This is a genomic window from Winogradskyella sp. (assembly GCF_045105575.1).
Taxonomy (GTDB): domain Bacteria; phylum Bacteroidota; class Bacteroidia; order Flavobacteriales; family Flavobacteriaceae; genus Winogradskyella.
On record NZ_JBGCDQ010000026.1, the window covers coordinates 57672 to 102693 of the forward strand.

The following is a 45022-nucleotide window of genomic DNA, read 5'->3' on the forward strand; positions in this document are numbered from 1 at the left end:
TTAAAAAAAGTAAAGCTGTCTGATAGAAAATAGCTTTAAGGCAATCTAAAACCTTACTTTTTTAGTAGTACTTTCAAATAAGCTACAAGATGCCAGAGGCATCAAACGTTTATAAAAAAGAGATGATCAATAGGAGTTGCGACTCCAGAGGAGTCGTACATAAATCAAAACTTATAAACCATATTTGCTAATAAGTGCGACTCCTATGGAGTCGTAGCCAAAAGCCTCATTTTTTTATAAACGTTAAATCCATCTAGGATTATACTTTGCATTTCAAGTTGAATTCAACCAATTGGACTCACTTCTACTCACTTCAACTCACTTCGACTTCGCTCAGCGACCAACGCTCAGCGACCAAAACTCAGTCAACAAAAAAATCTTTCAGAATAATAATGATTGCTGTTTATTCTTCTACGTATTCTAAAATATCGCTTGGTTGACAATCCAACGCTTTGCAAATCGCTTCTAAAGTTGAAAACCGCATCGCTTTTGCTTTTCCTGTTTTTAAAATAGAAAGATTTGCTGTGGTTATACCAATCAACTCTGCAAGTTCATTGCTCTTCATGCCACGTTTGGTTAACATTATATCTAAGTTGACTACTATTGGCATGGTTATATGGTTAGATCGTTTTCTTCCTGAATCAAGTTTCCTTTCCTAATAATATCCATATATAAATAAGCCAAAAAGGCAATACATAAATGAAAAATCGCTATACCTTGATCTTCTTCAAACTTAAAACTTCCATTTTTAACTATTTGATACATAGATAATCCAAAAGCAAAACCTACAGGAATAAGGTTGATTATAAAAAATATTTTTAAGCGTTCGAGGGATTTGGCATTAAACACTTCCTCCTCAATAAATACTTTGAAAAATTCTTTCAAAGCATAGAAATAAATCACGTAAAACACAATGCCAATCCACATGGCAAAAACAACTGCGAGTTTAAATATAAACCCAACATGCATATCAAGCAAGGGTAGATTTATATTAGCGTAACTATGTGTGGGTTCTTCTGTGATGTTGACATAAGGGACATTCCAACCCAATTGGTGTTCTGCAAAAGCCAATATTGAAAACACAAAAATGAACACAAAAAATACTGCAAATGCATAGAAAAACCCTTTTGCTAAAATGTATATTATTTTCTTCATAATTAAACAGTTAATCCATTTTCTTCCTCTACTTGTTTTCCTTTTTTAAAGATTTCAGCCAAAATATAAAATGCCAATCCTGCAGGAATCAAAAACGTAAATTCTCCTTTGAGTTCATTAAAAAATTTATAGCTTGAGCCATTAATTGCAGTTAAAAGAAAGCGCATAATTAACACACTTACTGTATAGCTAATAAAGATATTTCCGATTTTTTTGAAGTATTCTATATTCTTATCGCTAAAGTAATTCCCATGTTCAACTTCCTTCAAGATCGATAAGAAATAACTGAAACCATATATAAGATAGCCTCTCCAAAAGAAAAGCCCTGTACTTATGGCATAGTAACTCCATTCAATAGCATTTTGGGACGTGAACCAAGAGTCATTTTTATCTGCACTTTTTGCCCAATTCTGAAATTTTTCAAATTGGTTAAAATCAAACTCACGTAAGTCATTGAGAAGGACAGAAACGGCTCCTAGTAAAATACCGTAAGTAATAATGGTTAATATTTTGGTGTTGTCTTTCATAATTAAACAGTTAATTCATTTTCTTCTTTGGCATGTTTTGCTACTTTAAATACTTCACTCAAAATCATAAAAAACAACCCTAAACAGATTAATATAAGATAAGGGCTTAATCCAAGCTTCAATTTAAGTTCACTTTTAAAAAATAATCGAGCTAAAAAGAGCCATATCGAAGCCGTTATTCCAATTCCTGTCAGCAAATACCCTATTTTATAAAAATTGTATATCACATCTATATGAAACGGTTTTACCTTCTGGAAATAGCGCAAGGTTTTTCTGAACAAATACACGCAATAAAACGTTACAAAACCGAGCGCAATACCTACTAAAACAAATAACTGAACACCAATTATTGACGTTTCAAACAAATCGTCTTCTGCTCCTAATACCATTTTTAAAGATTCTGGTTCAATAAACATGTAAACGGTGTAGAAACATAATAGTAATGCTGCTGGAATACAGGTTAAAATCCAGATAAAATCAATCAAACTTTTTAGAATAATTAACTTTCTCATTTTTTAATAAATTATTGTTTTACGATAACAAATATATAAAAATTATTGATAAACAATAATTTTTTATTAAAAAGACAACTCATAAGATTTAGACCTAACCGTCCCGAAAGTTTTCGGGATTAAAAATCTAGTAGGTCTCACTATATTTGAAACATGACATCGGACATTATCATTTCAGAAAGCGATAGACCACTTTGGCAAATACTTATTGCTGCCTTTTTTTTCACTTTAGCAAGTGCTTTAATAATTCATAGTAATTTCAATTGGGCAACATCCAATATTTCATTAAATTCTATCACTTCAAATTTTGAAGTAGCAGCTTATCTTACCTTTATTGGCATTGTATTTTGCTTTAAAAAATCGATTCATGTTGACCTTATTAAATCTAAATTTAGACCCACTTTCGGACTCGGTCCTTTACATATTGGTCAGTGGCAAACGATTAAAAATTATCAGTACGTTTCTGTTTTTCGTCAACTGTTAAAAGGTGGTAGTTACACTTATGAAGTGAATCTTTGGTATGATAATAACAAGCATTTTGAATTATACGAAGAAGACGATTATACAGAAGCCTTTATGATGGGTTTTGAACTTTCAGAAGAATTAAACATCGATTTATTAGATGCCACATTGCCTAACGATTTTAAATGGGTAGATAAAACGGAGTGGAAGGCTAAAATGTCTCAAAAAAGAATTGAATAGCACCATTACTAGAACTGATAGCGTTCAACTTCACTCAGCTAGCAAAAAAATAAATTTATAATTCTATTTTAGACCTGCTAGGTTTTAAAAACCTGCGAGGTCTTTCTATCTTTACACCATGCAACAAACATTCGTCACTATAGCCAGATATCAGTATTCTTCTGAAGCCCAAATTGTAAAAGGCCGTTTAGAGGCAGACGGTATTGAAGTTTTTCTAAGAGATAATATCACTATAGATACAGATCCCTTAGTCAGTAATGCTATTGGTGGTGTAAAACTCAAAGTACTTGCTAAAGACGAAAAAGAAGCGCGCCATATTTTAGAATCTATACAGGTACATTCTTTAGATGATAATGGTAATCCTATTGCATGCCCAAATTGTAAACAAACTCATATTGGACTTTACTCTACCATCAACAGTTTTAAAGCTTTAGTGTCTTTTCTTATCGGTTTTATTACAGGAACCTTACCTTTTAGCACACGTTATCAATATAAATGTGAAGATTGTAATACTGAATTTCCGATTAAACATTAAGCACCTTATTATAAGCGCTTTTTAACTTTAAAATGACCGTTTCTAGTTCTTCTTCATTTAAATGCCCAAAACCAAAACGGATGGCACAGGTATTTTTATCTTGATAAAGACTCGTTTTTGGCAAGAATAAATCTACTTTTTCAGCTTCTTCTGCCAATTTTACTAAAGACAGTGTTTCACAAAATTGCAACCAAATCGCTAAGCCTCCAGAAGGTTTTTCATAGATTAAAATGCCATCGAAATACTGCTCTAAATACGCACAAAGACCATCGCGACGCTTTTTATACGTCACAATATTTTTTTTAAGCCATCTATAAATTTCACCTTCAGAAATTAACTCAGATAACATTTGTTCTTGTATTAAATCGCCTTGTTCATCTAATAAGGTTAAATAATTATTGGCTTCAGAAATTAGATTTTCTGGTGCCACCACAAAACCAGTTTGAAAACTTGGAAACAACGACTGTCCCATTTTACCCAAATAAATAACCATACCATTAGCATCTGCACTTGCCATAGGTAACATGGCTGAACCTTCAAACTGAAAATCGTAATCGTAATCATCTTCTATAATCGCAAATCCATAGATTTTTGCTAATTCTAAAAGTTGTATCCGCCTTTTCGCACTAAGCGTTTTTGTTGTTGGATAATGTCGATTGGCTGAAACATAAACGCACCTTATACTGCGTTTTATAAAATGGGTTTTTATATAATCGATATCTAAACCATCGGCATCTACGGGAATCGTTTTTATGGTGGCTCCTGCTTCTTGAAAAATCATATTTGATGCATAATGACTTAACTGCCCAACTAAAACAATATCATTTTGTTTAATTAATAGTTGCGACATAATGTAGAGACTCATCTCTGTGCTTCGCGTGCTAATTAAATTATTTGGTTTGATGTGAAATCCTCGTGTGGCATTTAAATAATTACAAAGCTGTGTTTTAAAAACAGAAGGTGTTGCACCCAATGTTTTGTTCCATTTGTGTATTAATGGTTTTCGCTTCATAGCCGCAGAATACCATCGCGAAAACTGATGCATAGGATGTAAACGCAAATCGGGTTTTCCATCATTAATCACAAATTTTGCAGATGTTTCTTGTACTGTTGAAGCCAAATGAAATGATTTCTGAAAAGGAAAACCAGCAACTTTTGGATACGTATAAGCGTGGTTGATATGTTGTGTTGCTGCTTTAATTTTTGCAGTGGTTTGTTCAGGCACTAAAACAAAAGTACCTCTATTGGCAATAATATCTACCCAACCTTGAGAAGCTAATTCCTCATAAATAGCCACAGCCGTATTGCGATGCACATGCAATAACTGACTTAAAACGCGCGTACCAGGCAACTTACTGCCTTTCTCTAAATAACCACGTTGTATGGCATTGATGATTTGTTGTGCTACTTGAATATACACAGGTTGCACCATCGTTTTATCGAATGTAATGAGCTGTTTTATGAGTATATTAACCGGACTATTCATAGTTTTAAAACTGGACTAGTTTAATCGTCCGGAAAGTTACGACTTTTGTTATGTTTTAAATAAACACATCATGACAAATAAACTCGTCTTTTTCATATTCCTTTTCATTAGCTTTTTTAGCTTGAATGCTCAAGACAATGTTATAAAAACAGATTCTTTAAAAGAAGTTGTAGTCACCTCAGCAAGAATTGACCTTCCTTTTAGAGAAAATTCGAGAACCATTCATATCATCACTTCTCAAGATATTAAAAATAGTGCTGCTGTAACCGTTGCCGATTTATTGCAACAAGTGGCAGGCGTCGATATTAGACGTCGCGGCACAGGTGGCAGTCAAGCCGATTTATTTATTAGAGGTGGTGGTTTTGACCAAACCTTATTATTAATCGATGGCATAAAAATGGACGATGCACAAACGGGTCATCATACCATGAATGCGGCTTTACCTATTGAAGTCATTGAACGTATTGAAATTATAAAAGGACCTGCAGCGCGTGTTTTTGGGCAAAATGCTTTTACAGGTGCTATTAATATTGTCACCAAATCGAGTTTAAACCATTCGGTTTCTGCCAATCTTGAAACAGGTTCGTTTGGGCAACTTAATGGTAATATCACTGTTGGGTCCGAATTAGAAAACTCATCACATATTCTGCATGTGGGTAAATTGACTTCGGAAGGCTATCACGTGAATTCAGATTACGACAATACCAATATCTTTCTAAAAAGTGTGTTTAATAAAAAAGCCCAGCCTATTGAAATGATTGCCACCTTTTTTGAACGCAAATTTGGTGCTGAAAATTTTTATACCACCAATCCGAGTTTTAATGAATATGAAGAAACTCAAAACAGTTTAATTGCATTTACCACAACATTTAAATCTGAAAAGCTTAAAATTCAACCACGTGTGTATTGGAAACGCAACCAAGACATCTTTCTTTTAAGACGTTTTGAACCTAATTTTTTCAGAAATGTTCATATTTCAGATAAAATAGGAGCGGAAGCGAATGCGTCTTATACCTCTGAACTTGGTACCACTGGTTTTGGTGTGGATGTATCAAAAATCGATTTGAGAAGTAATAATCTTGGTAATCGAAATCGTTTTATGACCACTGTTTTTTTAGAACATCGGTTTCAATTCCTAGATAATCGTATTGATATTACACCAGGAGTTGCCATGACCTATTTTTCAGATTTTAAATTTAATGCCTTTCCAGGAATAGATATTGGAGTGGATGTTACCAATAATTTAAAAATTTATGGAAATGCTGGTTTTACCTATCGCATTCCAACTTATACCGATTTATTTTATAGCGACCCAAGAACAAATGGAAATCCAGATTTAGAACCCGAAGAAGCCTTTGCTCAAGAAATCGGAATCAAATATAATAGTCAACGCTTTAGAGCTAGCTTATCGCTCTTTAATAGAGATGCGACTAATCTTATTGATTATGTTAGACCCAATGCTGTTGAAGAAATTTTTACAGCAACCAACATTGCAGAAGTGAACACCAAAGGTTTCGAGGTTGATGCCGCTTATAATTTCAAACTTAATAATTTTAATCAGACTTTAGCTTTTGGTTATGCCTATTTAGATGATAATATTTTAGACCAAAACGAAGAATTATCGCGCTACTCACTGAGAACTTTAAAACATCATTACACCACAAGACTAAGTACTCAACTCTTTAAAAATGTGCGCCAAAATATCGTTTACAAATATGCAGAACGCACCACAGGACAAACCTATAATGTTTGGGATGCTTCTGTAGTGGTACAATTACAGCAAATGGAACTTTCTATAACCGCAAGTAATATTTTTGATGCCGATTATATAGAGTCTGGCTTTACACCAATGCCACCAAGCAATGTGTTATTTGGTTTACGCTACAAATTCCGTTGAAAAAGGAATCTTATTAATTGAAATTAAATTTTAATCGTCACTAATCCTGTAAGGTCTTTTTTTGACGTGACAGGTATGAAAACATAATCAATACCTACAAGGTTTCTGAAACCTTGCAGGATATATATCAACTAAAATAATTTCTTAAAACAATATTCTAATTTCTATTGAATAAGGAATCTCATCAATTGAAACTAAATTACCATTGCAACCATCCTGTAAGGTCTTTTTTTTGACCTTGTAGATATGAAAACATAATCAATACCTACAAGGTTTCTAAAACCTTACAGGATATATATCAACTAAAATAATTTCTTAAAACAATATTCTAATTTCCTTTGAAAAAGGAATCTCATCAATTGAAACTAAATTACCATTGCAACCATCCTGCAAGGTCTTTTTTCGACCTGACAGGTATAAAAACATAATCAATACCTACAAGGTTTCTGAAACCTTGCAGGATAGGTTTAAAACAAATTTCAACCCTCAAAAAGATATTTTTCAAATTTTCTGTAACAAAATTCTTTCATTCGCTACTTATATCTTGAAAGTAGGTTGAAACTCAAAATCTTTTTGGGTTTACAAAGCATATCAACGACCATACTTACACTAACCATCATACCTATATTATTATTTTTTAATCTGTAGCATCGATAGCTCCAAAAGATTTAAAAAATCACAAGATATTAACATCTTGATTGGTGATGTTTTTGTGTCTAATTTACTTTCAAAAATAAGATGGTTTAATCTTAATAATGGTCGTATATTTATTAACTAGATTTTAAATCTTACAATTATGGCAGAATGGTTTTCAAATTTAGAATTACTACCTCAACTATATTGGGTCATTGCTATTGCTGGATCGCTGATTTTTAGCATCGTTATGCTTATGGCTTTTATTGGTGGAGATGCTGATGAAATTGATGCCGATTTTGAAGCCGGATTTCAGTTTATATCCTTTAAAAACCTTGTTGGCTTTTTCACCATATTAGGTTGGAGCGGAATTGCTTGTATCGATGCTGGGTTATCTACTCCAGCAACGATTATCATATCCGTCATTTGTGGTTTATTAATGATGGTCATTATGGCTGCATTATTTTACTTTATTAGTAAACTGTCTGATAGTGGTACTTTAAATTATAAAAATGCATTAGATGCTATTGGCGAAGTCTATTTAACCATTGGTGCCGACCGTTCTAAAATAGGGAAAGTTACCATTAGAGTACAAGGCTCAATGCGCGAGTTAGATGCACTCACCGATTCGTTAACCGAACTAAAAACAGGAACGATTATAAAAGTCGTAGATGTTACATCAAACGGTATTCTTATCGTTGACCAAACGCGCCAACCTATTGAACCGTCTTCAACAGTTCAGAACGAACTAGAAGCAGGACAAAATAATTTACTCGAAAATAATTAAACTCAAAATAATCAACTATAACCTCTAAATTTAACAGTATGAAATTACTCTCAATTCAAGACACCGTAAATATGGACGGCTTTGGCATACCAATGGTAGGCATATTCGTAGTCTTATTTATCATATTAACCTTAATTATACTTGTTAAACGTTACAAACGTTGTCCATCAGACCGAATATTAGTCGTCTATGGAAAAGTAGGTGGAGGGCAATCTGCCAAATGTATTCATGGTGGTGCAGCTTTTATACTACCTGTAATTCAAGATTATGAATTCCTAGAATTAACACCAATCTCAATTGAGGTGAATTTAATAAATGCCTTATCAAAACAGAACATTCGTGTTAACGTGCCGTCACGTTTTACCATTGGTGTTTCTACCGAACCTGGCGTTATGCAAAATGCAGCAGAACGTTTATTAGGATTGGGACAAAATGAAATTCAAGATTTAGCACAAGAAATTATTTTTGGTCAGTTGCGTTTAGTCGTAGCATCTATGGATATTGAAGAAATTAATAACGACCGTGATAAATTTTTAACCAATATTTCTGAAAGTGTAGAAACCGAATTACGTAAAGTAGGTTTAAAATTAATCAACGTGAACATCACAGATATCGTTGATGAATCTGGCTATATTGAAGCGCTTGGTAAAGAAGCTGCTGCACACGCTATTAACGCAGCACGTAAATCGGTAGCAGAAAAAACTAGAGATGGTTCTATTGGTGAAGCTAATGCTGTACAGGATGAAAGAACACAAGTTGCTGCTGCAAATGCACAAGCAGTAGAAGGTGAAAATGCAGCTAAAATTTCGGTGGCCAATTCAGATTCCTTGCGTCGTCAGCGTGAAGCAGAAGCAGAACGCGTAGCAATTGCTTCAGAAAAAGTACAAAGTGCAAAAGCATTACAAGAATCTTATGCTGCCGAGCAAGAAGCAGAAACAGCAAGAGCGGAACGTGAGCGTAGTTCTCAAATGGCCGATGTTATTGTACCTGCTGAAATTGATAAAAAGAAAGTAGAAATTGATGCTGAAGCTGAAGCGGAACGTATTAGAAGAAAAGCAAAAGGTGAAGCAGATGCGATTTTATTTAAAGCACAAGCGGAAGCACAGGGACAGTTTGAAATCTTAACCAAACAAGCTGCTGGTATGGAGCAAATTGTAAAAGCTGCTGGTAATAATAGTAGAGATGCGGTATTATTACTCATCGCAGACAAACTACCTGAATTGGTACAAATACAATCTGAAGCTATTAAAAATATTAAGATTGATAAAGTGACTGTTTGGGATAATGGTGGCAATGGTGACGACGGAAAATCCTCAACAGCCAATTTCTTATCTGGCATGTACAAATCTGTACCACCTTTACAAGAAATGTTTAATATGGCTGGTATGGATTTACCAGAATATTTAAAAGGAAAAGACAAAAAAGCAATTGAAGCACAAGATGCTGAAATTGATAAATCTGAAAAGAAATAAGAACCAACAAACCCACTTTCCTTGAGAGTGGGTTTTTTTCTAGTTAATTTTTGTTTATGGATCTGTTCACATTCAAAATAAAAAATGCAGTTTGGCAATATGTCCTTGGAATTTTTGCTGTTGTGGCTGGATTCATATCGCTATTTAGTGACATTAAAGGTCTCGTCCCCTTGTTTATTGGCGGCTACTTATTAATTCAGAATGGCGTAGAAGTTAACTTTAGCAACAACACATACAGATCTATAAAATCTATTTTTGGACTTAAATTAGGCAAATGGGAAGCGTTGCCAGATATAGACTATATCTCTGTATTTAAAACGACAGAAGTTACGACGGTTTGGGCAAGAACTGCCAGTGCAAACATTTCAAAAGGTGTTTTTAAAGTGAATCTATTTTATAACACCAATCAAAAAATTGAAGCTTACATTACAGAAGATATGACTGATGCTTTTGAAAAAGCGACATTAATGTCCTCAAAATTACATATAGATATTCTGGATGCTACAACCAGAGATCCTAACTGGTTATAGATAAATTTAACTAGAAAGGTTTCACGACTATTTTTATTTCAAATATGACAATGTGTAAATTAATCATATCGTTTCATTTAATTTACTTATCAGTATTAGATTCAATTCGTATATTTGAAGTCATTTTTAAAACTTAAAAACATGAAAAACGCAATACTATTTATAGCATTATTGATTTGTAGTCTTGGTTACTCTCAAGCTTATGAAGGCAAAGGTGATAGTAAACTTCAAATTGGCGCCAACTTTCAAAACAATGGTACTGGTTTAAACATGACCTACGACTATGGTATTGGCGAAAATATCTCAGTTGGTATCTCTTCGACGTATGTTTTAGGTGTTGAAGAAAGCTTAAACGCTAATTTTGGAAATCGTATCGATTTTAGAGCACGTTTTAACGCTAATATTGGAAATGTACTTGCTATTGATGATAACTTCGATTTATATCCAGGATTAAGTCTTGGACTCAAAAATTTTGGTGGTCATTTAGGCGCGCGCTATTTATTTACAAGTGGCTTTGGTGTTTACACAGAACTTAACGCTCCTTTTGCCAAATATGATACTACGCTAACACCTGCACAAGAATTACACAATCAGTTTTCCGTGAGTTTTGGTGCTGTTTTTAACCTATAGGACACTTTTATTCAAAATAATAAAAAGCCTTTTCATTATCTTGAATAGGCTTTTTTAGTTCTTAAGATACTCATTGAGTTTTTCGTAGATTAAATGCGATTCCCATCCACGATATAACAAGTAATCCGCTACTTTTTTCTTCTTCTTAAAATGATTGGTCTCCTTAACCTGTGCGATTCGTTTTTGCACTAATTCGTCTAAGGCTGCGTAATAATCATCTAAATCAATTTCTTTTAGAGCAGTATCCATGCTATATTTTGAAATACCTCTAAATTTCAACTCTCTAACCAAACGGTTTTTTCCCCATTTTTTAATTCTAAACTTTCCCCTAACAAAAGCTTTGGCAAAACGTTCTTCATTTAAAAAATTGTGCTCAATTAAGTGCACCATGATTACATCAATAGCTTGTGGAATCATAGACATCTCCCTAAGTTTATGTTGTACTTCTTTATGGCAACGCTCTTGGTAAGCACAATAATGTTCCAATTTTTTCTTAGCCTCGTCTACAGTGTATGTTTTTTTAGAATTCATTAGCTCAAAAATACAATAGATTCTTGTGAGACGCTGATTTATTTAAATCTTGAAACAAAACTAAAAAAGTTAGTTCTTGTATTTTATCGAAAAATCTCGTTTTTTGTAGATAACTCGGGTCTAAACTTAACAATTTGTTAATAAAATCATATATTACAACGTACTGACTTGCAATGGTTTTAATATATCTTTGTTGGCAATTAATCTTTTTAATTATCCCTTATGGTTAAAAATTACTTTTTATCTTTTTTGTTCTTTGGATTTGTTGCTAGTTGTTTTGGACAAGTTACGATTGCAGTTCAAGATTTTGAAACCGTTCCTTCCGTTCCGACCTTAAATTATAACTTTAATACAGGTGCTTTTACTTCTGCAAGCGGGAACTCTGGAGGTGGTGACAGACCTCAAAATTCTCCACAATTTACAAGCTCTAATACATCTTGGAATGTTATAAATACTTTTATCGATGCTGATTTTGGACCTACTGATATCTCTGGTTTTGAATCCGTACAGGTTGAATTTAATCTTGCCGCATTTTCTATAGGTTCTGCTTTTAATGGTTTAGATGGTGCTGATTATGTAGATGTTTATATTAGTTTAGACAATGGTGCAACATGGTCTTATGAGTTAGAAATTACTGGTTCTAGTAATGCTAGGTGGGCTTTTAACTCTGGTACAAACAGAACAATTACTTATGATGGTGACGGTAATCCATCGAGTTTCACCTCAACATCAGCAAATCCAATTGACAATATAATTATAAATATACCAGATGCAGATGCAGCTATCGCTTCAAACTTTTTAGTTGGTTTTGTAATAGATAATAATAATGCGAGCGAATCTTGGAATATAGATGATCTAATAATCGAAGGTACTCCATCAGCAACGAATACAATTGTTCAGTTTGACTCGGCAACGTCTACACTTACAGAAAATGGCCTTCTTATTGATGTAGAAGTTGCTATAGTCAACCCATCGGCAACTGCTATAACAACAGTAGATATAACATTAGACGCAAGTTCAACTGCGATTAATGGCACTGATTATGATGATGGTGCAGGTGTGCCATTGGCAATTACTTTTCCTCAGACATTAACGTTTCCCACAAACTCCAATGCCAATCAGCCACTAACTATTTTCATCTCAAATGACGATCTTTTGATTGAAGGAGATGAAACTGTAGTTTTAAATTTAACTAACCCAACGGGTGGTGACTCTGCTATTTTAGGTGCTACTACACAACACATATTAACTATTGAGGATAATGATACACCTGCATTTGCTGATGTTGTAATTACAGAAATCATGTACAACACAAGTGGTACTGATGACGAGTGGATAGAAATATGTAACGTATCTGGAAATTCACAAACTTTAAATAATTACACAATTGAAGTTGACGGAAGTCTTGTATATAGCTTCCCTATGTCTGGTGTTATAATTGCTGATGGAAGCTGCATAACGGTGATTCTTGGAGATAATGGAGTTGCCCCTTTTAATCCCAACTGTCCTTTTACTTCGATTTATTCAAACAGTCCAGCTGCTAATACACTCCCGAACACAATTGGACCTAAAATCATAACGATAACAGCAGATGATGGTAGCACCATAATAGATTCTGTAACCTATGATGGAGCTGATGGTGCAAATGGCAATGATGCCACCTTACATGTTATAGATGCTACAGCAGACAACTCTAATACCGCAGTAAACTGGCAAGAAGTTGTTAATGGTGGTTCTGCAGGAATTAACCAATTAGTACCACTATGTTTAGTACCTGATATTAATGTTGAAGGAGATGTCGGTACATTTCCAGATATTGCTAGCGACGGTTCTAATATTCCTGTAGGATTTAACAATACGCTTTTTGCTGCAACAGCTATTGGTACTGCTGTACCACCTACAAAATCGTATAGAATACAAAATACTGGTGGTGAAATTTTAAATATTAATTCTATTACTTTAGGAGGATTAAATCCAGGAGACTTTGCCTTATCTGGTATTCCTGCAACTATAAATGTTGGTGCATTTGCAACCTTTGATATTACTTTTAATCCTTTAGCCATTGGAGAACTAAGCGCAATTGTTACTGTAATATCTGATGATCCAGACGGTTTTGAAAACCCTTATGTTTTTAATATTAAAGGGACAGGTGTTTGTACAGAAGCAACAATAAATGTTTCTAACTTTGCACCTTTGGAAGGACCTGTAGGAACAGAAGTAACAATATTTGGAAATGGATTTTCCGCTTCCTCCATAGTGACTATTGGAGGTTTAACAGCAACAGTTGTTTCTAATACGCCTACTGAGTTAGTCGTTGAAATACCAGCTATTACTAATTCCGGACCTTTTACGATTACTGAAGGTGCATGTTTCACAATTTCTTCTTCAGACTTTACATTAACATCTAATAACACTAGTTGTGGTCTCACAGAGTTAATTATGTCTGAAATATACGATGAAGATGGTGGAAGTTTAGGCTATATTGAAATTTATAATGGTACTGGTAATACCATAGATTTATCCAGTTATTACGTACGACGTTATGGAGATGCTCAAGACTTGTTAGATAACAATTATGTAGATTATTATTTTTCACCTTCTCAAGATTTTATAAATGATGGTGAAGTACTTTATGGAAAAATTAGTTCTGGTGCGGATACTGCTACTCCAGATTTCGACTTCGCAAATGTTGGTGGTTTTCCAGGTATTAACGGTGCAGATATCCTTCATTTGTACAACGGAACAACTTTAATTGATGTGTATACAGTACCAGATAATGACATTGGTTATACGGCTACAAGAGATATCAACACATTAGGACCAAACGCTATTGAAAATCCTGCTGATTGGGCACACTCTAACTCAGAAAGCACTGCCAGCTTAGGTACATTTGGTTATATTCAAGTCATAGCTCGACCTAGTGTCAGTAATCCAACCGATGTCTTAGGATGTACCAATATAGTTGAATTTGACGCTATATCTGCGGCTAGTGATATTAGTAACATATTAACATACCAATGGTTCTATAATGAAGGAAATGGTACTGATTTAGACTGGGAAGTCGTTTCTGCAGGAGCATTTCCTTCAGCTACAATATCTGGAATTAATAGCGAAACTCTAATATTGGATGGAGCATTTTATAATTATAATGGTTATCAATTTTATTGTTTAGTTACTGAAGATGGTGCGTGTGGTATTGCATCAAATGCAGCCCAATTAAAGGTGCCAGTGGCAATTTGGGATGGCACCAATTGGAATTGGAACGATGGTACACCTTTAAATACACTGCCAAATATAACGACAGTGGTAGAAATTGATGGCTTTTACGACACAGCCGTCGGTGGCAACCAAACAAGCTTTAGTGCTTGTAGTTTAACAGTCAACGCAGGTGTTGGCATTGAAATGCTTATCCAAAACAACACCTTTATTGAGATACAAAATGATATTATTGCAAACGGAGATATTACAGTTTTCCCTCAAGGTTCAGTTGTACAAATAAACGATTTAGCGACGGTTACCGCAAATGGAATTATCACGGTTCAAAAAGAAACGTCACTATTAAATACCTACTTAGATTATACGTATTGGAGTTCGCCTGTAGTTGGTGAAACCATAGAAAATATATTCTCTACAGTATCTCCAAACCGACGTTTTATATTCAATGCGGCCAATTTCGTAGATAATCAAATTGAAATTGCGAATACAAATACATTTACACCTGGACAAGATGATATTGATGATAATGGCGACGATTGGGAAATAGCTTCAGGAATTATGCTTCCTGGTGTGGGTTATGCTGCGACGCCAAGCACTTTTGGTCCTCCATTGCCAAATGCACAACAATTTGCATTTGTTGGCGCTTTTAATAATGGTATTATTACACCAGCCATTACTTTTGTTCCTGGAAGCCCATACAGTGACTGGAATTTTATTGGTAATCCCTATCCTAGTGCTATAGATACTGCAGTATTTTTTAGTGAAAACACAGGTGTCGCCAATAACATTTTTCTCTGGAGCCAAGCTACTCCTGCTGATGCCAACGCATCTGGTGATGAAGGTTTTAATTTTTCTACCGCAGATTATGCTATTATAAATGCTAGTGGAATCAATGTTGCAGGTGGAGACTTAGCATTAGTACCAAATAATTTTGTACCGTCCGGTCAAGGCTTTTTTATAGAAGCTTTAAGTGGTACCAACGTAACATTCAATAATGCGATGCGTGTCACTGGTGATAACGACCAGTTTTTTAGAAATACGAATAATCGCCATGTGTTATGGCTTAATTTAAACTCGGACAACGGTGTTTCAAAACAAATTGCAGTAGCACATTTAGAAGGAGCTTCAGATAATGATGATGGCTCTTATTACGATGTTAAAGAAAATCTCTCAACAGGAGTTGCTGCGACTATTTATTCTACAATTTTAGATGACAGTGCAAATAACCAATTTGTCATTCAAGGTAAACATCCTTTGAGCTTGGATGAAAATGAAATTATTGATCTTGGATTTAAAACCATGATAACGGTTCCGACTTTATACCGCATTTCTATTGCGCAATTTGAAGGTGAATTTTATACCGAAAATAACATCTACCTTAAAGATAATGAACTGAATGTATTTCATAATCTAAAAGATTCAGATTACACCTTCACTTCAGATGCTGGAGTATTCAATGAGCGTTTTCAAATTGTATTTAATACCACCTCACTTTCTATAGACGATAACTTAATTGCTACTAATCAACTGAGTATTCTAGAACTCGAAAATGGTACTGTAGAATTTAGAATTGGCAACACACATACCATTACTAATGTGTCTATTTTAGATATTACTGGACGACAGATATACGATTTAAAAGGGAACAGCGCAGTTGAAGTTTATAATTTACCCGCTTTAAGTAAGGGACCTTATATTGCAAAAGTTACTTTATCTAACGGACAAGTGATTAGTAAAAAAGCCATTAAGCAACATTAACAAAATTAAGACAAAGCTCGACTACGCGCTTACTCGAATAAAAGTCTCATGTTATTGTGAGGCTTTTTTTATAGTATATACTTCAAAGCAATTATTAAGTTTCTTCCTGCGGCTGCAATACCCGAAGAATAAGGCCTGTAACGCTGATCTGTAATATTTTCTAGACTTGCCGTTAAACTCAGTTTATCGTTATACTGATATTGCGTTCTTAAATTAAACGTTTGCCAAGACGGTGAAAATGGATTCCCATTTTCATCTGAAGCATACAAATAATCTTTAGAGATTTCGGATGGAGCTAACTGATTAAATGATAACTCATTGTTATAAACCAAGAAGGCATCAAAACGGAATTTATTGGTATTCCAAATCAAATGCGTTCGTCCAAAGTTTGGAGCCACATGCCTAATAGGGACTTCAATACCTTCATTATCTTCTGAGCCACCAACAATATTGTATTGTGATCTTAACTTTAATTGTTTGGTTAGGTTCACTTCTACTCCAACCTCAAAACCATAAATCCAAGCTTTAGATGCATTTTGTATGGCTTGTATAGTGCTTAATTCGCCATCGTACAGAATTTCGGTTTCACCATTTGATTCAAAATTTCTTCGAATTAAAGCATTATCTAAAAACGTATAATACGTCGCTAAGTCTAAAACCACCTTGTCATTAAAATTCAACTTTAAACCTAGCTCACCTCCATAAGCATACTCTGCTTTTAAATCTTTATTTGGCACTACCACTGCACCAGGTTCTGAATCGAACACCTTACCTATATCATCAATATTTGGAGCTCTAAACGCTGTAGAACCATTTAGTTTCCATTGTATTAAATCGCTTGGAGACCATGTAATACCAGCAGTACCTGTTAAAGCTCCTGTATTAACCTCTGCATTATTAAAGGGTAAGTTTAAAAATGCATTATTCTCTGTAAAGTCAGCCCTTGCAATCACTTGATTGTAACGTAACCCTGTTTGAAATACAAATTTAGGATTTGGCTTATACTTTAAACTGGTATAAGCTGCAATGGATTGCCAGGTCGCACCATCTGGATAACGCGTAACGTTTGGTATAGCTATATTAGTCTCAATATTTTGTTCTTCGCCTTTAGAACCTACACTGTTAAACAAATATTCTGCTCCATAAAATAGGGTTGTTTTGGTATTGAAGCGTTTTTCTAAATCTAAATTGAAAGATAGCGCATCCACATTTTCTGACCTTGTTTCGCGCAACACAGATTGAAAATTACGATCACTTCTACTTTCTTTAAAATTTTGATAAGCTAAAGTGGTTTGTAATTTATCATAAAGATTAGAACTACTGCTTAATTTGGTAAATTGTAGATTGCCCATAAACCATTGTTGTGGTCCGTAATTCCATTCTGCAGATCTTAAAGTTTCACCTTGTGGTCTTAATAATCGATCATATCTTGGATAATCTGAGGTTGTAGAAAAATACAAGCCAACATCAAAGTGCATATCATCCGAAGGTTCATAACGTACCTTTTGCATTAAATTAATTTGATCGTAACCCGTTGGGATCTGCACTTGCGGATTTGGGTTGGCTACAATGACATCTTCATTGTTTTGTCGTACCACGTATTCTGTTCTTAAATAATCAGTAGGTCCATAGCTTCCCATTCTAAGATCATCAAAATCCGTATAACTCACACTGGTTAAAAATGCCCATTTCTTAAAACCTAGGTTAATATCTAGGTGTCCGGTTTTCTCGCTATTTGCGGTTGCAAATCGTGTTAAGGCACTACCACTAACAAACGATTCGTCTTTATAAGACAACTGTGGTTTTTTAGTGTAAAAACTCATCACACCTCCTATGGCATCACTACCATAAACTACAGAGCCTGCACCAAGTGTAACTTCGGTATGCTGCACAGCAAAAGGATCTATAGAAATAACATTTTGAAGGTTACCACCTCTAAAAATGGCATTATTCATTCTAACACCATCAACGGTAATTAAAAGTCTATTGGTTGAAAATCCTCTTATCATAGGGCTTCCACCTCCCATTTGGCTTTTTTGAATAAAAATATTGCCTGTATTTTCTAATAGATCGGCACTCGTTTGCGGATTTACAAAGGCAATTTCTTTGGCATCAATACTGACAATGGTTTGTGGGATATCGCGTTTGTTCTGTTCAAATTTTGAAGCTGAAATAACAATTTGGTTTAAACCTTCCACCTTTAATGTGAGATAAACAATGGCGTTATTTTTAATGATTTCAGATTTTGTAAGTTGTCGTTTTTCGTATAAAAAATCCTTGAAAAATATCAATTCGTTCGTGTTGAAACTAGATAACGACACTTGGCCATTAATATCTGTAACCAAGGTTTTACTTTTTTTAAGATTATATAAAGCAACTCCTGGAATAGCCATATTAGTGCCTTCTTCTAAAACAGTGATGGTTTGCCCATTGACTAATTGAAGAAAAAGGAATACACAAATACTACATACAATATTGTAATGCCGTCGCAAACTCATTATCATTAAAAAAATTGAAACATATCTTAATGAAACACCTCATTAAGTACTTGTAAAGATTTAGGCTTTTTAAAACTGCCCAAATGTAATTCAAAATAATACAACAATAGATTTAAAAACTCTTGTCTTTGTTTTCCACTAATAGTAATGCTTTCTAAGGCATCAAAATTTATGCCTAACAAATATTTTAGGAGTTTTAAATTTTCGCCTGAAATGGAGTAAATACCATGATTTGAAGTTTCAAAAATTCCTGATTCCAAATTAAAATAAGCATAATCAGTATTGACACTTTCTGGCTGAAATCCTAAATAGCGCGTCAATTTTAAAAGAAATAACAAATGAAAATTAGAAAATTGATCTTCGTTATCTAGATACTGCAGTGCTGCTGAAATAAAATGGAATAGATCTTCATTTTTTTCCTCTTCTTTTAAAACATTTGAAAGTATTTCTGATAAAAATAAAACGATGGCTCCTTTATAAATATTGGTATGCAGACTTTTATAAATATAACTGAACTTTACTTCTTTTATAAAGTGAAGTGATTGGTTCGGTTTATAATTCTCTTCAATTTGAAGCTGAGATAATGCTTGATAATAGACGGTTTTAGATAATCCTTTTTTAGATTTTAAAACACCTCTTAACATATAAGTCACTACACCTCGTTGTTGTGTGTAGCATTTCACAATAAGATCGTGATCTCTGTATTTTAACTTTGAAAGCACAATACTATTGTTTTTTGAAAGCATGTGTTTATCTTACGATTAAAACTTTTAAAACTTTGGTTTCAAATGAATCTAAATCTGAAATCATTACCAAATACACACCAGTTCTAACAACATTGTTAGAAAGGTTTTTACCATTCCAAATGGCTGTACCACCATCGATAGCAAAATTATAATTTGCACTAGAGGATCTTAAATTAACATTAGATTGTGCCTCTGCAACAAGGTTACCTTCAATATCAGTAATCTTAATATTAACACGTTCCGTGAGACCACTTATTTTTACACCTTTATTGATATCGTTAAGATCATTAAAGCCAAGGATGTTATATTCTGGACGTACCGGATTTGGATAGGCGAATGCTCCTTCTAAACTATCTTCTGGACTAGAACCACCAGCCTTAAATGACAATAAGCCTTTTATTGTAGCGATGTACACAATACCATTATTAGGATCTACGGAAATATCATTTATGGCATCTGATGGTAATGGTGAATTATCACTTGTGAAATGATATATGGTATTTTGTCCGTCTGGCGAGAAATAAAAAACACCTGAATCTACAGTACCAACCCATTTGTTATTAGACCCATCAACTTCAATATCTGTGATGGTTTGTCCTTCTAAAAGCTCTTTAGGAATGCCATCCTCTAAAATTATAATGGAACTTAATGTTGGATTAGTATCCTCGTAAAATCCCGACGTGTTAAAAAGTACTCTAAGTCCTGAAAATGTACCTACCCAAAGTTGATTTCTGTTATCTACAGCTAAAGACGTTACTCTAGGAATTGGTAAATTCTGATCTTCATTTTTAATATTTCGAAGCGGATTATTTGCTACAGCTTCGTTAAAAGCATACAATCCGTTAGAGTAGCCTCCAATCCATTTAGTACCGCTGTTATCAATATCGATATCGAAATAACCCAGTTCATCATTAATGGCATCTTCAATAATACTCGAAAAATCATAGCTCCTCCAGTTCCCTGTACTTGGGTCGTATGATTTTAAAGGCTCAAATAAAACTCCCGTTAAGGTCCATAAAAGTCCGTTTCTATCAAAGGTTGTTGCAGATACTCTAATACTGTTAAAATTAGGTGATCCTGGTAATACTAAAGATTCTAAATCACTATTGTTTTCATTGTATAAAATTGTAGGCTCAAAATCATTTAATTCTAAGAGTCCGTTTTGAAATGAACTCACAAAAACTTGATTAAAATTGAAAGGATTTACTGAAATAGTATTGAGGTTTTTAGCAGAAAAAACATCATCATATGGAATATTTTCCCAAATCTCATTTCTAAAATAACTTAGACCTCTAGATCGGAATGGGGACGGTACAAAAGCTTCTGTGTAATCTCCAAAACTCGTCCAAACAGCATTGGTCTCTGCATTAAGTCTAAACGTTTCGTTAAACAGTGGGCCATTAGGTTTAATCTCGGTATAATTAGTAGTGTTAGATAATGACGCTTGTAATATACCTAGCGTATTGGTACCAATGTAAACAGATTCATCTAGAACAATTGCAGAGGTAAAAGTGGTATCGAAATTTGTTGTAGGTTGATAGCTATTAATGAGTTGTATATTTTCATCATACACAAAAATTCTATTTGTAGTGGCATACACAAGACCAGATTCTGCCGTATCAGCATCTAAAGGTAATGTTGGAAATGTTAACACAGTATTTAAAGACAATCCATCTATCTCATAAAGCACTCTGTTACTTCTAACGGCATAAACCTTATTGTTAATGGTATTCATGGTATGATAATCTCCAATGATTAAGGTTTGCCACTGTTGAAAATCGATAAGGTTAGGGTTGCTTAAATCCGCTTTTTTAATCCCATTATTATTTAAGCAAGCCACATAAATTTCATTATTCAAAATAGACACTTGTTTTACAGAAATCTGATCACCACCATTTCCTAAAAAATAAGTGTCATCAAACTCTAGGCGCTCTAAATCGTATATCGCAATACCAAAATTTGTAGAGATATAAATCAGCCCTTCATTTTCAAAAAAGTGATTAATACCTTTATTTACTGGAGTAATATTTTGTTTGTCTAAAATATCAACGATGGTTAACACCTCATCTTCTAATTCAGAATAAATCTCAATTAAACCTGTTTCGTAACCAATGAGTAAAGATTGGTATATTTCACTATAATAGATGGTAGTAATTTGTTGGCCGGAAAGACCTTCAACTGTTGTAATGGTCTTTAACTCATTAGTTAATGTATTATATTCAAACACCGCATTTTGAGCGGCCGCATATATCTTATCTTCACCACTGACAACATCAACAATATCATTATAGGAATAATGTGCTTGCCACAATGCCGAAAAATCTTGACCAAAGCACAGATTTGTGAATCCGAATACTAGGATATAGATTTTAAAAATAGTGTGGCGCATTAGAGACTTCATTTGGTCAAAGATATTTAATAGTAACGATAATTTAATAGGATTCATATATTATGTCATAAAAAAAGCCTCTATGAAAAACATAGAAGCTTTAATTATAATTACCGCAGTGACTATATGACTCCTTGTGCCAACATAGCATCTGCTACTTTTACAAAACCAGCAATATTTGCTCCTTTGATATAATCTATAGAACCATCTTCATTTTCACCATATTCTACGCAAGAGTCGTGAATATCTTCCATGATATCTTTTAACTTTTCATCAACTTCTTTTCGTGTCCAACTTAAACGCAAAGAATTCTGGCTCATTTCTAAACCTGAGGTTGCCACTCCACCTGCATTTGAGGCTTTACCTGGTGCAAATAAAATTTTAGCTTTTTGAAATTCGTGAACAGCATCTGGTGTTGAAGGCATGTTTGCACCTTCTGATATACACATACAACCATTATCTATAAGTTGCTTTGCTTCTTTACCATTTAATTCATTTTGAGTTGCACATGGTAAGGCGATATCACATTTTACAGACCAAGGTCTTTCTCCTTCAACATATTTAGCATTTGGATATTTTTCTAGGTATTCACTAATTCTAGCACGCTTTTCATTTTTTAAATGCATGACGTGTTTCAATTTCTCTTCAGAAATACCGTCTTCATCATGAATAAATCCACCAGAATCGGATAAGGTTAAGACTGTAGCACCCAACTCTATGGCTTTTTCAGCAGCAAATTGTGCTACGTTTCCAGACCCAGAGATTACCACTTTTTTACCTTTAAAAGAATCGTTTTTTCTTTTTAGCATATTATCAGCAAAGTAAACGGTACCATAACCTGTTGCTTCTGGTCTAATTAATGAACCTCCCCAAGAAGCACCTTTACCTGTTAACACACCAGTAAATGTATTCTTCAACTTTTTATACATACCGAACATGAATCCAATCTCTCTTGCACCGACACCAATATCTCCAGCAGGAACATCTGTATTATGACCAATATGTCTAAATAACTCCGTCATAAATGCATGACAGAAACGCATAATTTCATTATCTGACTTTCCTTTAGGATCAAAATCGGACCCTCCTTTACCACCACCCATTGGCAGTGTTGTTAAAGAGTTTTTAAAGACTTGTTCAAAAGCTAAAAACTTTAAAATACTAGCATTAACAGTAGGGTGAAAACGTAAACCACCTTTGTAAGGACCGATTGCAGAATTCATTTGAATTCTATAACCTCTATTGACCTGTATTTCTCCGGCATCATCTACCCAACTCACTCTAAATGAAATCAATCGTTCTGGTTCAACCATTCTCAAAAGAATATTTTTACCATGATAGATGTCGTGTTTTGCTATGTAAGGAATAACCGTTTCAGCTACTTCTCTAACGGCTTGTAAAAATTCTGGCTCATGACCGTTTCTTGTTTCTACAAGTTTTAAAAATTCTTCAATTTTATCTTTCATTTATTTATGATTTAGTATTTTTAAGCGTTAATTGATTCATAAAGTACTATTTTGGTTCACCTATGATTACACAAAAAAGATTTTATTTCAAATAAAATTAAAAATTTATAATATATTGGGACTAAATATAATTTATTCACAAAAATAAGCGTTTAATTTTTATTTATTTCGATTTAATTTTTAAAAATCAAGTTTAAGCCTTTCCTCTAATTTATAATAAAAATGCGCATTTTATCTGTTTTATTTGGTGGTTCGTCGAGTTTTTATATATTTGTGCGCTTAGGTGTTTCAACTTCAAACTGAATAATGATATCAGATATTAAAAAACTAATTATAGCAATCGCTTTGTTATTCTCAATTCAATTGAGTTATTCACAATTAGCCTTTTCTCACGAGGTAGGCATCATTGCTGGTCCTGTCGTTTTTAGATCTGACTATGGTGAGCGTGGTGATTTTGAATCTAACATTAACAATTTAGGTGTTGGTATAGGGCTCGTTTACTATATGAATTTTGATTACCTAACGACCTACTATTATAACTCTAGAAACAATTATTTTACGGATCATTTTAAAGTAAGAGCAGAAATTTCTTGGAACAAATCTAATCTTCAGCACTATGGAAAATGGGTAGATCCGGAAAGAACAAGTCTTAATGCTGATAAATTAAGAGCACATTCTGGTGAATCTCAAAACTGGAACTTGGGCGTACAATTAGAGTATTTTCCGTTAAGTATAAAAGGCTTTTCGCAACAAGAATTTCGCCTTACACCATTTTTAAGTGGTGGTATACAATATGTCTCCTTTAATTCTAGTGCAAGCACCACTTTCGGTGATGGAAATGTTAGAAATCCTAATAACTTTTATTCCTTTTGGGAGCCTGGATCTATAAATCCTAAAAGTGGAAATGCTTGGTCTGTGGTAAGTAGTGTAGGAGCAAGGTACAAGCTTTCTGTACTTTCTGATTTAATGATTGATCTAAGATTTCAAGGTTTTTTTAACGACAACATTGATGGTTTAGACCACCAATTAGAATCTAACAAAAACAATGATTGGCTCTTATGGTTAAACTTTGGCTACATTTATTATTTCGACTAACTTGTTATTGTTACAACACAGCGCAAGTCGCGGAGCGTATTACACTATCCTATCGCTTGTTTTAAATCGGCAATTAAATCCGATTCATCTTCTATGCCGACACTCAACCTAATTAACGAATCTACAATACCAAGTTTTTCACGTTCCTCTTTTGGAATACTGGCATGCGTCATACTTACTGGATGACCAGCTAAAGACTCTACTCCACCAAGAGATTCTGCTAGTGTGAAAACTTTCAAATTTTCAAGAATTTTTATAGCCTCTTCATAACTATTACTTTTTGTAGTAAAAGATACCATACCACCAAAACCTGACATCTGAGCTGCTGCAATAGCATGATTGGGATGATTTTTTAAACCTGGCCAATACACATTTTCAATTTTTGGATGACGCGCTAAATATTCGGCTACCGCTTTTCCATTTTCGCAATGACGCTGCATACGAATGTGCAACGTTTTGATACCTCTCAATGCTAAAAAAGCATCGTGAGGACCACAAATTGCTCCACTAGCATTCTGAATAAAATACAAGCGCTCTGCCAAATCTTTGTCTTTTACCACTACCGCTCCCATTATTAAATCACTATGACCACCAAGATATTTCGTTACCGAATGCATTACAATATCTGCACCCAAATCTAAAGGCTGCTGCAAGTATGGTGTGGCAAAGGTGTTATCTACGGCTAACAAAATATTGTGCTTTTTCGCAATTTGAGCCGTGGTAACGATATCAATGATATTCATCATTGGGTTGGTTGGAGTTTCTACCCAAATTAACTTTGTATGACTGTTAATGTAAGCTTCAATAGCTGTAGCATTTTCCATTCCTATAAAATGAAACTTGATACCAAAATTTTCAAATATTTTCGTAAACAGACGATAGGTACCACCATATAAATCACTTGTAGAAATAACCTCATCACCTGGTTTTAATAACTTCAAAATAGCATCGATAGCTGCTAAACCAGAAGCAAAGGCCAAACCGTAATTTCCATTTTCAATACTCGCTAAAGACGCTTCAAGTGCATGGCGCGTTGGATTGCCAGATCGTGAATATTCATAACCTTTATGACCACCTGGTGTAGATTGCGCATAGGTTGATGTCTGATAAACAGGAGGCATTACAGCTCCGTAAGCTTTATCTGGCTTTTGACCACCATGTATTGTTTTTGTGTTGAATTTCATTTGATGATGTCTTTGGAATCACAACAAATTTAACCGATAGTTCGTTCTATTCAAATCTAAATAATACCTTTAGTCATTGTTTAACATAAGCCCTGTAATTTTGAAACACTTTCTAGCCTTTTTTATCATAGCTCTTTTTCTACATTCGTGCACATCTGAATTGAAACCTGCAGAATTTGAAACCATAGCAATAGAAAGCCCTTTTAAAGCTGATGTTTCTGCCGTTTACAGCAAAGCTACAGGAAATAGCATACTTAGCACAACCATTAATAAGAATGTGGAAACAGCCATTATTGAAACCTTAAATACGTCTGAAAGCCAACAAAATCTAGAAGAAGTCTTAAAGGCTTTTAACGACGAATATTTGAGTTTTAAAAAGGATTTTTCGGAAGTAACAGAACCTGCTTGGGAACTTCATATTGAAACCGAATTAACCTATCAATCTGAAACCGTCATAACCATTGCTATTAGTACTTATGAATTTAAAGGTGGAGCCCATGGCAACGATAAAATAAAACTTTTAAATCTTGATGCAACTAACGGAAATATTTTAACGGTTGATGCTATGATTAATGACATTTCTGGCTTCACCAAATTAGCTGAAGCACAGTTTATGGCCTCCTTAGAAAAGGATAAAAACAATAGTACTATCGATAACTTTTTCTTTGGAAAACCATTTCAACTACCAGAAAACATAGGTTTTAGTGAAGAAGGTTTAATTCTTCTTTACAATGTGTATGAAGTCGCATCTTACGATTTAGGCTATACCGAATTTATGATTCCGTTTGACGAAGTCGAATCCTTTTTAAAAGTCCGTTAACCTTTGACTCCTCTTGTTAATCGTTGTATAATGGGTCCAACGGTTAAACCTTGACCAACAATAGAGACTACAACAACGACATAGGTAATTACCAAAAAAAGCTCTCTATGCATTTCTGCAGTAAGACTCAATGCTAAAGCAATAGAAATACCACCTCGCAATCCGCCCCAAGTCATAATTAAATTGGTCTTTGGCACAAAGTCTAATCGTTTTTCGAAAAACTTAATAGGCAGCCATAGTGACACGTAACGACACATTAATATAATTGGGATAGCCAATAAACCAGCGTAAATAAACTTACCATCTAAGGTCAAGACTAACATTTCCATACCAATCATTACAAACAAAATGGTGTTTAATAAGACGTCTATGAGTTCCCAGAATTTATCTACATAGAGTTCTGTGGTTTCAGACATGGCGGAATCTCTAACGGTATCATTACCAACAATAAGTCCAGCAGTGACCATAGCCAAAGGAGCAGATAAATGAAATTGATGTGCCAACATCGTACCACCCATTACCGTTGCAAGGGTTAAAATCACTTCTATTTCATAATTATCTATAGATTTCATTAAGCGGTAAGTGATCCATCCTAATAAAAGACCTAAAAGGATTCCACCAAAAACTTCTTGTCCAAATAAAGTCGCAATATCCGAAAATTCAATGGCTGCATCTGGCTTTGCAGCAATGGCGAAAATGGTTAAAAACACCACAACTCCGACTCCATCGTTAAATAAGGATTCACCAACAATTTTAGTTTCCAATTTTTTAGGAGCTCCAGCTTTTTTCAAAATACCTAAAACTGCAATAGGGTCAGTTGGCGAGATAAGTGCTCCAAATAATAAACAGTAGATAAAATCAACCTCTAAACTCATAAGTTGTAAGAGGTAAAACATAACTATTCCCACTAAAAAAGTAGATACCAAAACACCTAAAGTTGCAAACGCCAAAATAGGCCAACGCTGTACTTTGAGTTGATTAAAATTAGTATGCAAAGCACCTGCAAATAAGAGAAAACTCAACATAATATCTAACAAGACGGTTTCAAAATCTATCATTTCAATAAATTTTCGTTCTTGTATTAACAACGTATCATCGAACTGTGCTATAGCGACCAAAATCACTGTAAAAACAATGGTAATAATCATTAAACCTATGGTAATAGGTAATTTTAAAAACCGCACATTGATATAACCAAATAGTGCAGAAAGTACAATTAGAATGGTGGCAATTGAATAGTAATCCATAAAATTATAGTGATTTTCTGAGTGCTAAAATATAACCTAAATGAATGCCCTCATGAAAATTATTAAACTCAATAGCTTCTTCGACATTACTTAAGATACTTTTTGTGGTTACCGTATATTGGTTATAGGTTTGAAACACTTTATTATCGTAATCTTCCTTCGTTTTTTCTATTGGCGAAAACAATAAACCTTTAATCATATCCACTTCGGCTTGCGATAAATCACCTTCTGTTTTCGTACCTTTTTTAAAGGTATCCACCATATCTTCAGAAATAAGCATGGGCAATCCTGATAATTTATAGACCAACAATTGCTGTGTTACAATGGTATGCGCAATATTCCAAATAATATTATTATTGAAACCGTCTGGTACTTTATTCAATTCTTCTAAAGTATGGCTTTCAATGAAATTTTTTAGTAATGTTCTGTTTTTGATAGCAATGTCAAACGACCAATCCATAAGATGATATTTTTTTTAAATGTAACTAAAATTCACATTAATTACGGTTACTTTGTAATCTCAAAATTATATAAAATTAAAGTTTCCGTTTTTAGTAGCAAATGGATCCTGAAATAAATTCAGCATAACATGAACAAAATATACTATTTAAGTAGTTGCAATACCTGTACTAGAATTATAGCCGAACTCAACTTACCAGAAACATTTATACTTCAAGATATTAAAGCAGACGCTATTACCAAAGCTCAAATTGAAGACATGAGAAAGCTTACGGACAGCTATGAAAATCTATTTAGCAAGCGTGCAAGACTTTATAAAGAATTGGGCTTAAAAGATAAATCGCTCTCAGAAGAGGATTACAAAAACCACATTTTAGAACAATATACATTCCTAAAACGTCCAGTTATACGTTTTAACAATCAGATTTTTATAGGTAATTCTAAGAAAACGGTAGAAGCTGCTAAATTAGCGATACATGCAAAGTAGAGGCCTTGCTATTTTTGCGCTTTTTATGGTGCAGCTCTTATATGGTCTTAATTACACCTTTGCCAAAACGGTTATGAATGAAAATTTCATTAAACCCTTTGGTTTTGTGTTACTTCGTGTTGCAGGTGCGACTGTGTTATTCTGGTTAGTAAGCCTCGTTTTACCAAAGCAAAAAGTTGATAGAAAGGATTATATCAAATTCTTTGTTGCAGCACTTTTTGGTGTGGTTATTAATATGTTATTCTTTCTGAAAGGATTAGAATATACCTCACCAATTCACGCAGCATCTATTATGACTATTGTACCGATTATCATCTTGGTACTATCGTCTATGATCTTAAAAGAAAGTGTGACTAAACTCAAAATAATTGGTGTGGCCATAGGTTTAATTGGCGCTTTAGTGTTGACACTTTACGGTAAATCTGGAAGAGCCGGAGACAACGTGCCTTTAGGCAATATCCTTATATTTTTAAATGCCATTTCTTATAGTATCTATGTGATATTAATTAAAAAGTTAACCACAAAATACCATCCGTTTACGTTTATAAAATGGTTGTTTTTATTCGGATTAATTATTCTAATTCCCTTTGGTTATAACGAACTAGACGCTGTACAATGGCAAACCTTTTCACCTTACATTTCCTTTTCAGTAGTATTTGTTGTGGTTGGTGCCACTTTTGGCACCTATTTGCTAAATCCCTTAGCACTTAGCAGACTAAAAGCTTCTACTGTTGGTATCTTTATTTACCTGCAACCTGTTATAGCAGGACTTTTTGCCCTTGCTATGGGAGTTGATTTTATAGACGCTGTTAAAATTGGCGCGATGCTTTTGATATTTATAGGAGTCTATATCGTTACTAAAAAACCTAAAAAAACAACCTAATTTGCATTTAAAATCTGAAGTTTTTACAACCGTTGATGCCATTCCGAAAAAGTATTGGGATAGCCTAAATTGTTGCACTAATATATACTACTCACCTGAGTTTTTAAAAGCTTTTGAAGTTGCCAATACAGCTATTAATTTTAACTACATCTTTATATTAAAAGCGAAAGAAGCCGTCGCCTTTGCCAATACACAAATTGTAACGATTGGTGTAGAAACCATTACCAAAAACATTAAAATGTCTGATAAGATGAGACGTATAGTGGATCGTCTGTTTTGTAATAATCAGATTCGTGTGTTGTTTTGTGGTAACGTCTTTTTGAGTGGTGAATATGGCACATTCTTGAAGGAGGGTGAACATAAAATTGACACCTTTAAAGCCATTGCAGAAGGTGTAAAACAAGTATCTAAAGTCACCAAAAGGCTCAACACCATTTTTGTAAAAGATTTTGAAAACGCATCGCTTCCCATCACTAATCAGTTAAAGGCATTCGATTATGCAGCTATGCAAGTTGAACCGAATATGATAATTACACTGAAACCAGAGTGGCAATCTTTTGATGATTATAAAAATGCTTTAAAATCGAAATATCGCGTAAAGGCGAACAAAGCAGATTCTAAAAGTGAAACATTAGAAGCAAAGTTCTTTACCGAAGAAGCTATTAAAACACATAAAAATGAGCTTCAAGAGCTTTATCAAAACACGATTGATAATGCTGATTTTAACGCCCAAATTTTAAATTTGGATACTTACATTCATCTTAAAAAAGCGTTCAATGAAAAATTTATTGTAAAGGGTTATTTTTTGAATGAAAAATTGGTTGGTTTTCTTTCAGCCATGCAAAACGGCACACATCTCGATGCTCATTTTATTGGTATTGATTATTCTCAAAATAAAGAATTTGCCATCTATCCAAGAATTTTAAACGATTATGTACGTCTTGGTATTGAAACAAAATCGAGCCAAATCAATTTAGGTAGAACGGCTTCTGAAATTAAAAGTACGCTTGGTGCAGAACCAAAAGCACTGACTTGCTACTGCAAGCATAAACGGTATTTACCTAATCAGATATTAAAACCATTTATAAAGAATGTGCAGATAAAGTCTTTTCGACAGCATTCAGTTTTTAAGTAGAAATGGCTTTTCAGACCTTTCAGGTTTTAAAAGCCTGAAAGGTCTCTCTACTATAAACTCATAGGTTTCGGCTTCACGCCATGCTTACGAGTATCTTCCTTAGTTAATACCTTAAAGTTTTCAGACTTCGGAAATTTGTGCGCCAATTCTAATAAGGCTTCAGACAGACCTGTTAATTTTCTGGCTTTTAAATCGATCCAACCACCTTGCATTTCGCAATAGGCTAAATTTTCGCCTTTATGATTATAAAAATTATGTTCGAACATAAACAACATGCCATCATCACTTAAACCCGAAACTTCCATCGTTACCGTAATTGGTGCTCCGATAAAGGATTCTTTAAAATAGTACATGTGCTCATAAAATACCACAGGTCCTACATTTTCCTTTTTCATTTCAGGCATAGAAAATCCAAATTCCAGAAAGAACGCCATTCTGGTATGACTCATAAAATTGGTATAAGCAGAGTTGGCTAAATGACCATTTGCATCTAAATCGCTCCAACGGATTTCAAACTGTTTTTTGTACATACTAGAACTTATCAAATTAAGATCGCAAAGTTATAAAAGTCTTACCGCTCAACTCAATCCTTTTACAAGAATTTAATCCAAGTATAAAACCATTCAATTTTGTATCTTTGCGCAACTAAAAAAGCATCATATTAATGATACAATCCATGACAGGTTATGGGAAATCTGTTCTTCAGCTCCCAACAAAAAAAATCTCTATAGAATTAAAATCTCTTAATAGTAAAAGTTTAGACCTCAACGCGCGTATGCCATCCATGTATCGTGCAAAAGAGTTGGGCATTAGAAAACTATTAGCCAAGCACTTGGTAAGAGGCAAAGTGGATTTTTCACTTTTTGTTGAAATTACAGGCGAAGACACCAGCTCTAAAATCAACAAAACGGTTGTTAACGAATATATAAAACAACTTAAAGACGTTATTAATACAGGTGATGATACCGAATATTTAAAAATGGCCATTCGCATGCCAGATGCTATCACTACAGAACGTGATGATATTGATGAAGACGAATGGACGCTTATCAGTGCTGAAATTAATGAAGCTATTTCTAAAATAGTGATATCGCGTAAAGATGAAGGTGCCACATTAAAACAAGATTTTATAGATAGAATTGCCACCTTAAGACGCTTACTTAACGAGGTGATTGCTATGGATCCAGAACGCATTGAAGGCGTAAGAGCACGATTAGAAAAAGGCATCGCTGATCTTAAGGAAAAAGTAGATGAAAACCGTTTTGAACAAGAATTGGTTTATTACATCGAAAAGTTTGATATCACCGAAGAAAAAGTGCGACTAGATAACCACTTAGATTATTTTACAAGCACTTTAAATTCTGATGAGTCTAATGGTAAAAAGCTTGGTTTTATTTCTCAAGAAATTGGACGCGAAATCAATACCATTGGTTCAAAATCTAATTATGCACCTATGCAGAAATTAGTGGTTCAGATGAAAGATGAACTTGAAAAGATTAAAGAACAGTTGTTGAATGTACTGTAATGAGTGAGCAGTTTTCAGTCGCAGTTTTTAGTAAAAAAGTAACCGATGACGCAAGACAGATGACATCTGTAATAACTAAGTAACTCAATAACTTATTTGCTCAATAATTTAAAGTAAAAGATTTGTCAGAAATTAAAAACGAAAAACAAGGCAAGCTGATTGTATTTTCAGCACCATCTGGTTCAGGAAAAACAACGATTGTTCGTCATTTATTAAATCAGCCAGAACTCAATTTAGAGTTTTCTATTTCGGCAACGTCTCGCGAAAAACGAGGAAACGAAGTTCATGGCAAAGATTATTACTACCTCTCGCTTCAAGAATTTAAAAACAACATAAAAAATGATGCTTTTTTAGAATGGGAAGAAGTGTATAGAGATAATTTTTATGGCACCTTAAAAACAGAAATTGAACGTATTTGGGCAAAAGGCAAACATGTTATTTTTGATATTGATGTGTCTGGCGGTTTGCGTATAAAACGTAAATTCCCAGAGCAAACCATTTCCATTTTTGTAAAACCACCAGATTTAAATGAACTCGTAAGACGCTTAAAAGACAGAGGTGAAGAAAGCGAAGACAAAATAAGTATGCGTGTGGCAAAAGCGCCTGCAGAATTAGCAACCGCTCCGCTTTTTGACCATATTGTGGTTAATTCTGATTTAGATGTGGCCTTGAAAGATGCTTATGATTTGGTGTCTGGTTTTATAAAAGAATAGATACTGAAATAAATTCAGCATAAAATGAAAATAGGTTTATACTTCGGCACCTTCAACCCAATTCACGTTGGCCATTTAACCATTGCCAATCATTTAGCTGAGCATAGCGATTTAGATCAAGTTTGGTTTGTAGTGACGCCATTAAGTCCTTTTAAAAAGAAAAGTAGCTTGTTAGATAATTACCAACGCTTAGAAATGGTGCATTTGGCTACAAAGGATTACGATAATTTAAGACCAAGCGATATTGAATTCGGGCTTAAACAACCCAATTACACCATTGATACGCTCACGTATCTCTTTGAAAAATTCCCGAAATACGAGTTTTCCTTAATTATGGGCGAAGACAATTTAAAAAGCTTTCATAAATGGAAAAACTATGAGCTTATTTTAGAAAATCACAATATATATGTCTATCCGAGACTGTCAGAAGGTAAAATAGATACTCAATTCAACAACCATCCTAAAATCCATAGCGTAGATGCACCAATTATGGAACTCTCGTCTACATTTATTAGGAAATCAATTAAGGATAATAAAAACGTGCGTCCTATGTTACCAGAACATGTTTGGAAGTATATTGATGATATGAATTTTTATCGCTAAAGCCTGTGTTATTAGAATAAGGGGTTCAAATTTTAGGAGTGTTTTTTTTGAATAAAAGAATTAACATATCAAAAGTTCAACTACATAAATTCTGTTTTAAGGATGAAAATTCCTTTTAAACTCAAGAGATTGCTGCTTTCGCAGGAATTTGGGTATTAAAAATGATAAAAAGCATTTTCCATATGCGTCAGTTCTTCAGTGGTTTTATTCTTTAAAATGGCAATAATATCGAATCGGGTTTCTAAATCAATATCATTTTCTGTGATATAAGCATCCATGGCTTTTACCAATAATTTTATTTTACTTGGAGTTACAAAATCTTGTGGATCGCCAAAGAAATCAGAATTTCTAGTTTTCACTTCAACACAAATCATGGTGTTATTGTGTTTGGCAATGATATCTATTTCCGCTTTTTGAAACGTGTAATTGCGCACCAAAATCTTATACCCTTTTGCAATCAGATAATCTGTTGCTAATTGCTCGCCTAATTTACCAAGTTCGTTGTGTTGTGCCATAATTACTGAGATTTATACTGAACTTGTTTCAGTAAAGCAGAACTCTCATTCTACTTTTCTGTAATTTAATTTTTCCCAGTTAACGACAATCGCAAAACTAAGAATAGTATTATAATGCATCAAGATACAAAATTGAGACGATTTTTGTACACCCATCTCATTTTCAATTCTCTAAATTATACAATAAGCCATACCTTTGCAATTCGCGAAAAACACCCAAAATGGCAAGCTTAGTAAAATGTCCAAATTGTGGCATCTATAACAAAAACGTCGATTATTGTACCAGTTGCAATACACTTTTGTCTTACAAAAAAAGACGTGAAATTTCTTTTGCAAAAGATAAAAAGGAACGTTTGGAACGCGAGCGAATTGAAGATGAAGCCTCACCTTCTTTTTATGAAAAACACAAAGACCATCGTTTTTTAGTAGTGCGTGTTTTTGTGAAAGTTGTACACTCTATTTGGTTAGGATTTATGGCTATAGGTATGTTTATTGCTTGGCTGATTACCGCTATTGCAGCATGACGATTTTAAAACATCCTATAGTCATTGTCAGCGTTTTTTTAGCGAGCATTTTATATACAGCCAATCGCTTAGAATTACCACTTCCTAATTGGGTGTATTTTTACGTCAATGACTTTTTATGCATGCCTATTGTGTTGAGCTTATGCTTGGCTAGTTTACGACTGATAAAGAAAACCGAAACACTTTACGTTCCACTAAGTGTTGTTTTAGCGCTAACCCTTTATTTTGCATTATTTTTTGAAATATTAATACCTCAAATAAACGCACGTTACACGTTTGATGTTATAGATATTGTACTTTATATTTTAGGCGCACTACTCTTTTTTAAATACCAGAAAACCTTATTCTGAAAAATTGAGAGTCGACTGATCTTTAGCAACCTTCAAATCAACAAGCCTACCCAAAACCAAAGCACGATTATCCTTTTCATGACCTGCTGGCACGTTAAACGCAATCGGGAAATCATAATCTTCTAAAGCATCAAGAATCAATTGCTCAACCGAAGTTCCCCAAAGTGTCGTATTTTTTCGCATTTTAGACATGTCACCAACCACGAGACCGTTTAAGTTATCAAAATAGCCAGCACGTTTCATACTTTGTAACATACGATCGATATGATATTTGTACTCACCAATTTCTTCAATAAAAAGAATCTTACCTGAGGTATCGATACTTTCTTTAGAACCCAACATGGTGTGCAACATCGTAAGATTTCCACCGACCAACTCACCTGAAGTGTTACCTATTCTATTATAATCAGAACCTTTTAGAGTATAATTTTGAGGATTTCCGAAAATTGCCGCTTTAAACGTCGCAACTGTGTCTTTAATATCGTTTAAATCTTTCGTTAAACTCACACACATTAAAGCATGTAACGACTGAAATCCTTCATTATGCACTTGGTTGTGCAAAGCCGTAATATCCGAATACCCAATAATCCATTTTGGATTGTTTCTAAATTCAGTATAATTCAATTTATCTAAAATCCTAACCGTTCCGTAACCACCTCTGGCGCACCAAATGGCACTAATTTTAGGGTCGTCCATAGCATTTTGTAAATCTTCACAACGCTCTGCATCTGTACCTGCAAAATGATTGGCTTTTTTAAATACGTGTTTACCAACCACAGCATGTAAGCCCCAACTTTCTAAAAGTTTTATGGCTTGCTGCACTTCACCTTCTCTACTTTTTAAAATACCTGAAGGTGCAACAATAGCAACAGTATCACCTGCTTTTAAATAAGGTGGTTGTATTAATTTTGAAATCATTTTGGAAGAATTATCAGTTTCATTTTGAGCTTGTACCACAGTAGTTACAACTAACAAAAACGTAAAACATAGCGATAGAAAGTGGTGTTTCAAAATCATAAAAACGAATTTTTTGTAAATATAAAAAGTAAAACCTGAAGCTTAGCGTAATTGTATTTTTAATAGCATTTTAACTAAAAACGTCCAAATAGTGCACTTTTAACGTATATAAGCCATAATTCTTGGCAATATTCCCTTATATTGATACTAAATTCCGAATTTATGGCTGTTTTTACTTCTTGTATCACCTCTTCATTACAACCTTATGTGCCGTCTACTGAAAACCCTTGGGATGAAACCAGAGTGCGCCATGCCTTTCGTCGTATCGGTTACGATGCCAGTAAATCTATGGTTGCTAGTGCGCTTACCATATCACCAGACCTATTTATAGACCAATTAATTAATGAGTCTTTAAATGCACCAAACTGGCCAACGCCATCTTGGGCAACGTTTACCAATAACGATTATAACAATCTCGGTTTAGATTTTGACGAACAAACTCAAGCCAATCATGCAGAATTGATGTTTGGACTCATAGACCAAATGCAAACGGTAGGTTTAAAAAGTCGACTTATACTTTTTTGGAGCAATCATTTTGTAACACGTCTTGAAGAATACTATACAAGTAACCATCTTTATGAATATTTCAATACGCTCGAAACACATGCTCTAGGTAATTTTGAAGACTTTGTAAGAGCCATAGGCAAAACAAGTGCTATGTTGATGTTTCTTAATGGAGTAGAAAATACCAGCTTTAGCCCAAACGAAAATTATGCACGAGAACTCTACGAACTTTTTACCCTTGGTGTAGATAATGGCTACACGCAAACCGATATTGTAGAAACCTCTAAAGCTTTAACAGGTTATAACCACAGACAAAACTGGACGTATCCTATTTACTTCGATGCAAGTACCTTTAATTCTGAAGATAAAACCATTTTTAACCAAACCGGAAATTGGGATTACGATGATGTTATCGATATTCTATTTCAAGAAAAAGCACCTTTAATTGCAGCGCATATTTGCAAAAAATTATACACTTATTTCGTAAGTCCCACAGTAAATGAAACCATTGTTACTGAAATGGCTAATCAGTTTGTAATCGATTTTAATATTGAAAACATCTTAAGAACACTCTTTAAAAGTCAACATTTTTTTGATGTCAAAACCATTGGCACACAAATTAAAAGTCCTTACGATTTATCGATGTCTTACTTAAAAGTTACAGGTTTTAGCTTGCAACAAGAATTCTACGAAGCCATGATTTGGTTTAACGGACTCATGGGACAACAGTTATTTGATCCAGTAGATGTTGCCGGATGGCAAGGTGACAGAGATTGGATTAACTCAAGTACTCTCGGTGGCCGTTGGGAAATTTTACAATGGGTTATTTGGCATACTTGGAATAATTATAATGAAGAATTACGAACCTTCGCTATTGAAAGTTCGGACAATAGTAACGACCCTTACGTTATTACAAAAGCCATTATTGACCGTTTTATGCCATTAGAATTATTTTCAGTTGAAGACTACCAAGCTGCAACTGATGTTTTTAAACATGATTTGCCTGAGAATTATTACGAAAACCAACAATGGAATTTACAATGGAGTTCTGTTCCTTTTCAAGTCGTGCTACTTTTAATACATCTAACCAAGTTTCCTGAATTTCAACTTAAATAATCTACTGTTATGTGTGATGATACATCAAAAAATGAAAAAAAATTCGGGACCAGTGCTCATGATATGGAGCACAAAAAATGGAACCGACGTTCATTCTTGCAAGCTTTAGGTTTATCTGGTGCAGGCACAATGATGCTAGGTGGTATGCCACTTTCTGCTTCGAGCAGCACCAAATTGGCTGCTGCGATTAGCGATTCAGAATCAGACCGAATTTTAGTCATCATAAGACTTAAAGGAGGTAATGATGGTCTTAATACTATTGTACCTATTTACGATTATGATACTTATGCTAACAACCGACCAACCATTAAACACAATCTAAATGACCTCACAGCCTTAACACCAGATTTCGGAATTCCGAATGCCATGACCGATTTATTAAACCTTTGGGATACTGGAGGCATGAAAGTGGTGCATGGTGTGGGTTACGAAAATCCGAGTCAGTCGCATTTTGCTGGTTCAGACATTTGGGCCTCTACAGATCCTACTAACAATGCAACAACAGGTTGGTTAGGTCGCCATTTTGAAGAACTATATCCTGAATATTTATTAAATCCACCTTCAATACCTGCGGCTGTTCAAATAGGAAGTATTGGTAATTTAATTTTCGACGGAGCTTCAAATAATTATGCCTTTTCTGTTGCCAACCCTAATCAGTTGGAAGCTATTGCCCAAAGTGGAACTGTACATGATATGACGAGTTTTCCTGAATGTATTTATGGCGAACAGTTAGAATTTATGCGAGGTACCACCAACACCACTTATCAATATGCAGGCACTATTCATGAGGCTTATACCGAAGGAGCAAATAGCTCTGAATATATGGATTCAGAATTAGGTCAGCAATTATCCATTGTAGCCAGACTCATAAAAGGAAATCTGGGTACTAAAGTTTATATGGTCACCTTAGGTGGTTTTGATACACACGCTAATCAGGTAGAAGATCACAACACCTTACTTACAGATTTATCAAATTCTGTAAAAACCTTCTATGAAGATTTAGCTCAGGCAGGTTTAGATGATAAAGTTTTGTCTATGAGTATTAGTGAGTTTGGTCGTAGAACGTTCGAAAATGGTTCTAACGGTACCGACCATGGCAAAGCTGCACCATTAATGTTATTTGGTACAGCAATGGAAGGTAATGGATTTGTTGGCACGCATCCAGACCTTACTGCAGATGATGGTGAAGGCAATTTAAATTACACCCAAGATTTTAGAGAAGTGTATGCCAGCGTTTTAGAAAATTGGCTCTGTATAGAAAGTGGTTTGGTTGATGAAGCGTTGCTCAATAACACTTATGCACGAGTCGATTTGGGCTTCAGTTGTAGTGCTTTGAGTCTCGAAGACTTTAACAGAGACCGCTTTAAACATTATGTGCTTTATACAGATACGGATTCAATTATAAAACTAACCAATCCGTACACGCAACACACCGTTGTAAAATTGTACGATATTGCTGGTAGAGACATTGGTACCTTAAAAAATGAAATGCTATTTGCTGGCGAACATAGTATCAGCGTAAAAAATACCATTGGAACTAAACTTAACGTTGGTCAGTATATTTATAGAATTTCTGTTGGAAATCAAAATTATAGCAAGTCTTTGATTATTCGCTAATCTCATGTTCAAATATATTTAAAAGGCCTTTAGTTTTACTGGAGGCTTTTTTGGGTATCAACTGCCACTCATTATTAGTTTTTATCAATGAGAGGTGTCTATAAAAATCTATTCATAATTGCTTTTATTTTTAACCATTAACCTCTGTATCCAATTCGTGAATTTTATTAATTCTTTGTCCCTTTAGGGACTTTATATTGGTAAGAAGAAGTCTTTATGCTAGAAGCGTGCCTTTAGGTACGCTATATGTTGTACCCAAAGGCACAAGTGTTAAGATCGTTATGACTGTTACCCATAGAAAGTCCTTAACGGGACAGTTTTAACATCATATTAATTAATTTATAAATAGGTGTTGATTGGTGATTACCAAATAGCGAAATTATTTCAACATTTTAGAAGACGCTTACAAGAAGTGACAACTCATTTTTATACGCATTTGCTATAATTACTAAGCCTAAAATCGCTAATTTTGTCCTTCAACAAAAATGAAATTTCATGTCGAAGAGATACACCATAACCGCAGCATTACCATACACTAACGGTCCAATTCATATTGGTCATTTAGCAGGTGTTTATGTGCCAGCAGATATTTACGCACGTTATTTAAGGTTAACAGGAAATGATGTTGCCTTTATTTGTGGTAGTGACGAACATGGTGTTCCAATAACTATAAAAGCAAAAAAAGAAGGAGTTACACCTCAAGATATCGTCGATAAATATCATGCGATTATAAAACAATCGTTTGTTGATTTCGGAATTACGTTTGATAATTATTCACGTACTACAGCGAAAATTCATCACGATACTGCTCAAGAGTTTTTTAAAACCCTTTACGACAAAAATGAATTTTTAGAAGAAGTCACTGAACAATTATACGATGCTGAAGCCAATCAGTTTTTAGCTGACCGTTTTGTTACTGGTACGTGTCCAAAATGTTGCAATGAAGAAGCCTATGGAGATCAGTGTGAAAACTGCGGATCTAGTTTAAACGCCACAGATCTTATCAATCCAAAATCGGCAATTACAGGAAATGTACCAAGCCTAAAAGAAACCAAACACTGGTTTTTACCTTTAAATAAATACGAAGACTTTTTGCGCGAATGGATTTTAAAAGGTCATAAAAAAGATTGGAAACCTAATGTTTACGGCCAAGTAAAATCTTGGGTAGATGATGGTTTGCGTCCAAGAGCTGTCACTAGAGATTTAGATTGGGGGATTCCGGTACCAGTTGAAGGAGGTGAAGGCAAAGTGCTTTACGTGTGGTTTGATGCACCAATTGGTTACATTTCTGCGACCAAAGAATGGGCTGCACGCGAAGGTAAAAATTGGGAAGATTACTGGAAAGACGAGAACACAAAACTGGTTCACTTTATAGGTAAAGATAATATTGTATTTCACTGTATTATTTTCCCTGCCATGTTAAAAGCCGAAGGGTCTTATATTTTACCAGATAATGTACCAGCCAATGAGTTTTTAAACTTAGAAGGCAAGAAGTTATCAACCTCTAAAAATTGGGCCGTTTGGTTACCAGATTATTTAATCGATTTCCCCAATCAGCAAGATGTGTTGCGTTATGCTTTAACAGCAAATGCGCCAGAATCTAAGGATAACGATTTTACTTGGAAAGATTTTCAGGCCAGAAACAATAATGAATTGGTGGCTATTTTTGGGAACTTCATTAATCGTGTTGTGGTGTTAACCAACAAATATTATGAAGGTGTTATTCCAGAACCATCAGACTATTCAACTGTTGATAAAGAAACTTTGGCTGCTGTAAAAGCCTATCCTGCTGTGATTTCTAGTTCTATTGAACGCTACCGTTTTAGAGAAGCAAGTCAAGAATTAATGAATTTAGCACGATTAGGAAACAAATACTTAGCAGACGAAGAACCATGGAAAACGATTAAAACTGATGAAGCTCGTACCCAAACTGTGATGTTTGTGGCACTTCAAATCGCTTCAGCTTTAGCGATTTTGTCCGAGCCATTTTTGCCGTTTACTTCTAAGAAATTGAAATCTATTCTTTGTCATGCTGAGCTTGCCGAAGCATCTCATTGGGATGATGTGTCTTCAAAAGACATATTAATTCCAGCGTCACACCAAATCGAAAAAGGTGAACTCTTATTTTCAAAAATTGAAGATGCACAAATTGAAGCCCAATTAGAAAAACTAGAATCCAGCAAAAAAGCAAACGAAGCCGCTGATAAAGTGGTTGAACCACAAAAAGACGAAATCACTTTTGATGATTTCACCAAATTAGATTTACGTGTAGGCACCATTCTCGAAGCAGAAAAAATGCCTAAAACCAAAAAGCTACTCGTTTTAAAAGTAGATACAGGTATTGATGTAAGAACGATTGTTTCTGGTATTTCTGAAAGCTTTAAACCAGAAGACGTTATTGGAAAACGCGTTACGGTTTTAGTGAACTTAGCACCAAGAGCATTACGAGGTGTTGAGAGTCAGGGGATGATTTTAATGACTGAGGATGAAGGTGGAAATCTGGTATTTGTTAATCCTGATATTGATGATGTAAATAATGGATTACAGATTAGTTAATTTATGAAAGAAAATATACTTTTATCATAGTATATTTGTTGTCAAACATTTAGCTTTAGTTAATTATATTTCTTTTAAAAAATACGTACTATTATTCTGTCTTTTTATGGCATGATTTTTGACCTAATAATTGATTCCAACAAGTAAAATGTTTGACTCATTTATTACCTGAATACTTAGCAGTAATTCTATCAAAAACACGTTGCGGTAGAAAATTTACCAACTGAGAAAAAATATATTTGCCTTGATTCATATTCGTAATATTGATTTACGAACATAGATAGCAATTTCAAATCGTCACGCTTTAAATTGAGGCTTAAAACACAGATTTACAATAATTTCAAAGAACTTCGATTAACTTTTAGTGGACACTAGTGTATATTTCTTTAAAAAAATACGTATTATTATTCTGTCTTTTTATGGCATGATTTTTGACATATTTTTTAATTATAAAACCAACACCTATGTCGCTAAACTTCTTCTACTCCAAAACTAAAATATACCAAATCGCATGTTTGCTTTTTATTGCAAATATGACCTCGTATACACTTTGTGCTCAACAAAAAGGCGATATCATCAATGACTATAAAAATTATACAGAACTACCAAGAGAGGTTGCCTATGTACACCTAAATAAATCAACCTATATTGCTGGTGAGATGATAGGTTTTAAAGCCTATATATTTGATAAACTCACCAAAGAACCCTCCAATCTTACAAAAAATCTATACTGCATTATACAAAATGAAAATGGTGAAATCATTAAAAATAAACTTATTGAAGTTAATAATGGGGTAGCATCAAATACTTTTGATATTGATAGTACGCTTTCCTCAGGCGTATTTATATTTAAAGCCTACACCAATTGGATGCGCAATTTTGATGAAAACAACCATTTTGAGCAAACATTTAAGGTCATTGATGCTGACAAACTTGATTTTATAAAGCGAGACATACTACAAAATAATGATATAGAACTACAAGCCTTGGGCGAAGGCGGACATATTGTTTATAATATTAACAATACCATAGGTATAATTGCAAAAAACAAATTTGGTAATGGTATTGCCAATGCTAATGGAAATATTACTGATAAGAATGGCACGCTTATTTCTGAGTTTCAACTCAATGAGGTCGGTTTAGCTAAAGCCTTGTTTAAACCATTACCTAATAATACATACAATCTTAACTTAAATCTTAATGATGAGACCATAACTGTTCCTATTGAAAATATTAAACTTTTTGGCATAAATATGACTTTAAGTGATCTAAAAGAAAAAATAAATATAGTTGTCAAAACCAACAATGAAACCCTAAAACGTACAAATGAACAATCTTACAAACTTGCTATTCATAATGGCGAGGACATTAATGTCATACCTTTTACCATTTCAGAAAAAGGGAAAGCCATATTAACTGTTCAAAAAAAACAGCTCTTTTCTGGAACCAATATATTTACAATATTTGATAATGAGAACAGACCACTGTTAGAACGTTTGTATTTTAATAAAAATTTCTCAACTCAGAAAATATCTAAAACATCCGTAAAACAATTAAACGATAGCTTAAACGTAAGTCTGAGTTTGAGCAACCTAGACCTCTCAAAATGGTCTAACCTTAGTGTTTCTGTTCTTCCATCAAAAACCAAATCGTATAATCACCACAATAATCTAATTTCACAGTTATATATTCAACCTTACGTAAAAGGTAGTATTGAAAACGCTAGTCAGTATTTTCGAAGCAACGATAAGCGAGTAGATTATAATTTAGATTTATTGATGCTAACTCAAGGCTGGAGCAGTTACAATTGGCAAAATATTTTTAAAGAAAAAGACAAAGCTATTACTTATCCGTTTGAGCAAGGAATAGATATTGTAGCCAATATAAACAGCAAACAAAAAGGCACTTATTATGTGTACCCAATGGAAGGTAAAAGCACTCAAATCTTTAATGTTTCGGAAAGCGATAATGCCTTAATTTTAAATTCTACTTTCCCAATTGATAATGATCTTTTTAGGATTGGCTATCTCGGAGATAAAAAGTTTAAAAAGGAGTCACCAAAAATTTATCCACAGTTTTCTCCATCAATTATTCCAAAGTTTAAAACTAATTACAAGACAATTAGAAGTTATTTTAAGACCATAAATCAATTCAACGAATCCCCAAATATTACTAATGCTTGGGAAACAAATGATAATGTTGAAGCCTTAGATGAGGTAACTGTAAATACGAGTACAAAATACACTAGAGCAGAAGCACTAAAAAATAAAACCATTAATTCTCGGGTATCAATTGTAAATGATAATGACAGGAATGGTGGTCTACGATTAGATATTTATCTCCAGAGATTAGGGTTTCAAGCAACTTTTGATTACCAGTCTGGGCGGTTTTCAATTACTAATCCTAGGGTAAGAGGTATTGGCACCCAAAATCCTGTACCTGCTGTTTATCTCGATGATGGTCTTATTGGTTTTGGCCCAGAAGCTGACTTTGGCATTCTTACCTTTATAACCATGAGTGATATTGATTATATTGAATATGAACTTTATGGTTTCGGAGGAGGTCTCTTACAGGGTGAAGCCGGCTTTATTAAAGTTTATACTTTAAAAGACCAAGGCTTAAAAAAAACTATTAAGAATACTATACGCACGTACGAAATACCATTAAAATTTAATGAAGAAAAAGCATTTTACACACCAAAATATAAATATTATAATACTGAGTTTTTTAATGAATATGGAACTATTGCTTGGGAGCCGAAGATGACATTCAACAAAAAAGGCGAGGCACAGTTTCACTTTTTTGATACTAAGACGCAAAATATCACTTTATTCGTAGAGGGCATTGTTAACGGTAATCAATATATTTCGGAAGAAATTATAATTGAAACAAACAATTAAAATGTGCTTAAAATAGCCTTCCACCCAATCTACAAACATCCACTTCCAGAGGGACATCGTTTCCCTATGGAGAAGTACGACTTGTTACCACAACAACTTTTACACGAAGGCACCTGTGTTAAAAATAATTTCTTCGAACCAGAAAAGCCAAACGACAAACATATTCTCACCGTTCATACGCCTGAGTATTACTATGACTTGGTCAATATTACCTTAGACCCAAGAGCGGCTCGTAAAATAGGATTTCCCCTAAGTGAAGTTCTAGTAGAACGCGAAGTTATTATTGCGGATGGCACTATAAA

General features: G+C 34.1%; 39 protein-coding genes and 1 pseudogene. 23 read left to right on the forward strand and 17 right to left on the reverse strand.

The window, feature by feature from the left end:
• Positions 1-403: 403 nt before the first annotated feature.
• Genes AB8B52_RS06555 through AB8B52_RS06570 form a run of 4 tightly spaced genes read right to left on the reverse strand, consistent with a single transcriptional unit; the run spans position 404 to position 2194 of the window.
• The gene (locus AB8B52_RS06555) at positions 404-610 is read right to left on the reverse strand and encodes a helix-turn-helix domain-containing protein (RefSeq protein ID WP_406026409.1); all 207 of its coding nucleotides are present in this window, start codon (positions 608-610) and stop codon (positions 404-406) included.
• A 2-nt stretch (positions 611-612) separates the two neighbouring features.
• Complete coding sequence (locus tag AB8B52_RS06560) at positions 613-1155, reverse strand: DUF2975 domain-containing protein (RefSeq protein ID WP_406026411.1); 543 nt, start codon at positions 1153-1155, stop codon at positions 613-615.
• A 2-nt stretch (positions 1156-1157) separates the two neighbouring features.
• Positions 1158-1682, reverse strand: coding sequence for a DUF2975 domain-containing protein (locus tag AB8B52_RS06565; RefSeq protein WP_406026412.1), 525 nt, complete (start codon positions 1680-1682; stop codon positions 1158-1160).
• 2 nt (positions 1683-1684) lie between these two features.
• Positions 1685-2194: a DUF2975 domain-containing protein gene (locus AB8B52_RS06570; RefSeq protein ID WP_406026414.1), complete on the reverse strand. Its 510-nt coding sequence runs from the start codon at positions 2192-2194 to the stop codon at positions 1685-1687.
• Positions 2195-2347: 153 nt separating this feature from the next.
• Here AB8B52_RS06570 and AB8B52_RS06575 point away from each other — a divergent pair, with 153 nt between their 5' ends.
• Complete coding sequence (locus AB8B52_RS06575; RefSeq protein ID WP_406026416.1) at positions 2348-2896, forward strand: hypothetical protein; 549 nt, start codon at positions 2348-2350, stop codon at positions 2894-2896.
• A 118-nt stretch (positions 2897-3014) separates the two neighbouring features.
• The gene (locus tag AB8B52_RS06580) at positions 3015-3431 is read left to right on the forward strand and encodes a DUF2007 domain-containing protein (protein WP_406026418.1); all 417 of its coding nucleotides are present in this window, start codon (positions 3015-3017) and stop codon (positions 3429-3431) included.
• On the opposite strand, the gene AB8B52_RS06585 is transcribed toward AB8B52_RS06580, so the two are convergent.
• On the reverse strand, positions 3421-4917 hold the full coding sequence (locus AB8B52_RS06585) for a PLP-dependent aminotransferase family protein (RefSeq protein ID WP_406026420.1): 1497 nt from the start codon (positions 4915-4917) through the stop codon (positions 3421-3423). The two genes, AB8B52_RS06580 and AB8B52_RS06585, sit on opposite strands and share 11 nt — an antisense overlap.
• 70 nt (positions 4918-4987) lie before the next feature.
• On the opposite strand from AB8B52_RS06585, the gene AB8B52_RS06590 reads away from it, so the two are divergent.
• The 5 genes from AB8B52_RS06590 to AB8B52_RS06610 all read left to right on the forward strand — a co-directional run bounded on the left by AB8B52_RS06590 (position 4988) and on the right by AB8B52_RS06610 (position 10866).
• Positions 4988-6814 (forward strand): TonB-dependent receptor plug domain-containing protein, encoded by a 1827-nt coding sequence (locus AB8B52_RS06590; RefSeq protein WP_406026422.1) that lies wholly within the window; start codon positions 4988-4990, stop codon positions 6812-6814.
• A gap of 796 nt (positions 6815-7610) precedes the next feature.
• Positions 7611-8234 carry a hypothetical protein gene (locus AB8B52_RS06595; protein ID WP_406026423.1) on the forward strand — a complete coding sequence of 208 codons (624 nt, stop codon included), beginning with the start codon at positions 7611-7613 and terminating at the stop codon, positions 8232-8234.
• A gap of 92 nt (positions 8235-8326) precedes the next feature.
• Positions 8327-9706 (forward strand): flotillin family protein, encoded by a 1380-nt coding sequence (locus AB8B52_RS06600; protein ID WP_406026479.1) that lies wholly within the window; start codon positions 8327-8329, stop codon positions 9704-9706.
• Positions 9707-9762: 56 nt separating this feature from the next.
• A complete protein-coding gene (locus tag AB8B52_RS06605) occupies positions 9763-10236 on the forward strand; it encodes a hypothetical protein (protein ID WP_406026425.1) in 474 nt (157 codons plus the stop codon).
• Between the two features lie 141 nt (positions 10237-10377).
• The gene (locus tag AB8B52_RS06610; RefSeq protein WP_406026427.1) at positions 10378-10866 is read left to right on the forward strand and encodes a DUF6646 family protein; all 489 of its coding nucleotides are present in this window, start codon (positions 10378-10380) and stop codon (positions 10864-10866) included.
• A gap of 54 nt (positions 10867-10920) precedes the next feature.
• Here AB8B52_RS06610 and AB8B52_RS06615 read toward each other — a convergent pair whose 3' ends face one another.
• Positions 10921-11397, reverse strand: a complete 477-nt coding sequence (locus tag AB8B52_RS06615) for a regulatory protein RecX (protein WP_406026429.1) — start codon at positions 11395-11397, stop codon at positions 10921-10923.
• A 222-nt stretch (positions 11398-11619) separates the two neighbouring features.
• Between AB8B52_RS06615 and AB8B52_RS06620 the strand changes: the two genes are divergently transcribed.
• Entirely contained in the window at positions 11620-16371 is a 4752-nt protein-coding gene (locus AB8B52_RS06620; RefSeq protein WP_406026431.1) for a lamin tail domain-containing protein, read from the forward strand.
• Between the two features lie 68 nt (positions 16372-16439).
• On the opposite strand, the gene AB8B52_RS06625 is transcribed toward AB8B52_RS06620, so the two are convergent.
• From AB8B52_RS06625 to gdhA, 4 genes are all read right to left on the reverse strand, one after another.
• Entirely contained in the window at positions 16440-18875 is a 2436-nt protein-coding gene (locus AB8B52_RS06625) for a TonB-dependent receptor plug domain-containing protein (RefSeq protein ID WP_406026433.1), read from the reverse strand.
• Positions 18876-18895: 20 nt separating this feature from the next.
• Positions 18896-19615 carry a DNA repair protein RecO gene (gene recO / locus AB8B52_RS06630; protein ID WP_406026435.1) on the reverse strand — a complete coding sequence of 240 codons (720 nt, stop codon included), beginning with the start codon at positions 19613-19615 and terminating at the stop codon, positions 18896-18898.
• Between the two features lie 4 nt (positions 19616-19619).
• Positions 19620-22061 carry a two-component regulator propeller domain-containing protein gene (locus AB8B52_RS06635; protein ID WP_406026437.1) on the reverse strand — a complete coding sequence of 814 codons (2442 nt, stop codon included), beginning with the start codon at positions 22059-22061 and terminating at the stop codon, positions 19620-19622.
• A gap of 65 nt (positions 22062-22126) precedes the next feature.
• Complete coding sequence (gene gdhA / locus AB8B52_RS06640) at positions 22127-23470, reverse strand: NADP-specific glutamate dehydrogenase (RefSeq protein WP_406026439.1); 1344 nt, start codon at positions 23468-23470, stop codon at positions 22127-22129.
• A 306-nt stretch (positions 23471-23776) separates the two neighbouring features.
• Here gdhA and AB8B52_RS06645 point away from each other — a divergent pair, with 306 nt between their 5' ends.
• Entirely contained in the window at positions 23777-24565 is a 789-nt protein-coding gene (locus AB8B52_RS06645) for a THC0290_0291 family protein (RefSeq protein WP_406026440.1), read from the forward strand.
• Between the two features lie 44 nt (positions 24566-24609).
• Here the strand turns inward: AB8B52_RS06645 and AB8B52_RS06650 are convergent, their stop codons facing one another.
• On the reverse strand, positions 24610-25749 hold the full coding sequence (locus AB8B52_RS06650) for a cystathionine gamma-synthase (RefSeq protein WP_406026442.1): 1140 nt from the start codon (positions 25747-25749) through the stop codon (positions 24610-24612).
• Positions 25750-25849: 100 nt separating this feature from the next.
• Between AB8B52_RS06650 and AB8B52_RS06655 the strand changes: the two genes are divergently transcribed.
• A complete protein-coding gene (locus tag AB8B52_RS06655) occupies positions 25850-26569 on the forward strand; it encodes a DUF3298 domain-containing protein (protein ID WP_406026444.1) in 720 nt (239 codons plus the stop codon).
• Here the strand turns inward: AB8B52_RS06655 and AB8B52_RS06660 are convergent.
• Together AB8B52_RS06660 and AB8B52_RS06665 are read right to left on the reverse strand one after the other, a co-directional pair.
• Positions 26566-27816, reverse strand: a complete 1251-nt coding sequence (locus AB8B52_RS06660; protein WP_406026446.1) for a cation:proton antiporter — start codon at positions 27814-27816, stop codon at positions 26566-26568. The genes AB8B52_RS06655 and AB8B52_RS06660 overlap by 4 nt on opposite strands.
• Before the next feature lie 4 nt (positions 27817-27820).
• On the reverse strand, positions 27821-28276 hold the full coding sequence (locus AB8B52_RS06665) for a DinB family protein (protein WP_406026447.1): 456 nt from the start codon (positions 28274-28276) through the stop codon (positions 27821-27823).
• 129 nt (positions 28277-28405) lie between these two features.
• On the opposite strand from AB8B52_RS06665, the gene AB8B52_RS06670 reads away from it, so the two are divergent.
• The 3 genes from AB8B52_RS06670 to AB8B52_RS06680 are packed head-to-tail and all read left to right on the forward strand — an operon-like array spanning position 28406 to position 30780.
• Positions 28406-28762 carry an arsenate reductase family protein gene (locus tag AB8B52_RS06670; protein WP_406026449.1) on the forward strand — a complete coding sequence of 119 codons (357 nt, stop codon included), beginning with the start codon at positions 28406-28408 and terminating at the stop codon, positions 28760-28762.
• On the forward strand, positions 28752-29645 hold the full coding sequence (locus AB8B52_RS06675; RefSeq protein WP_406026451.1) for a DMT family transporter: 894 nt from the start codon (positions 28752-28754) through the stop codon (positions 29643-29645). Before AB8B52_RS06670 ends, AB8B52_RS06675 begins: the two co-directional genes overlap by 11 nt.
• 1 nt (position 29646) lies before the next feature.
• The gene (locus tag AB8B52_RS06680) at positions 29647-30780 is read left to right on the forward strand and encodes a hypothetical protein (RefSeq protein ID WP_406026453.1); all 1134 of its coding nucleotides are present in this window, start codon (positions 29647-29649) and stop codon (positions 30778-30780) included.
• 50 nt (positions 30781-30830) lie between these two features.
• Here the strand turns inward: AB8B52_RS06680 and AB8B52_RS06685 are convergent, their stop codons facing one another.
• Positions 30831-31310, reverse strand: coding sequence for an acyl-CoA thioesterase (locus tag AB8B52_RS06685; RefSeq protein ID WP_406026455.1), 480 nt, complete (start codon positions 31308-31310; stop codon positions 30831-30833).
• Positions 31311-31444: 134 nt separating this feature from the next.
• Between AB8B52_RS06685 and AB8B52_RS06690 the strand changes: the two genes are divergently transcribed.
• The 3 genes from AB8B52_RS06690 to nadD all read left to right on the forward strand — a co-directional run bounded on the left by AB8B52_RS06690 (position 31445) and on the right by nadD (position 33621).
• On the forward strand, positions 31445-32305 hold the full coding sequence (locus tag AB8B52_RS06690; RefSeq protein ID WP_406026456.1) for a YicC/YloC family endoribonuclease: 861 nt from the start codon (positions 31445-31447) through the stop codon (positions 32303-32305).
• Between the two features lie 122 nt (positions 32306-32427).
• Complete coding sequence (gene gmk, locus AB8B52_RS06695) at positions 32428-33018, forward strand: guanylate kinase (RefSeq protein ID WP_406026458.1); 591 nt, start codon at positions 32428-32430, stop codon at positions 33016-33018.
• Positions 33019-33042: 24 nt separating this feature from the next.
• Positions 33043-33621, forward strand: coding sequence for a nicotinate (nicotinamide) nucleotide adenylyltransferase (gene nadD, locus AB8B52_RS06700; RefSeq protein ID WP_406026460.1), 579 nt, complete (start codon positions 33043-33045; stop codon positions 33619-33621).
• Positions 33622-33776: 155 nt separating this feature from the next.
• Here the strand turns inward: nadD and AB8B52_RS06705 are convergent, their stop codons facing one another.
• Positions 33777-34136, reverse strand: coding sequence for a YraN family protein (locus AB8B52_RS06705; RefSeq protein ID WP_406026462.1), 360 nt, complete (start codon positions 34134-34136; stop codon positions 33777-33779).
• Positions 34137-34357: 221 nt separating this feature from the next.
• Between AB8B52_RS06705 and AB8B52_RS06710 the strand changes: the two genes are divergently transcribed.
• Together AB8B52_RS06710 and AB8B52_RS06715 are read left to right on the forward strand one after the other, a co-directional pair.
• On the forward strand, positions 34358-34660 hold the full coding sequence (locus AB8B52_RS06710; protein WP_406026464.1) for a hypothetical protein: 303 nt from the start codon (positions 34358-34360) through the stop codon (positions 34658-34660).
• Positions 34657-35010: a hypothetical protein gene (locus AB8B52_RS06715; RefSeq protein WP_406026466.1), complete on the forward strand. Its 354-nt coding sequence runs from the start codon at positions 34657-34659 to the stop codon at positions 35008-35010. The genes AB8B52_RS06710 and AB8B52_RS06715 overlap by 4 nt, the downstream gene beginning before the upstream one ends.
• On the opposite strand, the gene AB8B52_RS06720 is transcribed toward AB8B52_RS06715, so the two are convergent.
• Positions 35002-36027 carry an LD-carboxypeptidase gene (locus AB8B52_RS06720; protein WP_406026468.1) on the reverse strand — a complete coding sequence of 342 codons (1026 nt, stop codon included), beginning with the start codon at positions 36025-36027 and terminating at the stop codon, positions 35002-35004. The genes AB8B52_RS06715 and AB8B52_RS06720 overlap by 9 nt on opposite strands.
• 162 nt (positions 36028-36189) lie before the next feature.
• On the opposite strand from AB8B52_RS06720, the gene AB8B52_RS06725 reads away from it, so the two are divergent.
• The 3 genes from AB8B52_RS06725 (at position 36190) to metG (ending at position 41820) form a co-directional block, all read left to right on the forward strand.
• A complete protein-coding gene (locus AB8B52_RS06725; RefSeq protein WP_406026470.1) occupies positions 36190-37647 on the forward strand; it encodes a DUF1800 family protein in 1458 nt (485 codons plus the stop codon).
• A 63-nt stretch (positions 37648-37710) separates the two neighbouring features.
• Positions 37711-39264, forward strand: a complete 1554-nt coding sequence (locus AB8B52_RS06730) for a DUF1501 domain-containing protein (RefSeq protein WP_406026472.1) — start codon at positions 37711-37713, stop codon at positions 39262-39264.
• A 495-nt stretch (positions 39265-39759) separates the two neighbouring features.
• Complete coding sequence (gene metG, locus AB8B52_RS06735) at positions 39760-41820, forward strand: methionine--tRNA ligase (protein WP_406026474.1); 2061 nt, start codon at positions 39760-39762, stop codon at positions 41818-41820.
• 157 nt (positions 41821-41977) lie between these two features.
• On the opposite strand, the gene AB8B52_RS06740 is transcribed toward metG, so the two are convergent.
• Entirely contained in the window at positions 41978-42073 is a 96-nt protein-coding gene (locus AB8B52_RS06740; protein ID WP_406026476.1) for a DUF4372 domain-containing protein, read from the reverse strand.
• A 211-nt stretch (positions 42074-42284) separates the two neighbouring features.
• Between AB8B52_RS06740 and AB8B52_RS06745 the strand changes: the two genes are divergently transcribed.
• Together AB8B52_RS06745 and AB8B52_RS06750 are read left to right on the forward strand one after the other, a co-directional pair.
• On the forward strand, positions 42285-44720 hold the full coding sequence (locus AB8B52_RS06745; protein WP_406026477.1) for a hypothetical protein: 2436 nt from the start codon (positions 42285-42287) through the stop codon (positions 44718-44720).
• A gap of 3 nt (positions 44721-44723) precedes the next feature.
• Positions 44724-45022, forward strand: a pseudogene (locus AB8B52_RS06750) (histone deacetylase); the annotation flags it as partial.

What these genes read in the sequence shown, in the direction of transcription:
- AB8B52_RS06730 (WP_406026472.1), top strand. Translation starts at nt 37,711, where the DNA reads ATGGAGCACAAAAAATGGAACCGACGTTCATTCTTGCAAGCTTTAGGT.
- AB8B52_RS06620 (WP_406026431.1), top strand. Translation starts at nt 11,620, where the DNA reads ATGGTTAAAAATTACTTTTTATCTTTTTTGTTCTTTGGATTTGTTGCT.
- AB8B52_RS06610 (WP_406026427.1), top strand. Translation starts at nt 10,378, where the DNA reads ATGAAAAACGCAATACTATTTATAGCATTATTGATTTGTAGTCTTGGT.
- AB8B52_RS06710 (WP_406026464.1), top strand. Translation starts at nt 34,358, where the DNA reads ATGGCAAGCTTAGTAAAATGTCCAAATTGTGGCATCTATAACAAAAAC.
- AB8B52_RS06645 (WP_406026440.1), top strand. Translation starts at nt 23,777, where the DNA reads ATGATATCAGATATTAAAAAACTAATTATAGCAATCGCTTTGTTATTC.
- AB8B52_RS06560 (WP_406026411.1), bottom strand. Translation starts at nt 1,155, where the DNA reads ATGAAGAAAATAATATACATTTTAGCAAAAGGGTTTTTCTATGCATTT.
- AB8B52_RS06635 (WP_406026437.1), bottom strand. Translation starts at nt 22,061, where the DNA reads ATGAATCCTATTAAATTATCGTTACTATTAAATATCTTTGACCAAATG.
- AB8B52_RS06670 (WP_406026449.1), top strand. Translation starts at nt 28,406, where the DNA reads ATGAACAAAATATACTATTTAAGTAGTTGCAATACCTGTACTAGAATT.
- AB8B52_RS06555 (WP_406026409.1), bottom strand. Translation starts at nt 610, where the DNA reads ATGCCAATAGTAGTCAACTTAGATATAATGTTAACCAAACGTGGCATG.
- AB8B52_RS06715 (WP_406026466.1), top strand. Translation starts at nt 34,657, where the DNA reads ATGACGATTTTAAAACATCCTATAGTCATTGTCAGCGTTTTTTTAGCG.
- AB8B52_RS06725 (WP_406026470.1), top strand. Translation starts at nt 36,190, where the DNA reads ATGGCTGTTTTTACTTCTTGTATCACCTCTTCATTACAACCTTATGTG.
- AB8B52_RS06570 (WP_406026414.1), bottom strand. Translation starts at nt 2,194, where the DNA reads ATGAGAAAGTTAATTATTCTAAAAAGTTTGATTGATTTTATCTGGATT.
- AB8B52_RS06740 (WP_406026476.1), bottom strand. Translation starts at nt 42,073, where the DNA reads ATGAATCAAGGCAAATATATTTTTTCTCAGTTGGTAAATTTTCTACCG.
- nadD (WP_406026460.1), top strand. Translation starts at nt 33,043, where the DNA reads ATGAAAATAGGTTTATACTTCGGCACCTTCAACCCAATTCACGTTGGC.
- AB8B52_RS06595 (WP_406026423.1), top strand. Translation starts at nt 7,611, where the DNA reads ATGGCAGAATGGTTTTCAAATTTAGAATTACTACCTCAACTATATTGG.
- AB8B52_RS06585 (WP_406026420.1), bottom strand. Translation starts at nt 4,917, where the DNA reads ATGAATAGTCCGGTTAATATACTCATAAAACAGCTCATTACATTCGAT.
- AB8B52_RS06720 (WP_406026468.1), bottom strand. Translation starts at nt 36,027, where the DNA reads ATGATTTTGAAACACCACTTTCTATCGCTATGTTTTACGTTTTTGTTA.
- AB8B52_RS06745 (WP_406026477.1), top strand. Translation starts at nt 42,285, where the DNA reads ATGTCGCTAAACTTCTTCTACTCCAAAACTAAAATATACCAAATCGCA.
- AB8B52_RS06660 (WP_406026446.1), bottom strand. Translation starts at nt 27,816, where the DNA reads ATGGATTACTATTCAATTGCCACCATTCTAATTGTACTTTCTGCACTA.
- AB8B52_RS06625 (WP_406026433.1), bottom strand. Translation starts at nt 18,875, where the DNA reads ATGATAATGAGTTTGCGACGGCATTACAATATTGTATGTAGTATTTGT.
- AB8B52_RS06575 (WP_406026416.1), top strand. Translation starts at nt 2,348, where the DNA reads ATGACATCGGACATTATCATTTCAGAAAGCGATAGACCACTTTGGCAA.
- gdhA (WP_406026439.1), bottom strand. Translation starts at nt 23,470, where the DNA reads ATGAAAGATAAAATTGAAGAATTTTTAAAACTTGTAGAAACAAGAAAC.
- AB8B52_RS06685 (WP_406026455.1), bottom strand. Translation starts at nt 31,310, where the DNA reads ATGTACAAAAAACAGTTTGAAATCCGTTGGAGCGATTTAGATGCAAAT.
- AB8B52_RS06665 (WP_406026447.1), bottom strand. Translation starts at nt 28,276, where the DNA reads ATGGATTGGTCGTTTGACATTGCTATCAAAAACAGAACATTACTAAAA.
- AB8B52_RS06605 (WP_406026425.1), top strand. Translation starts at nt 9,763, where the DNA reads ATGGATCTGTTCACATTCAAAATAAAAAATGCAGTTTGGCAATATGTC.
- recO (WP_406026435.1), bottom strand. Translation starts at nt 19,615, where the DNA reads ATGCTTTCAAAAAACAATAGTATTGTGCTTTCAAAGTTAAAATACAGA.
- AB8B52_RS06705 (WP_406026462.1), bottom strand. Translation starts at nt 34,136, where the DNA reads ATGGCACAACACAACGAACTTGGTAAATTAGGCGAGCAATTAGCAACA.
- metG (WP_406026474.1), top strand. Translation starts at nt 39,760, where the DNA reads ATGTCGAAGAGATACACCATAACCGCAGCATTACCATACACTAACGGT.
- AB8B52_RS06675 (WP_406026451.1), top strand. Translation starts at nt 28,752, where the DNA reads ATGCAAAGTAGAGGCCTTGCTATTTTTGCGCTTTTTATGGTGCAGCTC.
- AB8B52_RS06565 (WP_406026412.1), bottom strand. Translation starts at nt 1,682, where the DNA reads ATGAAAGACAACACCAAAATATTAACCATTATTACTTACGGTATTTTA.
- AB8B52_RS06600 (WP_406026479.1), top strand. Translation starts at nt 8,327, where the DNA reads ATGGTAGGCATATTCGTAGTCTTATTTATCATATTAACCTTAATTATA.
- AB8B52_RS06615 (WP_406026429.1), bottom strand. Translation starts at nt 11,397, where the DNA reads ATGAATTCTAAAAAAACATACACTGTAGACGAGGCTAAGAAAAAATTG.
- AB8B52_RS06690 (WP_406026456.1), top strand. Translation starts at nt 31,445, where the DNA reads ATGATACAATCCATGACAGGTTATGGGAAATCTGTTCTTCAGCTCCCA.
- AB8B52_RS06650 (WP_406026442.1), bottom strand. Translation starts at nt 25,749, where the DNA reads ATGAAATTCAACACAAAAACAATACATGGTGGTCAAAAGCCAGATAAA.
- AB8B52_RS06590 (WP_406026422.1), top strand. Translation starts at nt 4,988, where the DNA reads ATGACAAATAAACTCGTCTTTTTCATATTCCTTTTCATTAGCTTTTTT.
- AB8B52_RS06580 (WP_406026418.1), top strand. Translation starts at nt 3,015, where the DNA reads ATGCAACAAACATTCGTCACTATAGCCAGATATCAGTATTCTTCTGAA.